A 56,650-nucleotide genomic window follows, 5' to 3' on the forward strand; every position below is an offset into this window, starting at 1 on the left:
GTTTGAAGGTCAGGGACAGGGAGTTCAGGACACGTAGCATCTCGGGACACGACCTTCCGACGGTTTGCAGGGGCTGGAGAGACGAAACACCATGCGCGCGCAATACAGTCAGTCATGACCGAAGAGCCTGTTGGGGATTCTGTCGCATGAGAAGAAGTTAATATTGGAGAGTTAAGATATGCTGAAGTTCGAAAATACCATTCGATTTTAGGGTAAACGATCCGCTTTTCGAGAAGGGGCTCCGTGAATTCGCGCAAAAAGGCCCGCTCACGGGCGCGAGCGGGCCGGGTCGGAACAGCTATTTCAGGCTTACGTGGCTTGCGCGTTAACCTTTGGAGCCCTTTGCGATCGGTTCCTGATAGGTGAAGCCCATGTCCCAGGGGAAGTAGATCCAGGTGTCCTGGGAAACCTCGGTGACGAAGGTGTCGATGGTGGGCACGCCCTTCGGCTTGGCATAGACGCAGGCAAAATGGGCCTTTGGCATCATCTCGCGGACTTCGAGGGCGGTCTTGCCGGTATCGGTCAAGTCGTCAACGACGAGCACGCCGGCGCCGCCATCGGTCATCAGCTCGGGGGTGATGCCCTTCAAAAGGCTGAGTTCACCCTGGTTGACGTAGTCGTGGTAGGAAGCGATGCAGACCGTCTCGATCAGGCGGATGTTCAGTTCGCGCGAGATGATGGCCGCCGGCACCAGCCCGCCGCGCGTGATGCAGACGATGGCACGGAACTCCTGACCAAGACCGGCGAGACGCCAGGCGAGCGCACGCGCGTCACGGTGAAACTGGTCCCACGAGACGGGAAAGGCTTTATCGGGAAGAGACATGCGAAAGGCTCCGCTGGCTGAAGGTTTGGGTCACGCCGAGGACGGCGCCTGCGACGGAAGTCCGCATGGCCGGCGCGCACAAGGCCCGCCCCAAACGCGTTTCGCGCGGCTTAAACCGCGCGAAACCCTTACCCTTTGCAGGCTCCAGTCATTGGTCTTGCTCATAGCGGGAATCCCGAGCCTCTGGCAAGAGCTTGTGCGGGGACACGGGCCAGCGGGTCACCGCGACAGCAGTGTCAGTGCCGTCATCGAATCGAGCAGTGTGCGGGTGACGCCGCCGAACAGCATTTCCCACCAGCGCTTATTGCCATAGGCGCCCATCACCAGCAGGTCGATGGAGCCGTCGGACAGGCGGTTCTCGATCGCCATGGCGGGCGCAAGCCCGCTCTTCTGCTGGCTGTTGACCGACACCTTGATGCCATGGCGGGCAAGCGTTGCGGCAATCTCGACGCCGGCCATATCCGCGGTCTGGGCCGCCGTTTCGGCTGCGTCGACCGTAAAGATCTCCACCTCTTCGGCCGCCAGGAGGAAGGGCAGGGCGTCGAAGGTGGCTCGCGCTGCCTCGCGCGAACCATTCCAGGCAATCAGCACCCGGCGGATCGGCTGAGGCTTGGTCAGGATGTGAGGAATGAGCAGCACGGGGCGACCGCTTTCGAAGAGAAAGCTTTCAAGCTCGGATCGTGCTTCGGACAGGAGGCCGCTTTCACCCTGCGCGGCAATGACCAGATCGCAGCTGCGGGCGCTGTCGACGAGGGCGGCGGAATTGAAGCCCGACGACGTGACGAAGCTGCGCCATTCATGGGACAGGCCTTCCCGCCGCGCAGCTTCGCGAAACAGCGTCTCGACCTCTTCGGTTTCCCGATGCGCCATATCCTGCAGAGCCTGGACCGTCACAGGATCCGGGATCTCCATCGGCGCAACCAGCGGCACGACGGCAACCGCCTCCGCATGGGCGCCGATGACATGCGCCTGAAACTGGTTAGCGAAAGCCACCGCGAAATCGGTGACCTGACGCGTGTTTTTCGGTGTATCCAAAATGGCTAGAAGCGTCCGGTAACTCATCGTCGTCTCCTTCTGCGGCCCTTAAATCGCGTCCGCCTGAGATAACTATGGGTTCCATATGCCGGTTCCGCCTTGACCTCGGTCAAGCCGGAACGGCGGTTCTACGCCTCACGCCACCTCTCCGGTGCCGAGATCGCGACTGAGTGCGGCCTGTTTGTCCGAGCGAATGGCCTCGATCATCAAGTCTACGTCGGCCGCTGCGGCGTCGACCAGTGCCTGATCCCTGGCTCTGACGATCAACTCGGTCGAGAAGCGGATGCCATCGAAATGAGGATAGGAGCCGATGGAGGTCTGCGGATGGGCTTTCTGGATGACGCCGAGCGCCGTCCCGATGTCGCCTTCGCCGAAGGGGCAGGCAATCGCCCGCGAGATGACCCGCTGACCGACCGGCAGCTCCGAAACGACATGGGCAACCATGGCCTGGAAAACCTGCGGCACGCCCGCCATCACATGCACGTTACCGATGATGAAGCCCGGTGCCGTGGAAACCGGATTGGGAATGTGGCGGCTGCCCTGCGGCATGCGGGCCATACGCTGGCGGGCCTCCGTGAAGGGGAGCCCCCGGCCGGCATACATGTCACCGAGCAGTTTCATCGCGTCGTGATCGTGAAGGCAGGGCACGCCGAAGGCTTTCGAGACCGCATCGGCCGTGATGTCATCATGGGTCGGGCCGATGCCGCCGGAGGTAAAGACATAGGTATATTTCGCGCGCAAGGCATTGAGCGCCTCGACGATCGCATCCTCGTCGTCCGAAACGATCCGCACCTCCTTGAGGTCGATCCCCGCCACCGTCAAGAGATCGGCAAGATGGCCGATATTCTTGTCCTTGGTGCGGCCGGACAGAAGTTCGTCCCCAATGGCGAGCATGGCAGCGGTCTGGATGGGTGTGGTCATGGAAATATCCTGTGAAACGGGGCAGGCGGTATGGGCCTATGCTTCACGCTTTTCTGGCCGCGAGAAGAAGTAAAGCCCGTGTTTGGTTGAACAGTGCGTTCCCGCAGCCATGACTGGTCGCCGGTCTGGAATGCGCTAAATCTGACGCATCCATTAGCGCGGCGGGGCCGCATGTTCAAAGGGAGATACGACATGGCAAAGGTACTGGTTCTCTATTATTCCGCATATGGCCACATCGAAACCATGGCCTATGCAGTGGCCGAAGGCGCAAAGTCCGCAGGTGCCGATGTGACCGTCAAGCGGGTTCCGGAACTGGTGCCCGACGATGTTGCCAAGGCCTCCTATTACAAGATGGACCAGAAGGCCGAGATCGCCTCGCCGTCGGAACTCGACCAGTATGACGCGATCATCGTCGGCGCCGGCACCCGCTATGGCACGGTCGCCTCGCAGATGCGCAATTTCTGGGACCAGACCGGCGGCCTCTGGGCACAGGGCAAGCTGACCGGCAAGCTCGGCTCGATGTTCACCTCGACCGCGACCCAGCACGGCGGCCAGGAATCGACGATCCTCGGCTTCATCCCGACCTTCCTGCACCACGGCATGGTCTATGCCGGTCTGCCCTATGCCTTCCAGGGCCAGATGGGCGTGGAGCAGGTCAAGGGCGGCTCGCCCTATGGCGCGTCCACGATCACCGACGGCGACGGCTCGCGCCAGCCTTCGGAGATCGAACTGGAAGCGGCAAAGTTCCAGGGCGCACATGTGGCAAAGCTTGCTGCCAAGCTCGCCTGAACCGGTTCGCATCGGTCATGACGAAGGGGCGGGAGGAATTCCGCCCCTTTTTCGTGGTTATCTTTCACGATCTGTAAAATGCGACGCATCGAATTTAGGAGGGGTTCATTGCGCGGTGCGATCATGTGACCGTCAACACAGACGGGACATGAAGCCGTGCAGAACGATGAAAAACGCCGAGAACCCAGATTGCGGGCTTTGAAAGCTGGCCGTGCCGTTGTGTCCGGCGGCTATTCGACATTCGACTGTACCGTGCGAAACTTGTCGGCCGGCGGCGCGAAGGTCGTCTTCGAAAACACCGCCGACATCCCCGCCCACTTCCGCCTGCGCTTCGAAGACGGCACCTCACACGACTGCGAAGTTCGCTGGCGCACACCCCGCGAGGTGGGCGTGCAGTTTCTGGATGCCAGGGCGGGGTGATGCTCGTTCGAAGAGTTGCAGGCAGACCTCTCCGCGGCGATTGTTTCGTCAGTGCGACAAAGACGGAAGTGTCTCACGGCGGCTTTGGCGATTAAAAAATCAAAGCACATGAACCTGGATGGAGCACCCTGACCTGAGGTATACTAGATCCGCCGGTCTCGCCATGTCCCGTTATGGTCAAAGAGCCCAAAAAAAATCGTTAAAAACTAGCACGGAGCTGCTGCGTGTCGCCGGAATCGGTAGCACCAAGGATTGCCGATTGCCGCAGGTTAAATAATATTTAATATAAAGGGGAGTTTCCCGGCAGTCGAAAGAGTGGAAATGAATTTCGCAAGTATTCGTAATCGCATCATCCAATCCAGGTATCCGAATATAAAAATATTCTTCATTGGATTTAATAAATGCGGGACGACGGCTCTGCATCATCTCCTCATGAGTTCTGCGATTAGATCAGTTCACTTTGAATATCGCTGCAGATCGGTTTTTCGTCTGAAGCCACGAATGCGGCTTGTGGAAGGACGCACGAATAATTTGGCGCTGGATATCGAGCAGAGCTTGTTAAGGGGCTGGCCAAGCTCGGCTTTGCATTCTTTCACGGCCTTTAGCGATATCTGCTTTTACTCAGATGCAATTCAACTGGAATCGAACCGGCATTTTCAGCAGCTTGATAGGCTATTTCCTGAATCGTACTTCATCTTGAACGATCGGGATCCGGAGCGCTGGATACGTTCGCGCGTGAGACATAGCAAGGGGACGATGCTCAAACGTGCTATGGCCTACTACGGTGGGTCGGAGGCGGATGTTTGCGCTATCTGGCGCAGAGACCGGGAAGAGCACAACGCGGCAGTTCTCGACTACTTCCAGAGCAACTCCCGATTTTTGCATTTTAAGATCGACTCGGATCCAGTTGAGAAACTAGCGGCTCATCTCAAACCGCATTTTTCTCTCAACCTCTCGGCATGGCGGGCGGTAAACGTGACGACGTCTCAGTCGCTCAGGCCAGCTTCGGCGGCATCAGACCTATGAACAACGCGGGGTATGTCAAAACCGGGTCGGTAACATCCCTCAGCGACGGTTTCGCTGCGAGATCCGTGGCGACATGCAAAGGGACCAGCAAAACAGAGGCTTGCAATTGTTTCGCAAACCATTGAAAACGCTGCTGCGCGGACGTGGCGAAACTGGTAGACGCAAGAGACTTAAAATCTCTCGGCCTTCGGTCATGCGGGTTCGATCCCCGCCGTCCGCACCAGGCTTCCCTGATCGGTTGCGACTAAAAATCCTCGCTTCACCATCCTCTGCGAATTGATCGCCCTGCCGCCTCAGAAATTCAACTGATCGCCGGCTGGGGGGTAGAGGGGCAGAGAGCCGGAGGGGTCGGCACTTCGTGACTAAGCTTTCGCCTTCATCTTTCGATGAATTTGGAGTCCAATTTAGAAATGCGCCATGCTGAGAGAGAGTGATGGAAAGAGCGATATTTACCCAGGTGTTGTCCGTATCGCGTGAAGAACGCGGGCACTTTATGCGGCAGAATGCGCGTGTGCTGTGGCTGACTGGGCTGTCGGGTGCGGGGAAATCGACGGTGGCCAATGCCATTGATCGTTGCCTGACCGACATGGGCTATCACTGCTTTCTGCTGGATGGCGACAATGTCCGCCAGGGGCTGAACAGGGACCTCGGATTCGGAGATGCGGATCGGTCCGAAAACCTGCGCCGCGTGGCAGAAGTCGCCAAATTGATGGCCGATGCCGGTCTGATCGTCATCGTGTCCTTCATCTCGCCATTCCGATCGGATCGGGATTTTGCGCGCCACCTGATGCGGCCGGGCGAGTTCGTCGAAGTGTTCGTGGATACGTCCCTTGCCGTCTGTGAGGAGCGTGATCCCAAGGGGCTCTACAGGCGTGCACGCGCGGGTGAGATCGCCGAGTTCACCGGAATTTCTTCGCCCTATGAAGCGCCTGTTTACCCGGATATCCGCCTCGACACGACGAGAAACACGCCGGACGCGCTCGCGCGCGAGGTTGTGATGCAACTGGGCCTCGTTTGCCCCAAGCCCTAAGGCTCTTTCTTCTCCTCCAGCGTGAACGGCAGTTCGAAGGGTACGGAGCGTTCGGCGGTGACGTCGTTGATCGTGTAGTGCAGCACGTAGGTGCCGGGCGCGGCTCCGGCGACGTCGAGGGTGAGGTGGGTATAGACTTCCTGCGCCGGTGAGTGGGCGGTGAAGGTGAAGTTGCCAAATTCCTTTTGCAGCGCGAGCGTCTTGCCCTTGTCGTCCGAAAGTTCGAGGTCGACGGTGAAGTGCGCCTGCTGCAGGTCGCCGGTGGTTGGTTTCCATTGCAGGCCGAGGACCTCGACATAAGCGAGGATCGGTTCGCCGCTGGCAAAGATCGGCTCCTTTTTTGCGGTATAGGCGCGGTAGGCGGTGGGTGTTTCGGTCACGAACAGCGCGCGCGGCACCGAGAGCGGCAGATTGGCGGTAAAGCGGGCCATGCCGGCATGGATGGCCTCGAAGGCGCCTGCCGGGTCGCCGCTCGCGGCCTTGCGCTCGGCTTCGGCTGCGGCGTCGAGCAGCGGGCCGGCGAGAAGCGGTGGCACGAAGAGACAGATGGTGAAGGCGGTCAATAGACCAGGGCGCAGCCATCGGGTCGCAAATGTGTCGAAACGCATGTGATTCTCATCCCATTCCCCGTCTATCAGGAGTGTGGAAACATCCGGCCCTGGTCGTCAAGGTCCAGGCGTAACCGTCATTGCGGTCGCGGACATGCCGCTGATCGACGCGTGAGGGTAAGGCAGACCGGGGATCAGGATTTCCAGAAGATCGGCACCAGCAGCACCAGCATGGTCAAGACCTCGAGGCGGCCGAGCAGCATGGCGAGCGACAGGATCAAGAGTTCCGGGTCGTGCATCATCGCAAAATTGCCGACCGGGCCGATCAGCGGGCCGATGCCGGGACCGACATTTGAAAGCGCAGTGATGACCGAGGAGGTGGCGGTGGCGAATTCGTAGCCGGCGAGCGCCATGGCCATCGAGCCGATCGCCCAGATGAAGATGTAGGCGCTGAAGAACAGGAAGACGCCGCGCTGGGTGTCGGCGTCGACGATCTGGTTGCCGTATCGCACTGAATAGACGGCGTTCGGGTAGATCAGTCGCTTCAGGCCGCTGACGATGATGTTGAACAGGATGACGAAGCGATAGGCCTTGATGCCGCCGGCGGTCGACCCTGAGCAGCCGCCCATGAAGGTGGCGAAGAAGGCGGCGGCGACGGCGAAGGGTCCCCAGAGCGTGTAGTCTTCACTGGCAAAGCCGGTCGTCGACAGGATCGACGAAAAATTGAAGAAGGAGTGGGTAAGCGCGACGGGCAGGGCAATGCCGTTGCGCAGATGGTTGTAGAGGCCGGCGGCGAGCGCAAAGGCGACAATGTAGCCGAGGAAGACAAGGATCTGCGGATCGCGCAGCGCATCCAGCCGGCCCTTCACCACGAGCACGATGAGGATCGAGAAGGGAAGGCTGCAGAGCGTCATGAAGAAGGTCGAGATCCACAGGATCGTCAGGCTGTCGAAATAGGCGAAGGAGTTGTCATGGTTGCCGAAACCGGCCGTGGCGACCGTGGAGAAGGCATGCACGATCGCATCGAAATGGCTCATGCCGGCGACGTCATAGGCCACGATGCAGGCAAACGTGATGGCGACATAGACGGCCATGAAGGCACGGGTGAAAGTGGCGATGCGGGCGAACGGCTTGTCGCCGATGTCGGAGGATTCCATCTTGAAGAAGGAGACGCCACCGACCCTGAGGAAAGGCAGGACGAAGAGCCCGAGTGCGACGATGCCGATACCGCCGAGCCAGGCGAGCAGGCCCCGCCACATCAGGATGCCGCGGGACATCGTGTCGAGGCCGGCAATGACGGTGGAGCCGGTGGTGGTAATGCCGGAAATTGATTCGAAGAGCGCTTGGGCAAATGTCAGGTCGAGGTTGGAAAAATAGAGCGGAATGGCGCCGACCACGGAGAACACGGCCCACAGCACGTTGACGAGCAGGAAGCCCATGCGCTTGGTGAAGGCGGGTGGCGGTCCGCGCGTCGCCATGGCGGCGGTCAGGGACAAGCCGCCGACGAGCGCTGCCGAGACCGTGAAGACGGACCAGTCGTCGGAGCCGTAATAGAGATCCACCATGGCGGGAATCAGCATGGCCGTCGACAGGTAGAGACCGCAGAGGGCGGCGATGTAGACGACGGAACGGAACAGAGTGGCGTTCAAGGAATGTCTTCCGTTGGTTGGCAGTGCAAAGAAGCTTTGTCTCTGCCCGGTACCTATGCCATAGCGGGAGCCGGTCCAAAATTCAACGGAGGGACGCGGTGACGCCGAAGGAAGTCGATGACGCGCTGCAGGCGATGCGGGGGCTTTTTGCCGAAACACCGCTGCAGTTCAACGATCACCTGAGCGCAAGATATGGCGCGAACGTCTATCTGAAACGCGAGGATCTGACGCCTGTCCGCTCCTACAAGATCCGCGGCGCCTTCAACTTCCTGCGCAAGATCGTTGCCGACAGCCCAAAGGACACCACCTTCGTCTGCGCCTCGGCCGGCAACCATGCCCAGGGTTTCGCCTATGTCTGCCGCCATTTTGGCGTTCATGGCGTGGTCTTCATGCCGGTGACGACGCCGCAGCAGAAGATCGACAAGACCCGTACCTTTGGCGGCGAATTCATCACCATCCGCCTGGTCGGCGACATTTTCGACCAATGCTATGCCGCAGCCCGCGACCATGTGGAGGCGATCGGCGGCTACATGGTGCCGCCCTTCGACCACCCTGATATCATTGAGGGGCAGGCGACGGTCGCGGCCGAGATCGTCCAGCAATTGCCGGATGGCCTGACGCCGGATCTGATGGTGATGCCGGTCGGTGGCGGCGGCCTGTCGTCGGGCATGACCGGTTATCTGGCGGGACACCTGCCGACCGATTCCATGGTGTTTTGCGAACCGGCGGGTGCTCCCAGTCTGCATCACAGCCTTGAAGCCGGTGCTGTTGTGACCCTGCCGAAGGTCGACAATTTCGTCGACGGCGCGGCCGTCGCCCGGATCGGTGATCACAATTTCGCGGCCCTCCAGCATTTCCGTGCCGATCAGGTCATGATCGTGCCGGAGAATGCGATCTGCGTGACCATGACCGAGATGCTGAATGTCGAAGGCGTGGTGCTGGAGCCGGCCGGCGCCCTGTCGCTGGCAGCCCTTGACCTCCTTCCGCAGGACAGAATCGCCGGTAAGACGATTGTCGCCGTCGTCTCGGGTGGCAATTTCGACTTCGACCGTCTGCCTGACGTCAAGGAGCGCGCAATGCGCTATTCGGGTCTGAAGAAATACTTCATCCTGCGCCTGCCGCAGCGCCCGGGTGCACTTCGCGATTTCCTCAATCTGCTCGGCCCAGAAGACGATATCGCCCGCTTCGAATATCTGAAAAAGTCGGCGCGAAATTTCGGCTCGATCCTGATCGGCATCGAGACCGGCAACCGCAACAACTTTGCCGATCTCTTCGCCCGTTTCGACCAGGCCGGCCTCGGCTTCGAAGACATCACCGACAACGAAATCCTCGCCAACCTGATCATCTGATCAGTCGGCGGGGCGCTCAGCGGATGCCTTGAGCGGCGAGCCAGTCGAGGATTGCCAGGGCGACCGATTCGGTCGTCTGGGGCGAATAGGTGTCGCCAGCAATCACATGGTTGTTGACGTCTCCGGTGATGCCGGGATCGAAGCTTTGATGCGGGCCGCCCCAGCGTGAAGCGATTGCGGCCGTCCGATCCGACCGAACCACCAGATCCTTCGCGGAAGAAACAAAGAGGGCCGGCACCGTGATCTCTTCGACCGGCGTGAAGACGGAAAGGCGCACAGCTTCCGCCATGGGGATCAGCGCCTCGACGGGGTAGTCGGTGGTCCAGTTGTGGGCATTGAGCGCATTGACCGGCTGAAAGCCGCGCCGCGCGCCGATGACGAGATGGGCGATCGGGGCAGCGAAGGGGCCGGTGAGCAGGAAGCTGCCGGAGGCCTGGACACCGTAGTTCGGCGACAGGAGCACGGTGCCGGCGATGCGGTCGGCAAGGCCAGGCCGGGCAAGCGCCCATGTCGCGAGCGAGGCGCCGGTCGAGGTCGCGATGACGACCACCCGGTCGCCGAGCAGACGCCCGACATCCAAGGCCTCTTCGACATCGGCAGTCCAGTCGCCGATGGTCGCCCGCCCCAAGGCATCAGGATCTTCGAGTCCGTGCCCCGCCAGACGGGTGAAGAAGAGATTTGCGCCGAGGCTCTTGGCCACGATATCAGGCAGGGGGCGCAATTCGGCCGGGGAGGCGGAAAAGCCGTGGACATAGACAAGGGAAAGCGCGGTTCGTGAGGGATGGAGCGGATCTGTCCAGACGATCTGTTTGCCAAGGTCCCGTCGGATCTGTCCGGCTTTGGCCTCTTCGCCAGCAAGGAAGGATGAGATGGTGCTGATATCCACATCCGCAGGCAGCCCCGCCTTCCGCTCAAGGACGAGATCAGGTGGCCAGCGGTAGACGGCGACCAGAGCGAGACCTGCGATGATGACGGCGGCGGCAAACAATCCCATGGTGGCTCGCATCTATGGAATCCCCCAGTCCCTCCAGACCGGACCCGAGCTTAACAGGAGTGTCGCCGGATGGAAGCTCTGCATGGCTTCCGCTTGGCCATCGGTCATGCTAGAAATTCCGCATGTCCATTCTGTCCAGCATTCTCTCCATCTTCACGGGCGCATCCTCTAAACCCGCTGATGTTGCCGCCGCCGATCCGCAATCCTACAAGGATTGCATGATCCATGCCGCACCAATTGCCGAAGGCAGTCAGTACCGGCTGGCGGGGCGAATCGAACGGGAAGTTGATGGCCGACGTCTCGAGCGCAGCTTCATCCGTGCCGATGTTTTCTCGTCCCGCGATGATGCCGTTGAAGGCACGTTTCGCAAGGCGCAGCAGATCATAGACCAGAACGGGCCGTCCCTGTTTGGCGACGGGGCGGAAAAGCGCAGCGTCTGACGCTGTTTCAAGCTTTTTCTCAGCAAATTCAGGTTAGCGCTCACGCATTGTTAATGATGCGTCGCAACAATCCATCCCGATATTGTGTTTCGGGTTGTTTCAGTGATTGTTGTTTCCCTCCGCCGATTTTCCTCTCGGATATCTCTGGCTGCCGCAGCACTGCTCGTCGCCCTCCCGGTCGCGGCGCAGGATCAAATGCAGGCGGCGGTGCACGCTGCCGATCTCGCCTGGGTCATGGCGGCGGCCGGCATGGTGATGATGATGCAGGTCGGATTCCTGTTGCTTGAGGCCGGCATGGTCCGATCCAAGAACTCGATCAACGTTGCCCAAAAGAACCTGCTGGATTTCGTGTTCGGTGTGGTGGGATTTGCCGCTGTCGGTTTCATGCTCGCCTTTGCTCCGTCAAGCTGGCTGCCTGTCGGCTTCTCTTCCGACTTTTTCCTGCTCGGCCATCTCGACAGCTGGGTGGCTGGCTTCTTCGTCTTTCAGGTGATGTTCTGCGGAACTTCGGCGACCATCGTCTCGGGCGCCGTTGCCGAGCGGATGAAACTATCCGCCTATGTCTGGGGTTCTATTGCGCTCTCCACTCTGATCTATCCGATCTTCGCCCACTGGGTTTGGGGTGCGGCCCTCGGTCCCAATCCCGGCGCCTTTCTCGCCAATCTCGGCTTCGTTGATTTTGCCGGCTCGACGGTGGTGCATGCGACAGGCGGCTGGATCTCGCTTGCCGCCTGCCTCGTCATCGGCCCGCGCCGCGGCCGCTTTACGGAGGATGGAAAACCTGTGCGTATGGCCGGGCACAATCCTGTTCTCGCAACCACAGGGGCGCTGATCCTGTTTTTTGGCTGGATCGGCTTCAACGGCGGCTCCACGCTGGCGGCCAATGCCGATGTCGCGCCGATCATCCTCAACACCGTCCTTGCCGGCGGCATGGGCACCTGTGTTGGTTACGCGATCGGGGTTTATCAGGACGGCGTGGTGCTGCCGGAAAAGGCGCTGTGCGGCATGCTGGGTGCCCTGGTGGCGGTGACCGCCGGCTGTCACATCCTCGATCCCGGTGGTGCTCTCCTGGTCGGTGGACTGGGCTCCGCTGTTGCCGTCTTTGGCAACCAGTTCATCGAGGAGCGCATGCGGGTAGACGATGCCGTCGGCGCGATCTCGGTGCATGCTTTTGCCGGGGTTGCCGGCACGCTCGCTCTTGCCCTTCTTGCCCCCGTTGAACGGCTGCCGACCGGCACCCGCTTCGACCAGCTTTATATCCAGCTCTTTGGCTCGGCCCTCAACTTCTACTGGGCCTTCGGGCTCGGCTATGCCTTCTTCTGGGGGCTGAACAAGCTCACCCCGATTCGCGTCTCGGCGGGGGTCGAGGATATCGGTCTGAACATTGCCGAGCACGGAACCCGGCTTGGGGTCGGCCATGTCGAGGACGCGCTGGGCAAACTGGTGTCCGGCAATGCCGACTTGCATGACCGCTTGCCGGTCGACCCCGGCGACGAGGCGGAAAAGCTGACCCTGCTGTTCAACCGGCTGATGGACAATATCGAGCACGAAGAGCGTCATCGCAGCGAGCTGCAATCCAAGGTGCGTGATCAGGAGGAATCCGAACGGGTTGCGGCGATTGCAAACGCGACATTCGAAGCGATCGTGATGCATGAGGAAGGGGTCATCATCGATGGCAACGAGCAGCTTGAGGTATTGACGGGGCGCTCGCTATCAGAGCTGATCGGCATGACCATCTTGGACCTGGTCGACGAGGAAGGGCGCCGTTTACTGAAGGAGGATATGGCGCCGGCCCCCGATGTCTCGCGCGAATTCCACGTCATCCAATCGGACGGCACCGCCATTCCGGTCGAAGCGCGGGGTCGCAACATAGAATATCGCGGCCGCAAGATCCGCATCAGCTGCCTCGTCGACCTGCGCGAGCGCAAGGCAAACGAGGACCGCATCCGTCACATGGGTCAGCATGATCCCCTGACCGGATTGCCCAATCGCGCCCTGTTCACTGAGACACTCGCCATTCGGGTCGACCATGCCAACCGCGGCTGGGGATGTGCGGTGGTGCTGGTCGATCTCGATCACTTCAAGGACGTGAACGACGTCTACGGCCACCCGGCCGGTGACGAGGTGATCCGCGAAACCGCGCGACGGCTGATGCACGAGCTCGGACCGCATGACATGGCCGCGCGCTTGGGGGGAGACGAATTCGCCGTCATCCTGGCAAACAGCCACTTCGAAGCGCAGATCGAGGACTTTAGCCGAAGGTTGGTCGAAGCGTTCCGCAAACCTTTCGACACGGGGCAGGGCGAACGGATCAAATGTGGCGTCAGCGTCGGGGGCGCGCTCTGCCCTGACCATGCCGGGACACTGGAGGAGCTGATCGGCCGCGCAGATGTTGCTCTCTATCACGCCAAGAAATCTGGTCGCAGCACCTTCCGCATCTATCGCAGGGGCATGGACGAACTGATCGAGAAGCGCCGGGCGCTGGAGGCCGATATCGAGCGTGGACTGGAGCGCGAGGAGTTCGAACTCTATCTGCAGCCGCGTGTGGCTGCCCGCAGCGGTGACGTCGTCGGTTATGAGGCGCTCATCCGCTGGAACCATCCGGAGCGCGGCATGGTCTCGCCGGGCGACTTCATTCCCGTTGCCGAAGTTTCAGGCAAGATTATCGCGCTCGGTGAATGGGTGGTGAGGGAAGCTTGCCGCCTGGCAAGCCTTTGCCCGGACCACCTGCATCTGAGCCTCAACGTCTCACCCGTGCAGTTCCGGCACCCCGACTTCCTCAGCCATCTCGACCGTATCGTCCGCGTATCAGGCATCGCGCCGCAAAGGCTCGAACTCGAGATCACCGAAAGCGTGCTGATCGACGATGACGAGCGGGCACTGAGCATACTCACCCATCTGAAGAGCGCCGGCTTCCGCATCGCGCTCGATGATTTCGGCACCGGTTATTCGTCGCTGAGCTATCTCAGCCGCTATCCCTTCGACGTCATCAAGATCGACCGCAGTTTCGTTGCGGCTCTGGGAACCGAAGAGGCAGCGAATTCCATTGTCCGCACCATCATCGATCTCGGTCGCGGACTCGGCATGCGGGTGGTGGCCGAAGGCGTCGAGACCATCGAGCAGGCGGTGCATTTGAGCGAGACGGGTTGCGACGAACTGCAAGGCTATCTGCTCGGCAGACCGCTTCCGGCGGCAGAGGCGGTGACGGAGATCACCAATACGCTGGTGCGGGAACTGCAGCAGGTGGCGGGGCTTGCCGCGCATCGCGAGCGGCTGATGCGAAGAGCAGGGGATCTGGCGGACACCACCCCCGCTCTCGCCTTCCGCGCGTGACGAGGGTCTGAAACGGAAAAAGACGACCGGCGGTTTTTACCGCCGGTCGTCTTGTCTGGGGCCGTTAAGCCTCGGGCGGTGGATTACGCAGCGAGTGCCAGTTCGGCCACCTTGGCATGGGCGGCAGCAACGGCCTTTTCGGCAGCTTCCGGACCATAGGCGAGGCCTTCCACATAAACCGTCTCGACCAGTTCGATGCCGAGGAAGCCGAGAACCGTCTTGAGGTAAGGCTCGGCATGGTTCATCGGGGCGCCGGGGCCGGAGGAGTAGACGCCGCCGGCGGCGAGCACGAGATAGGCCTTCTTGCCCTTGGCGAGACCGACCGGGCCGTTCTCGGTATAGGTGAAGGTGAGGCCGGCGCGGGCGACGTGGTCGATCCAGGACTTCAGCGACGAATAGATGTTGAAGTTGATGAGGCCGGTACCGATAACGATCGTGTCGGCAGCCATCAGCTCCTCAACGAGCTTGTCGGAGAGTGCGACGGCCTGAGATTCTTCCGCGGTGCGGGCATCGGCCGGCTTGCGGATCGCGGCGGTGAAGGCGCCATCAACATGGTCGAGCTGGGTCTCGACGAGGTCACGGCGCACCAGCGAGCCGCCGGCAGAGGCAAACTTTTCAGCCAGTTCCGTTGCGATCGCGTTGGACAGGGATTCCGAGCCGCGCGGGCTGGAGGTGACGAGCAGGATGGACGACATGGGCAATTCCTCGAATGATGGGACAGCCTTGGGAGCAGGCCTGCCATGCATCTATGCCCGGCGACGCATCTATGAAACTGTGATAATCTAGATTGGTAATATCGAATAACTGGATGGATGATCCCGCACCATGGATGCCAACCCCACTCTTGACCAGTTGCAGGTCTTCCTGGCCGTCGCCGATGCCGGCAGCTTTTCGGCCGCCGCACGCCTGCTCAATCGCGCCCAGTCGGTGGTCAGCTACACGATCGGCAACCTCGAAAGCCAGCTCGGTGTCACACTGTTCGACCGAACCGGGACGCGCCAGCCGCGGCTGACCGAGGAGGGCCGGGCAATGCTCACCGATGCGCGCCGCATTGTCGGCGATCTTCAGGTGATGCGCGCCAAGGTGCGCAGCATGCATCAGGGGCTGGAGGCAGAACTGTCGATTGCCGTCAGCGTGCTGGTTCCGACGGGTGCCTTGCTGGCGGTGCTCCGGGACTTCCAGCGGCAATTTCCATCCGTGTCGCTGCGTCTTGAGATCGGCGAACTCGGCCGTCTGGTGGAACTTGTGCTGAGTGGCCGCGCAACGATTGCTGTCGGTGGTGCGCTCGCCCGCCAGGATGACACGCTGATTGTCGATCGCATCGGCCACAATTTCCTTTTGCCGGCAGCGGCGGCAGACCACCCTCTGGCGCTGCGCAAGGGGCCGATCTCGCTGCAGGACGTGCGTGAAGAGACGCAGATCGTCGTCAGCGATGCGTCCGACCTCACCTCCGGTCGCGACTTTAACGTGCTCTCCTTCAAGACCTGGCGGGTGAGCGACATGGCGACGAAGCATCAACTGATTCGCGGCGGCCTCGGCTGGGGCGGACTGCCGGCCTCGATCCTGCGGGAAGATCTGGCCTCGGGCCGGATCGTCCGTCTTGATCTTCCGGCCTACGAGCAGGGATCCTACAATCTTTATGCCATCCGCCGGACGGACAATCCGCCCGGGCCTGCCGGCATGTGGCTGATCAGGGCGTTCGAGGAGAAGCTGTCCAACTGCCCGGCGGATTTTGCCGCGCTCCCTCTTGCGGAAGCGGTTTAAGGAATCGGTTCAAGATCTTGAATCGACTCCCCTTGATCAGATCCTTCCTCGAAGCAATCCGGCTCAGAGTGTCAGCCGAAACTTGGCAAAACCGTCCGCACCGTCGCCGGCGTCCTCGATCTTGCCGCCCTTGAAATTGGCCAGCAGGGCGCGTGCGCGCGGCCCCGTCTCGAAGACGACGGTGGTGCCGGGGATGGGCGCGAGCGACCAGTTGCCGTCGGCCGACGGATTGATCGTGCCCTGATCAACAATATAGCGCACGATGATGTCGCGGTTGGTGTCGGGGCCGACGAAGACGACCTTGCTGGCATCGATCTCGGGGAACTTGCCGCCGCCGCCTGCGCGATAGTTGTTGGTGGCGACAATGAAGGTCTGGCCGGGATCGATCGCCTTGCCGGCGAACTGCAGGTTGACGATGCGGCTTGAGTTCGGGTTGATCGCCTTGCCGTCCTTGTCGAAGCGCGGCGGCTTAGTGAGATCGATCTGGTAGGTGATGCCGTCGATCACGTCGAAATTGTAGGACGGGAAGTCGGTGTTGATCAGGGGCGCGTCCTTCGCGCCGGCTTCGATCGTGTTGAAGATGCCGGCCGACATTTCCAGCCAGTTCTTCACCTGCTCGCCGGTGATCGCCACGGCCTGGATCGTGTTCGGATAGAGATAGAGATCCGCAACGTTCTTGATCGCGATATCACCGGCCGGTACGTCGGTGAAATAGTCGGCCCCGCCGCGACCACCGGCCTTGAAGGGGGCCGCCGCCGAGAGCACGGGCAGGTCCTTGTACTTCCCATCCTTCAGCATGTCCCGGATGTACCAGGTCTGGGCAAGGGAGACGATCTGCACGGACGGATCGTCGGCGACCAGGGCGAAGTAGGAATAGAGTGGCGCCGAGGTTTTGCCGACCGGCGTGCGCACGTAGTCGAGCGTCGCCTGGTGTTCGGCCGCGACCGCGGCGACGACCTCTGGCTTGTCGGTCGTGTCGGCGACCACCTTGCGCTTGTCGTTGCGGTGATAGATCGGCCGCGCCTCGCAGGTGAAGTCGACGATCTTCCAGCGCGACCCGTCCTTTTCGAGCAGAAGGTCGATCAGGCCCATATGTGAGCCCCAGAAGCCGGCCATGACGGCGGGCTTGCCGAGCAGCGTCCCCTTGACGGCATCGGCGCCCGGAACGTCCTCGAAATCCTTTGGCCCCGGAAAGACGAGATGCTGGTGGCCGGTGAAGATCGCATCAATCCCCTCGACGCCTGCGAGATAGAGCGAAGCATTCTCCATGCGCTCGCTCTCGCCGTGGCCGTCGATGCCGGAATGCGAGAGCGCAATGACGATATCCGCGCCTTCCTCCTTCATCTGTGGCACCCATGCGCGCGCCGCCTGGAGGATGTCGCGCGTCTGTGCCTTGCCTTCGAGGTTCTTTGCGTCCCAGAGCATGATCTGCGGTGGCACAAAGCCAATGAAGCCGACCTTGATCGGACTCGTCGCCCCGGAGCCGTCGCGGATCTGCTTTTCGATGATATGATAGGGCTTGAAGTATAGCTGGTCCTGCTTGGGCTCGGAGGCGAGCCCGCCCTTGGTCAGATTGGCGCAGACGAAGGGAAATTGCGCCCCGGAGAGCGTGTTGAACATGAACTCGAGGCCGTAATTGAATTCATGATTGCCGAGCGTGCCGCAGTCGTAACCGAGCGTGTTCATCGCTTTGATGACGGGATGCACGTCACCCGGCTTCATGCCCTTCTGATAGGCCATGTAGTCGCCCATCGGATTGCCCTGCAGGAAGTCGCCGTTGTCGATCAGCATCGAATTGCCGGCCTCGGCACGGATCCCGTCGATCAGGCTCGCGGTGCGGGCAAGCCCCATCGTGTCGTTCGGCTTGTCGGCATAATAGTCATAGGGCATCACGTTGACGTGGATGTCGGTCGTTTCCATCAGCCTGAGATGTGCCTGATTCCCATTTGCCCGCGCAGCAAAGGGATGGAGCGCGATCAGCGTTGCGGAGGCCGTGATGCCTCCAAGGAACGAGCGGCGGGTGAGGGGGTAAAGGTCGACCAATGACGCCATGACATGTCTCCTGACGATGGGCAGGTGCTGAAAGCGACCAATGTTAGGTCGCTTTCTCGACAGTTGCACCTGTAAAATGACAGGGGTGAGACGTGGGCGTGAAGACGGTCACGATGGACGAAAGTTTTTAGGATCGCGGTGGAAGTTGCGGAAATAGGCTGTGATCTGCGCCACCACATTGCTGGTCTGTTCAAATTCCAGTCCCATTTTTCCCGCCCGGTACCAGCGCACGCTGCATTCGACATGACCGAGTTCTGCGCAGGTCAGCGTTACCGTGCTCCCGCGCTTGGCCTCGATCCAGCCATGCAGTTGCACCGCCATTCCTGTCCGGGAAATGTCGATGATGCGACAATCGAGTTTCTGGGTAAGGAATTGCAGGGAGGCCCGGATGTGGCAGCGGATGCGCTGGGCCCGACGGCCGTCGGTGGTCTGTTGAATGGCAAGCATGAAAACTGCGCTCCATCGAAAACAATGAAAGAAACGCAGAAAACCTCGGCCGAGCGCCTTAACGGCGCCTGACCGAGTTGATTAAGATGCCGTCGATTACCCTGGCATATTTCAGGTATTGGGAGGTCACATCCCCCAGTTTACGGTAAAATCCATGGAGTTCGACGGGTGACGCTTCAGCGGCTGAGAACCGGTCGAACTTCCTGATGGAAGTTGCGGAAATAGGCTGCGACCTTGGCGATCGAATTGCTGTTCGGCTTGAACATGATGCCGAGACGGCCGCCGTAATTCCAGCGCACCACGCCCTCGAGAAGTCCGATATCGTCATTCTGGATCACCACCGAACTGCCGGCTGCGGCGTGTAGCTTGCTGGCCAGTTCGAGTGCAAGGCCGGTGCGCGAGATGTTGATGACGCGGCCATCGGCTTCCTGCTGCAGATGACGGACCTTGCTGTCCATGCGTACGCGACTGCGCGGAGCCTTACGGCCATCCATTCCGAGATTATTGCTCATGGGGTCGTCCTAATGAAAACAATGACGGGAACTTACAACCCATGCGTTAGAACCGCTTAAAACAAATCATTAGAATTTTTAGGATTGCTACTAAACCGGACTTCCGGCGCCGTTGCACCGCGACTGCGTCGAGTCTGTCCGCGCCAAGCAAGCTTTTCGAACGAGTGATAGATCAGAGCCCCACATTGGGCCTCTCGATGATTTCCCGCAGGGCAAAACTCGAATTGATCTTCACGACATGCGGGAGCGCTGACAGCCAGTCGCGGTGGATGCGCTCGTAGTCTTCAAGATCCTTGGCCGCGATGCGAAGGATGTAGTCATATTCGCCGGACATCAGGTAACAGACCAGCACATTGGGACAGCGTTTGACCGCCGCTTCGAACTCGGTCAGCGTCTTCGCAAACTGGCCGGACAGCGAGATGTGGACGATCACCATCATCTTGTAGTCGATCGCCTTGTGCGACAGCCGCGCGTGATAGCCGCTGATCACGCCGGCTTTTTCCAGCATGTCGTGGCGGCGCGAACAGGCGGAGGCCGACAGGCCGACCTTCTCCGCAAGCTCCGCATTGGTCATGCGGCCGTTCTCCTGCAGGGCCTTGAGAATGGCACGATCGATGGCATCCAGTTCCGCCATTCGCAGAAATCTCCGTTTTACGTTGCTCCAGCGCAAGAAGCTCCGAATTGTCTCACGCGGCAGCCTTCACTTTGCAAGGACATTTTGCGCCGGGAGTGTTTGAATTTCCGTATCTGAAACGAAGCGGCTCAGGCCGCACATAAAAGAGAGGAACGCTTCATGCGTGTCGGTTGCCCGAAGGAAATCAAAAACCATGAGTATCGTGTCGGTCTGACCCCCGGTGCGGTCCGCGAATATGTGGCGCATGGCCATGATGTCCTGATCGAAACGGGCGCAGGCGCCGGCATCGGCGCCGACGACCACGCCTATATCGCCGCTGGCGCGAAGATCGCCGCCTCGGCCAAGGATGTGTTCGACAAGTCCGACATGATCGTCAAGGTCAAGGAGCCGCAGCCGTCCGAATGGGTGCAGCTGCGCGAAGGCCAGATCCTCTATACCTATCTCCACCTCGCGCCGGATCCGGAGCAGACCAAGGGGCTGATCGACTCGGGCGTGACAGCTGTTGCCTATGAGACGGTGACCGACGAGCGCGGCGGCCTGCCGCTTCTGGCGCCGATGTCGGAAGTCGCTGGACGTCTCGCGATCCAGGCGGGTTCAACGGCACTGCAGAAGGCCCATGGCGGCCGCGGCATCCTGCTCGGCGGTGTGCCGGGTGTTCTTCCCGCAAAGGTCACCGTCATCGGCGGTGGCGTGGTCGGCCTCCATGCGGCCAAGATGGCCATCGGCCTCGGTGCAGATGTCACCATCCTTGACCGATCTCTTCCCCGCCTGCGCCAGCTCGACGACATCTTTGGCGGCCGCGTGCACACCCTCTATTCGACCATCGACGCGCTGGAGCAGGAATGCTTCTCTGCCGATCTCGTGATCGGCGCTGTGCTGATTCCGGGCGCTGCGGCGCCGAAGCTCGTCACCCGCGAAATGCTGTCCGGGATGAAGAAGGGTGCCGTCATCGTCGATGTCGCCATTGACCAGGGTGGCTGCTTCGAGACCTCGCATGCCACCACCCATTCCGATCCGACCTATGTGGTTGACGGCATCGTGCATTACTGCGTTGCGAACATGCCAGGTGCGGTTCCGATCACCTCGGCCCATGCACTTAACAATGCGACGCTGGTGCATGGCCTGGCACTGGCCGATCGCGGCCTGCGCGCCATCGCCGAGGATCGCCACCTGCGCAACGGGCTGAACGTCCACAAGGGCCGCATCACCAACAAGCCTGTGGCGGATGCCCTGGGTTATCCGGCCCATGCGCCGGAAGCCGTTTTGAACGTAGCGTAAGGTCGCACTCGCCGGTCACCTTACGTTGCGTAAGGCCGGCATATGTATCGTGTTCACGGCCAATATGGGCCGGCCATCCCATCGGCCGGCCCATTTTCGTCTCGGTAAAGGTCGTTCGAAGCGACCGTCACACAACCGGCTACGGGCTTGGATGCCGCAGGCTCCGACAATCCACAAAAATGGTGGTTCTTTATAAACGGTCACTCCGTTAGGCTCGCCCGGCTATTACCGGGGTTTAGGGGCTCGATCATGACATCATACAGGGCCGCTCTTGCGGCCGCTCTCGTTTCACTCACCACCGCATTCGCCATGGTGCCAATGCCCACGCGTGCTGCCGATCTGACGCCCGAGCAGATCGAAGAGGGGCAGAAGTTCATCATCAACAATGCGCTTTTCATCCTTTTCCACGAATCCGGCCACATGCTGGTGTCTGAACTCGGCCTTCCAGTTCTGGGCCGCGAGGAAGATGCCGTCGACGGTCTGTCTTCTGTCATGCTGCTCGAAAGCGAGGACGAGGATCTGAAGGCGGCAATCCAGGACGCCGCCGATGGCTGGTTCCTCATCGATGAGGCAAAGGGCGAGGGGCCGCAGGAGAGCGACTTCATCGATACCCATGGCCTCGACCGCCAGCGCGCCTATTCCATGGTCTGCATGATGGCGGGCGCCGATCCCGAATACTTCAAGACCTTCATCGATTCGCTCGATTTCCCGGCCGAACGCCGCGAAGAATGTGCGGGCGAATATGCCAAGACCCGCGACAGCTGGTTCGGGCTGCTGGAACAGCATCAGGATGACAAGAAGAAGACCAAGTTCACCGTGACCTATGAGCCGGCCAACAATGCCGACCTTCAGCCCTTTGCCGATCTCCTGAAGGAAAATCAGGTGCTGGAAGCGATCGAGGCGACTTATGGCGAAGGCTATGACATCCCTGATGGCATCAAGGTGACGGGCAAGACTTGCGGTACGGAGAACGCGTTCTGGCAGGAGGGCACCCGCGAGATCACCTATTGCTACGAGATGGCGGCCTATCATGCCGCCCTGATGGTCAACTACTTCTCCAACCAGGACGCCCCGGACGACAGCGCGACGGAGCAGGCAGAAGCACCGACGCCGGAAGCCGAGGCGGGCGCCAATACGGTGAAGCTGAAGCTGAAGAATTGAGCGAGAAGGCGGGGCGGCTCAGCCGTCCCGCTTCATCAGCGCCATCAGTTCCTGTTCGGTCATCGGATCGATGAGTGCGCTCGTGGTCGCGACCGGCGAGAAGCCGAACTGCTGGTAGAGCTGCAGCGCTCGGGGATGGTCGAGCGAGTTCGTCGTCACCGTGACCACTTTCGGATTGCTGGTCCAGGCAGAATAGAGCGCCTGCAGCAGAAACCACTTGCCGATGCCGAGCCCCAACCCGTGTTCGAACAGGCCGAAATAGGATATTTCGACTACATCGTCGCTTTCCTGAGACAGTTCGTAGAAGCCGCACGGGGCGCCATCGACGTAAAGCACAGAGATCGATACTTTGGGATTGTGAATGATCGCCTTCAATTGCTCGTCGGTCATCCGCAGCCGCTCATACCAGTGCCAGCGCGCACCGACCTGACGGTGCAGGAAGCGGTAGAAGGCGAGCGGGATCTCATGAGTCCGCATGATCGCCGTCTGGATGTTGACCGGCACCGGCAGGCTCGATTTGGGCGGTGAGGTCATTTCGAGCCGCGTCACATGGGCGGTAAGCGGCGTGCTGGCCTTGGTCGCGGCGATTGGCTCGGCAGCGCCGGTCACGATCGGCGTATCGCTCTTCGAGCCCCATTCCGACCAGGAGCCGTCATAAAGCGAATTGTCGCTGTGGCCGAGGCTTTCCAGGGCGAGCGTCACCACGGCAGCGGTGACACCCGAACCACAGCTGGTGACGACGGGATTGTTGAGGTCGATGCCGGCATTGGTGAAGATCGACCGCAAGGTGGCGAGATCCTTGAGACGACCGTTTTCCGAGAGCGACGCGGCGGGCACGCTGCGTGCACCCGGCATATGCCCGGAGCGCATACCGGCGCGCGGCTCCGGTTCCTCGCCGGTGAAACGGCCGGCGGGACGGGCATCGGCAATCTGCTTGGAGCCGCTGTCGGCGATCTCCGACATCTGGTCGAACGAGGTGATCTTCGCCCGGTCGAACCGCGCCTCGAAGGTGACGGGGGCCGGTTCCGGCAGGTCTGTTTCCAGAGGCCGGCCCTCCGCCTTCCAGCCGTCCAGCCCGCCGTCCAGCACATAGACGCGGCGCGCGCCCATGACGCGGAACATCCACCAGACACGCGGCGCGGAAAAGAAGCCCGGGCCGTCGTAAACGACGATCGTATCCTCGGCGGAAATGCCGAGCTGCCCGACCGCCTGGGCAAAGAAGGAGGGCGAGGGCAGCGAATGGGGGAGCCCGGTCGTGGTGTCGGCAATCACATCCTGGTCGAAGTAGACGGCACCCGGAATATGGCCGGAGGCATATTCCACTGCGCCGTTGCGGCCCTGGGCCGGCAGATACCAGGAGGCATCGACGATCTTGAATTCGGGAGCGCCCAGTTGTTTCTCGACCCAATCCGCCGAAACGACGAAGCGGCTTCTCTCTCCGGACATGCTGTTCTCCCGTGCCTTACTGTCAGGGGTAAGGGTCCGGGGCTCCAAAGCGTATACGGAACCGGCGGTTCTCCTTGCCCTTCTTTTCGATCTTGGCGATATGAATCGCGCCGACCTCCTGGGTTTCGGAAACATGTGTGCCGCCACAGGGCTGGCTGTCAACGGCGGAGTTCGCGCCAATACAGACAAGGCTAACGCGTCCGAGCCCGACGGGCGGGCGGACATTCTTCGACTTGACGATCCCGGGGGTCGCCGCGAGCTCTTCGTCGGTGATCCACTGGAGATAAATCGGGTGGTTTTCACGGATAAGCTTCATCAGATCCGCCGTCACCTGATCCTTGTCGACCGTCTCGGACATGTCGAAATCCACGCGGCTTTCGTCTTCGCCGACAGCGGCTCCGGTGATCGGATAGGGGCAGACGACGGAGAGTAGGTGGCAGGCGGTGTGCATGCGCATGAGCTTGTAGCGGCGCGGCCAGTCGACATGCAGCACGAGCTTTTCGCCGACCAAGGGCAGGGGCTCGCCCTCGGCCGGCCGGTGCAGGATCACGTCCTTGGTGGCGCCGTGGCGGGTCTCGGCCAGCTGGATGCGGCTTCCGTCTTCGCGCTCGAAGAAGCCGGTATCGCCCGGCTGGCCACCGGAGGCGGCATAGAAGCAGGTCTGGTCGAGCTCGACCGTGCCGTCCTCATGCACGGCCGTCACCGCCGCCTCCGCCGTCGAGAGATAGAAATCGTTGCGGTAGAGGGCGATGGTGGTCATGGCATTGCTTTCGGCGGATATCAGACGGTCTCGAAGGGCAGGTCGAAATCGGCGCGCTTTTGGAGCCAGGTCGGAACGGGCAGGCTCTTCGAGCGCAGGAAGTCCGGGTTGAAGAGCTTGGACTGGTACCGGTTGCCGTAGTCGCAGAGGATCGTCACGATCGTATGGCCGGGGCCGAGATCTCTGGCGAGGCGGATCGCGCCGGCAATGTTGATGCCCGACGAGCCGCCAAGGCAGAGGCCCTCGTTTTCGACGAGATCGAAGACGATGTCGAGCGCCTCGGAATCGGGGATCTGATAGGCGAAATCGGGTGTGAAACCTTCGAGGTTCGCCGTGATGCGACCCTGGCCGATGCCCTCGGTGATCGAAGAGCCGGAGGATTTGAGCTCGCCGTTCTTGTAGTATTCGTAAAGGGCAGCCCCTTCGGGATCGGCGATGCCGATCTTCACGCCGGGCTTGCGGTTGCGAAGGCCAATGCCGGTGCCGGCAAGCGTGCCGCCCGAGCCGACCGCGCAGACGAAACCATCGACGGCGCCGCCGGTCTGTTCGAAGATTTCCTTCGCCGTCGTCTCGATATGGGCGTCGCGGTTGACGGTATTGTCGAACTGGTTGGCCCAGATGGCGCCATTCGGCTCTGTCTTGGCGAGTTGGGCGGCGAGACGACCCGAGATCTTCACATAGTTGTTCGGGTTCTTGTAAGGCACCGCCGGCACTTCGACGAGTTCGGCGCCGAGCAGTTTCAGCGCGTCCTTCTTTTCCTGGCTCTGGGTTTCCGGGATGACGATCACGGTGCGGTAGCCGAGCGCCTTGGCGACCAGCGTCAGTCCGATGCCGGTATTGCCGGCCGTGCCCTCGACGATCACGCCGCCGGGGCGCAAGAGGCCACGCCGCTCGGCATCACGGATGATGAAGAGGGCCGCGCGATCCTTCACCGACTGGCCGGGATTGAGGAATTCGGCCTTGCCGAGAATGGTGCAGCCGGTCGCCTGCGAGGCGCCCTTCAGCCGGATGAGGGGCGTATTGCCGATCGCTTCGAGCACGGAAGGATGGAATGCCATGATGTCTGCCTTTTTTGTCTGACGCGGACACTAGAACCAAAAGCGCGGGGAAGAAAACCGGGGAGCCCTGCAATTTTGTCCTTCTGGACAAGAATATGCGGGCAAAACGGCTGGCGCGGGAATGAACCGGTCTTTTCCGCCTCGGGACTGTGAATGGCAAGGAATGGCTTTTCGCGGTGGGGCGGGGGGAGGGAAAATGCGTTCGGGGTGGGCTATATCCGGAATGCTTCCGGAAAATCACATCGCACACCGAGGGGCATGAAGTGTCTGAGATTGGCGGTAACCACGGTTAGCCCATAGGCCTTGGCGGTCGCGGCCACGAGGATGTCCCCGAGCCCTGGATGCAGGCCGCTGGCCGTTGCGGTGTCGTCGAGTGCGCCGGCGATCCGGGCGACGACAGGGTCGACGGGCAGGATGCGGTCGCCGAAGGTTTCGGTGATGGAATCAAGCCAGACACTCAAGCTCTTGGCCCGCTCGAGGCTGCCGCGACGATGCAGGCGGCGCAAGCCCTTTTCGATTTCAGCCAGGGTGATTGTGGACAGATAGATTGCGTCTCCCTGCTCCCGAAACCAGACTTTCACGGCTTCGGAGGGCGCCTGCTTCCGGTCTGGCGAGAAGAGGGAAATGATGTTGGTGTCGATCAGGAAGCCGTTACTCAAGCTCGGCATCCCGCATGGGGAATGGGTTGCGATCGAGATCGGCAGGCCCGGGATAGGACATCAGGAACTGGCCGAAGTTCGGCCTCGGCTTTGTCATCGCCCGTTTCGCCGCCTCTCCGGCCTCGACGCTGACCAGCATGGCAGCCGGCTTGCCGTGGCGGGTGATCGTGACGAATTCTCCGTTGGCGGCTTCGTCCACCAGACTGGCGAATCCGGCCTTGGCATCGGCAATACTCATGCTCGACATGCGGACCTCCTGAAATGACTATATATGGTCAATTTAATGCGTAGCAGAGGATCGGGCAAGCAAGAGTTTGGGGCGGGCCGGGGTCCCCAAGCGATCAGTAGTGATGGCGACATTGCGCGATCAGAAGGGCATCTTCTGTTGGGCGATAAACGAGGCGATGCTCCTGATCGATCCGCCGCGACCACCAGCCGCGCAACTCGCCCCGCAACGGCTCCGGCTTGCCGATGCCCTGAAAGGGAGACCGGCTGCTTTCCTTGATCAGCTGATTGATGCGCACCAGCATCTTCGGATCGGTGGACTGCCAACAGAGGTAGTCCTCCCAGGCGCGCGCGTGGAAGATCAGCTTCACTCCGAAAGCTCGCGCGCCTCGCCCTTGCCTGCATCGAGATCGCGCACGGCTTCGAGCAGGCGTTCCGCGTTGCGGGGGCTCTTCAATAGATGCTGCGTTTCCTCATAGGAGGCAAAATCCTCCACCGACATCAAAACGGCAGCAGGCTTTCCGCGATCGCGCGTAATCAGAACGGGCGTCCGGTCCTCCGTCACGCTGTCGAGCAGGGAGGCCAGGTTCTTGCGCAGGTCGCTGTAGGATGTGGTTCTCATGGGTCTATTGTACCTGATTGCGTACAGGAAGCAATGCGATTGGTTGATGCGCAAGGCCAATGTTTAAGGGCGCCCCCTCTGCCCTCCTGAGCATGTCGAAGGGCGGGCATCTCCCCCCACATGGGGGGAGACCGGCCGAGCTGCCGGCCTCGCGCCCGCCTCTGCTGTCGTAAACAGATCGGCACTCGTGGCATCCGCTCTCCCCCCTTGTGGGGGAGATGTCACGCAGTGACAGAGGGGGCGTTGCGCACGCACAGATGTCGGCTTCCTGTGCCGATCGTTACAAATTGAAGCATTTTCTTCACCGGATCTTCACGCCTGACCGGGAAGTCTGCTGCTGATGCGGCTCAAGGTTGTACGGGGAGGGGTGATGCTGAGGGTTCTCGTGGCTTTGGCCCTGTGTCTGCCGATCGCCGGCTGCGATCTCTTCGGTTTCCACGATTGGGAGTGGCGTCAGAAACTGACGGTGTCGGTCATGACGCCGGAGGGATTGAAGACCGGGAGCGCGGTGGTCAGCGTCAATGTCTACGACAGACCAAGCTGGTGGGGTCTTGGCGACTTCAGAGGTGCGGGTGCCACCAGCCTGTCCGGAGAGGCCGTGACGGTGGATCTGGGCAACGGTCGCTACCTGTTCGCGCTGTTGAGCAATTACAGTCACGAGACCGCGCGCGAGACCTTCATTTCGAAAGAAGAGCAGCCCCGGACGAAAGCGCAGGCCATCGCGGTCTATGATCGGCTGGAGAAGATGCGCGGCTTGCGTGAACTTGCGCCTGAGAATTATCCGCTTCTCGTTACCTTTGACGACATGAATGACCCGACCACTGTCCGCCGCGTCGACCCTAGCAATCTCTCAGACAGCTTCGGTCCCGGCTATCGGCTCAATGCCATCACCCTATCGATCACCCATGAGTCGGTAACCGAGGGGCGGGTGGAGAAACTGCTGGGGTGGCTTAAAGAAAGAGCCGTGATGGAAAACCCAGGTTGGTCAAATCTTCCGCTGGAAAGCCGAAGAGCAATCAGTGAACTTCTGTCGCATTTTCCTTCTCTGACGAATTGATCACATGCGAATCCAAGGCGGCTGAAATCTCAAGGTTGGCTTAGGTTAAGAACCGAAAAGGTGCCACTGCCCTCACTCCCCCCTCAACCCGTGAAACGCCGCCATCGCCGCATCCCGTGCCTTGCCGTGATCGACGATCGGCAGCGGATAGGTCTTGCCAAGGCTCACCCCTGCATCCCTCAGCGCCGTCAGCGGCGCCTCCGATGGTTTGTGGATGAACTTGTTCGGCATGGCCTTCAGCTCCGGCACGAAGCGGCGGATGTAAGCCCCTTCGGGGTCGAATTTCTCGCCCTGGCTCACCGGATTGAAAATCCGGAAGAAGGGGGCGGCGTCGGCGCCGGAGCCGGCGACCCATTGCCAACTGGCGGCATTCGACGCGGGATCGGCATCGACGAGCGTGTCGCGGAACCAGCGTTCGCCTTCGCGCCAGTCGATCAGCAGGTCCTTGATCAGGAAGGAGGCGGTGATCATGCGCACGCGGTTGTGCATCCAGCCGGTCTGCCAGAGCTGGCGCATGCCGGCATCGACGATCGGATAGCCTGTTTGGCCGCGCTGCCATTTTTCGAGCAGATCCGGCGCATCGCGCCAGGGGAAGGCGTCGAATTTCGGGTTCCAGTTGCGCTCCGAAAGACAGGGGAAGTGGAACAGCAGGTGATAGGAAAAATCGCGCCAGGCCAGTTCCTTGCGGAAATGGATGAGGTCTTCCATCGGGATGTGGGCGTCGAGCCCACGCGTCGCATGCCAGACGCTGGCCGGCGAGATCTCGCCCTGTGCCAGATGCGGTGACAGCATCGAGACATGCGGTTCGGCGGGAAAGTCGCGGCGCTCGCGATAGCCTTTCAGGCCCGTCTCAATGAAGGCTTCGAGCCGGGCTTGCGCGCCCGCTTCGCCAGGCTGGAAGTGATCAGCAAAACCCTTCGCCCAGTTCGGCCTGGTTGGCAGCAGCGACCAGTCGGAAAGCGCATCGGTCTTTGGCCATGAGGCGGGCGAGGGAATGCGCTTGGGCACGGGGATCGGTTCCGGCGGCTCTCCCGATCCGTCCAGCGCCTTCCAGAACGGCGTGTAGACGCGGAAATGCCCGCCGGCGCCGGTCTTGAGTTTGGTCGGCTCATGCAGGATCTGGCCGGCAAAGCTGCGCACCGTCAGGCCCCGTGCGGTGAGGTCGGATTTGATCGCCTTGTCCACCGCGATGCCCGGCGGATCGTATCGCCGGTTCCAGAAGACGCCATCTGCTCCGGTCTCGGCAATCAGCGCGTCGAGCACCTCGGCCGCCGGCCCGCGGCGCAGGACAAGATCGCTGCCATGTTCTTTGAGAGACGCTGCAAGCGCCTCAAGTGATTGGTGCAGCCACCATTCCTGCGCTGCCCCGAGCGGTCCGGTCCCGGTTTCTCGTGGTTCGAGTATGTAGACGGGAATGACGGCCGCCCCGGCGTCAACGGCAGTGGCGAGCGCCGCATGGTCGGACAGCCGCAGATCCTTGCGGAACCACAAAAGCACGGTTCTCGGGCGGGCGGTCGCGGCATCTGCGGGCATGGGCACTCTTCTTGTCGTTGGCTTGTCGGAAGCCATACGATGCGAGAGCCCGGAAAGATCACGCGCATAAGGAAATTTTGACGTGTCAGTGCATGGTCAGCAGAAAGACACAGGCGCCAAGATCAAGCAGCGCCTCGGCCTGCGGCCCGCAGCCGCTCCTGCTCGGCGCGCAAAAGCGCCATGATCTTCTCGGCATTTTCGCGAACGTAGAGACGATGCAGCTTTTCGGCGACGGGGGCGGTGGTGAGCAGGCAGGTATAGCCCTCGCGCTCGTACCAGCGGAAGTCCACCACATTGTCCATGTTCACGAAGAGGGGGAAGCCATCCCCGTCATGAAGCTGGAGCCACATCTGCTAATCTCCTGCATGCCCTGTTCGAATCAATTCGCTGTAAATTCGATTAGCAGCCAAAGATGAAGAGGGGGTTTCGAGAGCGCACCGAAAAGCCGGGTTGAGGGGCGGCGCTGCGTGGGTTTGAGCCCGTGGGCTCAGGCGACCATGTCGACGACGGCGGCCGCCAACCATCCGGCCCCGTAGGCGAAGGCGGCATTCACGCTGGCTTCGACCGCAAGCATGAAGCCGTAGCCGGGCCTCTCCCGTCTCACGATATGCAGGCGCAATCCGATGACGCCGATCAAAAGAACACCGCCGATGGCAGCTGTCTCGAGCAGATAATCACGACCGTAGAAACCGAGAAAGATGAACGGCAGGAGGAGCAGGGACACAATAAAGGAATTGAAGTGCACCACGCTCTTCTTGATGTCCCCCCACAGGGATCCCTCGTTTCCTCGATCATGCCTTTCCAGTCCATGCATCGCCCCGCAGCAGATCACGACTGATGAGGCTATGGCCGCACCGTCGTAGGGTCAAGCAGCGTGGAGAGAAGGGTAAGCCAGTCGAGTATTGGGAAAAGACGGATCGAGGGCACCGCAAGGCTGGAAAAGAAAAAGGCCTGCAGCGATCAATTCGCGCAGGCCTTTTATGAAAGAGATGGCTCCCCGGGCCGGATTCGAACCGGCGACCTGTCGATTAACAGTCGAATGCTCTACCGCTGAGCTACCAGGGAACAGCCGCTTGGCGCGGTGTGAGCGGGGTAATACTGATGCGCGCTCCGTTTGCCAAGCGGTTTTTCAAAAAAAATGTCATCGCCTTGTTTTTATGTGTGGACCACCCATCTCCCTGAGGCGGCCGGGATGCCGCGAGACGCCGTATTTGCTGGAGTTTTGACCCTTGGCTGAGAGACGTTACCGCATCGACACGGCAAGAGGCAGGCTCATCCTTGGCCGTTTCGAAATTCCCGTGCCGCGCTCCAAGGCAGGGCGGATCGCGACCGGCCTGGCGCTGATCGGCGGTGGTTTCCTCGGTTTTCTGCCGGTGCTCGGGTTCTGGATGGTGCCGCTGGGATTCGTTGTGCTTTCGCACGATCTGGCTTATGTGCGCCGCCGCCGCCGCCGGGCCTCCGTCTGGTGGAGCCGAAAGCGGGCTGCCCGCAACCGGCAGTCCTCGGCGGAGTAACCCCCGGGCAATCATTTGCCCTGACATGTCTTAGTGAAATGCGCGTCTCCCCGAAGCGTCGTAGAAGAATCACACAGACCGGCGACACCGAACGGCGATCCTGCCGAACCGTTCCCGGAAAAAGTGAGAGCCTATGATGAACCTCCAGATGGCGGAGATCCCGATGATACTCACGCCACAAGATTTCACTGTGATGGAAGAAGCGATGCGTGGCGTGGGCGTATCTGGCGCCGCGCGTGACCGTGAGGGGCACAGGGAGGCGGTCGGCAAGGCGGTGATCCGGCTCTATACGGCGGGCGTGACCGATCCGGCCAAGCTGGCGGAAGCCGCGGGCATCATGGCAGCGACGCGTCTGCTCGACCGCTGGCGCTGAGGACACAAAGCTCTCGGTGGCCAATGGGGCCGCCGGATTGAAAAACATCTGATTCCCGAAAATGCCTCTTGCGGTTTTTTTAGATCGCGTCTAAATCCCCGCCACCACACGCTCTTTTATACCGGACGGCCTCGTGGCGGAGTGGTTACGCAGAGGACTGCAAATCCTTGCACCCCGGTTCGATTCCGGGCGAGGCCTCCATTCTTTTCTCAATGTTTTATGAACATTCCTCGCTCAGCACTCGCTGCTGATGAACTGCGTCTTGTGTCCCGATTTCGCGGGCCAATTCAGCCATCGAACGACGTCAAACATCGGCCAAATCTGTGCCTGTCGCTATTCCCGCCTCGATCTGCCCGAAACTGGCCGATCGGCGCCCTTGCGCGCGAAGCGGGCCTGGCGCAGGTCAGGGCTCCTATCCAATCGGGGAGATCGCCGCCATGCGCGCCACCACCTTTACGTTTGCCTCCATCCTGCTTTTCGCTACACCGCTTGTTGCCTCTGCCGAATCGCTGACCTTCACGCTGGAAAACAAGACCCCGAACATGGTCGTTCAGGCCTTTGTGTCGCCAGCCGATGGCGGCAAGAGCATCGAGCTCCTGCACAAGAAGGGGCTCTTTGGCGGCAAGTCGCGTCAGCTCACCATCAATGACGGCAGCGATGCCTGCGTCTACAAGCTGCGCCTGGTCTTCGAGGACGACAGCTTCGAAGATGTTCGCGACAAGGTGGATTTCTGCGAGACCGGCACCTACACGATCGACGACTGACGCATTCGCACAGGTGGGCGCCGGGCGGGTGTGATAATCTGCCTTGGATGCCCACCCGTGACTTGAAAGCGGCACGCCCTGCAATTAAGACACGGGGGACAAAACCCGAGCGGCCGAAATGGGGCGACAGGACATGATGGATTACGCAGCAGCACGCACCAAGATGGTGGACAACCAGATCAGAACCACGGACGTCACGTCCCACTCAGTTCTGACCGCCTTCCTCTCGGTGCCCCGCGAAGCATTCGTTCCCGCGGAACTGAAGCCTCTTGCCTATATCGACGAGGATATGAAGGTGGCGCCTGCGGCGAACGGAAATCCCGCCCGCTACATCATGGAGCCGTCGCCGCTCGCCAAGCTTCTGCAGCTTGCCGCGATTACAAAGGACGACCTCGTGCTTGAGATCGGCTGTGGCGCAGGCTACGCCGCAGCGCTGCTGTCGCTGCTCGCGGGCTCGGTTGTGGCGGTCGAGTCCGACGAGGCGCTGGTACTGCGTGCGACGGAAAAGCTCTCTTCGCTCGGCTATGACAATGTCGCTGTTGTCGCCGGAAGCCTCGAAGCCGGTTACCCGGCCGAAGCACCTTACGACGTCATCTTCGTCAACGGCGCCGTCGAACATCTGCCGGAAGCACTGCTCGGCCAGCTCCGGGAAGGGGGCCGTCTGGTCGCCGTAGTCGGATATGGCAACGCGTCGCGTGCCCGCCTTTACGTCAAGGCCGGCGGCACGGTGTCCTTCACTGAATACTTCAACACCTCGGTGAAGCCGCTTCCGGGCTTCCGCAAGGCTGCCGAATTCGTCTTCTGATCCGCCGCGTGAATTGATGATCTGCGCGAGGCCCGCTCTGTGCGGGCCTCTTGCGTTTTGCACCAACAAAGCTGTGCATCACGGCAATTGCAGGAGCCTGCGTGATTTTTTTCCGCAGGCGCGTATCCTAGGGTGACCGCGAATCGGCTGGCGACAAAAGGGTCGCCGAAGATCTTGAGGACAACGGGGATTAGTATGGCTCAGCCAAGCGTAGCGCGTGAACCGTCCATGGAAGAGATCCTGGCATCCATCCGCCGGATCATCGAAAGCAATGACCCGGTTTCGGGCGAAACCTTCGCGAGCGATGTCGACGACGCCGAAGAGGCCGGACGCACGCCGCTGGTTCGCGAGACCGAGGTCGACTTCAGCTATGAAAGCGTGGACTTCACCCCCGCCAATGATCCGGGCCCTGCCACGCCGGTCGCTCCTTCGCAGCCTCGCGTTGAGACCCAGCCGCAGCACCAGCCGCAGCCGGAAACCACCCGAAGCGTCTCGTTGGCTGATCTCGCCGCCCGCGTCCGCTCGGCCTCCGAACGGACCGAACGGCCGGTGCAGCAGATGGTGTCCGTCTCTGCCCCGATGCCCAGTGTCAGCGCGCCTGCCGCGCCGACCGCGGGCGCGCAGTCAGAACCTGCGCCACGCGGTGACAGCCCCCTGATGACCGCCCGTCTCGCGGAATTGCGCGCCCCACAGCTGCGCCCCTCGATTTCGATCGAAGTCCACCCGGCTCAGGCGACGGCCCCTCGTGCGGCGGCCGACGCGCCGCAGCCAGCCCCCGCTGTTACCGAAACCCGGCAGGTTGCACCGGCAGTGCCCGAGCAGGTTGCGGTCCGGGCGCCGGTACAGGCTCCTGCTATCGAACCGGAGCGTCGAGACATTCCGCAGGTTCGGATCGAGACCCGCACCGAAGAGCCGCGTGCGCCGTCCTTCGACGCAATCGCCATGCACCTGGCGGCCGATCGGGCCTCCGAACCGGCGACTGAAAATCTGCATACTGTCTCCGCCGGCACCGATCTGACGGCGCTGGTTTCCGCAGCGACAGTGGAGCAGGTCTCTCGCTCCTTCTCGGATCTGGCCGCTGCCATCGACGGCCAGGAGCGCCGCTCGCTCGACGAGATGGCCGAGGAAATGCTGCGCCCGATGCTGAAGGACTGGCTCGACGACAATCTGCCGACGCTGGTGGAGCGCCTCGTGCGCGAAGAGATCGAACGCGTCGCCCGCGGTCCGCGACGCTGATCGAACGCAATTTGGGGATCATGGGCCGCTCGCAAGAGCGGCCTTTTTTATTGACTTGGTTTTGTCAGTCCTATTTACCAAGCCACATCCAGAACTCGAAAAATCCGGTCGGAAAATGCTCGAAAAGATCTATGATTCAGCCGCCGTCGAACCGAAGATCGCCAAAGCCTGGGAGGACGCCGATGCGTTTCGTGCGGGCGCAAACGCGAAGCCGGGCGAGGACACCTTCACGATCGTGATCCCGCCGCCGAACGTGACCGGTTCGCTGCACATGGGCCACGCGCTGAACAACACGCTGCAGGACATCATGGTCCGCTTCGAGCGCATGCGCGGCAAGGACGTGCTGTGGCAGCCGGGCATGGACCATGCAGGCATCGCCACCCAAATGGTCGTCGAGCGCAAGCTCGCCGAGAACGGCCAGAACCTTTCGCGTCGAGACATGGGCCGCGAGGCTTTTATCGAACGTGTCTGGGAGTGGAAGGAAGAATCCGGCGGCCTGATCTTCAACCAGCTGAAGCGCCTTGGCGCGTCCTGCGACTGGTCGCGCGAGCGCTTCACCATGGACGAGGGGCTCTCGGCCGCCGTCCTGGAAGTCTTCGTCACGCTCTACAAGGAAGGCCTGATCTATCGCGGCAAGCGCCTGGTCAACTGGGATCCGAAGTTCGAAACGGCGATTTCCGACCTCGAAGTCGAGAACAAGGAAGTCGACGGCCATATGTGGCACTTCAAATATCCGCTCGCGGGTGGGGAAACCTACACCTATGTCGAGAAGGATGAGGACGGCAACGTCACTTTCCAGGAGGAACGCAACTATATCGCGATCGCCACGACCCGGCCGGAAACCATGCTCGGCGACGGCGCGGTTGCCGTTCATCCCTCGGATGAGCGTTATGCGGCGATCGTCGGCAAGCTCTGCGAGATCCCGGTCGGGCCGAAAGAGCATCGCCGCCTGATCCCGATCATCACGGATGAATATCCGGATCCGAAGTTCGGCTCTGGCGCCGTCAAGATCACCGGCGCCCATGACTTCAACGACTATCAGGTCGCGCGCCGCAACAAGATCCCGCTCTACCGCCTGATGGATACCCAGGCGAAGATGCGTGACGACGGCGAGGATTATGCCGTCTATGCGGCGCGCGCGCTCGAGATCGCCAAGTCCGGGCATCTGCCGAACGAGGCTGAGGTTGATGACATCAATCTGGTGCCGGAAGAGTATCGCGGCCTCGACCGCTACGAAGCCCGCAAGAAGATCGTTGAGGCGATCAATGCCGAAGGCCTCGCTGTCACGGTGAAGGATGCCGAAGGCAACGATGTGCCTTACGTCGAGAACAAGAAGATCATGCAGCCCTTCGGCGACCGCTCCGGCGTCGTCATCGAGCCGATGCTGACCGACCAGTGGTTTGCCGACGCCAAAACGCTGGCCGAACCGGCGATCGCCTCGGTTCGCGAGGGCCGCACCAACTTCGTCCCGAAGAACTGGGAAAAAACGTACTTTGAGTGGATGGAGAACATCGAGCCCTGGTGCATTTCGCGCCAGCTCTGGTGGGGCCATCAGATCCCCGCCTGGTATGGACCAGACGGTCAGGTCTTCGTCGAGAAGACCGAGGAAGAGGCGCTCGACGCTGCTGTCCAGCATTACCTCGCTCATGAAGGCCCGTGGAAGGCCTGGGTTCAGGAGAAGCTCGAGAACTTCGCACCAGGCGAGATCCTGACCCGTGACGAGGACGTGCTGGACACCTGGTTCTCCTCGGCGCTCTGGCCTTTCTCCACGCTCGGCTGGCCGGACGATACGCCGGAACTGGCGAAGTACTATCAGACCGACGTTCTCGTCACCGGCTTCGACATCATCTTCTTCTGGGTTGCCCGCATGATGATGATGGGCCTGCACTTCATGAAGGATGAGGAGGGTACTCCCGTCGAGCCCTTCCACACGGTCTATGTGCATGCGCTGGTTCGCGACAAGAACGGCCAGAAGATGTCGAAGTCGAAGGGCAACGTCATCGACCCGCTGGAGCTGATCGACGAATATGGCGCCGACGCCTTGCGCTTCACGCTCGCGATCATGGCCGCCCAGGGCCGCGACGTGAAGCTCGACCCGGCTCGCATCGCGGGCTACCGCAACTTCGGCACCAAGCTGTGGAACGCCACACGTTTTGCCGAGATGAACGGCGTGAAGGCGGACCCGAGCTTCCTGCCCGAAACGACATCGCTTGCCATTAACCGCTGGATCCTCACCGAACTGGCGCGCACCGAGCGTGACGTCACCGAAGCGATTGAGAGCTACCGCTTCAACGATGCGGCCGGCACGCTCTATCGCTTCGTCTGGAACCAGTTCTGCGACTGGTATCTCGAACTCTTGAAGCCGGTCTTCATGGGCGAGGACGAGGCAGCGAAGAAGGAAGCCCAGGCCTGCGCGGCCTATGTGCTGGAAGAAACCTACAAGCTCTTGCATCCCTTCATGCCCTTCATCACCGAAGAGCTGTGGGCGCATACGGCTTCGGAAGGCACGACCCGCGACAAGCTTCTCTGCCACGCAGACTGGCCGACACCGGAATTCTCTGACGACAATTCGGCCGCCGACATCAACTGGCTGATCGACCTCGTCACCGGCATCCGCTCGGCCCGCGCAGAAATGAACGTGCCGCCGGGCGCCGTGGCTCCGCTGGTCGTGGTCGGCGCCAATGGCGTCACTCAGGAACGGTTGGCTCGCCACGAGGCCTCGATCAAGCGGCTGGCCCGCGTCGAGACGATCAGCGTGGCCGACGTCGCGCCGAAGGGGGCCGCCCAAATCGTCGTGGGTGAGGCAACCGCCTGCCTGCCCTTGGGCGCGCTGATCGATCTCTCGGCTGAAAAGGCTCGTATCGAAAAAGCGATCGCCAAGGTGGACCAGGAAATGGCCCGCATCGCCGGCAAGCTTGGCAACGAGAAGTTCGTCGCCAATGCCAATCCGGAGGTCGTTGCTGCCGAACGCGAGCGTTACCAGGAACTGGAAGTGCAGAAGGCAAGCCTGGAAACGGCGCTGAAACGGGTTCTGGAAGCGGTCTGAGCTTCAGTCTTAAAGGGAATGATGTTCCAAGGGTCGGGCGGAAGCGCCCGACCCTTAGTTTTGGGGAGGCGCCGACTTCCTGAGCAGAGGAACGACGGAAACCATCGATTCCAGGCGATAAATGCATATGCCGACGGCATTTACCCGCAGAGGAACGTCAAAACCTTCTCTGGCAGAGTCCGGTCACGAAGGCCCTTGATGTGGCGGCTTCGCCACAGGGTGGTGTGGCGGTGGGAGATAATTCCCCGTCTGGCGGAAAAATAGGCGAAAAGAGCAAAAAATATCCAAAGCTGCGGCATTTTGACGTGCCCCTCAAAAACATTACGTAAAAATTTCGGCATTCGAAGCCGTGTGTGACAAACGTCACCCGATTGTCATTCAGTCCGACATGGCTACTATGCAAATCACAGTTTTGCCTGAATTGGGGAGAGACATGGCGAACAATCTAAAAAAGACAACCGCCCTCGGACTGATTGCCGCTTGTGCCTTTGTGGGAGGAGCGCATGCAGGCGGCTTTTCGCGCGGCGAAGCGGATACGGACATCCTTTATGAGGATGGCGAAGTGGCTGCTCGTGGTGGCTACACTTTCGTCATGCCGCAGCGTGGGTATGAGACGATTGGTGGCGCGTCGACCGACGATGCGGATTACACTCAAAATTACAGCGTTCCGAGCTTCGCCGCCAAGTTCCGCGCATCGGATAATTTTTCTTGTGCTCTGACCTACACGCAGCCTTTTGGTGCGAAGTCGGAATACGGCGCCGATGCGCAGTTGGCGGATATTCTAGCCGACATTGCTGCGGGTAGAACGACAAACGCAGTGGAGTCCTCGCAATTCAGAACAGAGGAATTCGGTGGGACCTGTGCTGTCAACTTCGATGTAGGCCCCGGCGATGTATACATTCTCGGTGGCGTTTTCACCCAGAGTTTTGACTATACCGAAAGCAAGACCCTCGGCACTCTGCACCTAGAAGACGACAGTGCCATGGGCTATCGTCTGGGAGCTGCATACGAGATCAAGGAATACGCACTTCGCGCGGAACTGATGTATCGCTCGCAGATCGATCATAACGCTTCTGGCGAGTTCACTTCTGCAGTCGCAATAGGTCCGTTCCCCACTGGAACCGAATTCGCCTCTGTTGGAAGTGGCTCGCTGCCGCAGTCGCTTGAACTGAGCCTGCAGAGCGGCATCGCGCCGGGCTGGCTGGCATTTGGTTCGGTTAAGTGGACAGACTGGAGTGTCCTGCAGACTCTAAATTACACCATTGACGTCCTCGGCGACTCTGAGAAGAACTTCTTCTGGCGTGACGGCTGGACGATTATGGGCGGTGTCGGTCATACGTTTACGGATAAGGTTTCGGGTGCCGTTACTTTGACCTGGGACCGCGGCGTCGGCACCGGTGCCGACATCATGACCGACACATGGACGATTGGCGCCGGTACACAGATCAAGGCCGGCCCTGGCGTGGTCCGTCTCGGTGCAGCCGCCATCTACCTGACCGAAGGCGAGCAGTCGACGGCCGATGGCGCCGACTTCGACGCTACCGTCGGCGGCGACTGGGCCTATGCGGTCAGCGCCTCCTACAAGATCTCCTTCTGATCTTTCGTTGACGCAGCTTTGATCGAAGCCCGGCACGTCCGGGCTTCTTTCGTTTAACCAACTGCTCTCATGTTTCAGCTTTCCGGAATGTGATGATTCTGCAACAGAGACTCTATCGTTCGAGGGTGGCCCGGGTTGCGCCCAATTTGTCCACTTCCCGCCACAAACGGAGAGCACCTCTCGTCTCCAGAGACGGCGGGGCGCTGTTTCAGGCGGGTGACCTTCGGGTGGTGTGCGAGTTGAGAATGAGCCTCAGGGGCGAAAATAGGGTTCGAATACAAATGGTTTCGGTCGCTTTCGGGGAGCGGTCGGTGGTTCTGGAAAACGAGCGGACGCGGAAAATATTGAGTGTCCCAGTCTTGCCGGAAATCGGTTCTACTCTCTCTGGCATGCAAAACGGAAAGCAACTACGGCGCTTTGGTCGCCGGGGTGAGGGGCACGGTCATGAACCGTCCGTTCACGGATTGAATGTTATCTTCACATCGGACGCATTTGGTCTGGCCATGGCGGCGGGGCGAGTGCTCTGATGTCAGTCATGTCTTGGAAGAACGACGCACCCATGCGCATCAGGGACTGGAAGTCTTCGGCTCTACTTCTGACGGCAACCGCGATGTTGCTTTCGTTTAGCCCTTCCGCGCGTGCCTTCGATATCAATGCCGGCGTCAGCAAGGAATCCGGCCCCTTCGATCTCTTCAAGTTCGGCTTCAACGCCTACAAGAAGGGCCAGAAGCAAGAGGCCGTCGAAGCCTATCGTTATGCCGCCGAAAAGGGCCATACCGGATCGCGCTGGGCGCTGGCCAATATGTATGCCGCCGGTGACGGCGTGGTCGAAAACGACTTCGAAGCCTTCAAGATCTATGCCGAGATCGCCAATCAGGGCATCGAGCCGGGTTCGGAAGACACCGGCTTCTTCGTCAACGCGCTTCTGTCGCTTGCCCGTTATTATCGCCAGGGCATTCCCGAAACGCCCGTGAAGGCCGATCTCGCCCAGGCGCGTCAGATCTACTTCCAGGTCGCCTCGACCTTCGGTGTTCCGGAGGCGCAGTTCCAGCTCGCACGGATGATCCTGGCCGGCGAGGGCGGTAGCGTCAACGTCCAGCAGGCGAAGAAGTGGCTGAACCTCGCCCGCAAGAGCGGCCATGCCGGTGCCATGTCGGTCTTCGGCAATGTGCTCTTCGAAGAGGGCCAGACGGTTCGCGGCCTCGCCTTCCTGACGGCAGCGCTGGAGCGGTGCAGCCCGAAGGACTGTCCGTGGATGCAGGACCTGCAGGAGCGGGCCTTCTCGCTTGCCTCCGAGGAAGACCGCCGCGTGGCCGTGGTGCTGGCGCCGAAGGTTTACGAACAGGGCGATTGAGTGGGGCAGCCGGGCAGAAACCGGCTCATAATCTCTCCCAAGCAGAAGCTCCCAAGATAAAAAGGACGCCATCGCGGCGTCCTTTCGCAATTCCGGTCAGCCTTGGCGGCAGGGAACTCAAAAGTTGAAATAGCCGACCACGGGCACGTGGTCCGAAGGCTTTTCCCAGGCCCGCACATGCTTCTCGATATCTGTCGAGCGCAGCCGATCGGACGCTTCCGGTGACAGCATCAGGTGATCGATGCGGATGCCGTTGTTCTTCTGCCAGGCCCCGGCCTGGTAGTCCCAGAAGGAAAAGAGCGGCGCCTCATCGGTGGTGGCGCGCACCGCGTCGATGAAGCCGAGGTTCTCCAGCCGGCGGAAGGCCGCCCGCGTCTGCGGCAGGAACAGCGCGTCGGTCACCCACTGGCTTGCATCCTTCGCGTCATGCGGTTCGGGGATGACATTGTAGTCGCCGGCGAGGATGAGCGGCTCCTCGAGCGCCATGCGCTCGCGCGCGAAGGCTTCGAGGCGTGCCATCCAGGCGAGCTTGTAAGGATATTTCACCGGATCGTCGGACGGGTTGCCGTTCGGTAGATAGAGCGAGCAGACGCGCACGACGCCGCCTTCGACCGAAAACACACCTTCGATGAAGCGAGCCTGTTCGTCGGTGTCGTCGCCCGGCAGGCCGCGATAGACTTCGTCCGGTTTCATCTTGGAGAGCAGCGCAACCCCGTTGAAGCCCTTCTGGCCATGCGTCTCGACGTGATAGCCAAGCGCTTCGATCTCCGACCGCGGAAACCCTTCGTCGACGGACTTGATTTCCTGCAGGCAGGCGATGTCGGGCCCGCTATCCCTCAGCCACTGGCACAGGTTCTCGATGCGCGCCTTCACGCCGTTGATGTTCCAGGTGGCTATTTTCATCATCACTCACACGGAGAAGCTGGTGCCGCAGCCGCAGCTCGCCACCGCATTGGGGTTCTTGATCTGGAAGGACTGGCCGAGGAGGTTGTCGACAAAGTCGATCTCGGAGCCGGCCATGTAGATCAGCGACATCGGATCTATCAGGACGGTTGCGCCGTCGCGGGTGATGACGATGTCGTCGCTTGCCGGCTGCTTGTCGAGGTCGAACTTGTAGGAAAAGCCGGAACAGCCACCGCCTTCGACGGAGACGCGCAGGGCCGACTTGTCGGCTTCGGCTGCAACGATCGCTGCGATTCGCTTCGCAGCGGCTTCGGAAAGGGTAACGGTTTCGGTGTTCATTCGGCCTCCTGCCGGGTTCAAGGCCCGGTGAAAACGGGAAAGTTCTGCGCAAATCACCGCATAATCACGCAAAACCGCGATATTTACGGAGACGGGCGGGTCGAAAGGCGTTCGCACCCCGCATCGCCTTGCGGCTTTGTCCGCTATAGGTATGAAGGCACAAGAGTTGCGTCAATGGGGAGCAAGCGGCACGCGCATGACGATCGATCAAGCAGCACTGGGTTTTGGCACCGGCGAGAGGGCGATCTACGCGACCAGCCCGTGGAAGAGCCGCGGCCGCCTTTTTGCCGAAGGCGGAAGCCTGACCCGGTCCGACTTTCAGCGCGACCGTGACCGCATCGTCCATACGACCGCTTTCCGTCGCCTGAAACACAAGACCCAGGTCTTCATCGGCCCGGACGGAGATCACTATCGCACCCGGCTGACCCATACGATCGAGGTCGCCCAGATCGGCCGGGCGCTCGCACGCGCCCTGAAGCTCGACGAGGATCTGGCCGAGGGCGTGGCGCTCGTCCATGATTTCGGCCACACGCCCTTCGGCCATACAGGCGAGGATGCGCTGCAGGAGGTGCTCGCCCCCTTCGGCGGGTTCGACCACAATGCCCAGTCGCTGAGGATCGTGACCAAGCTGGAGCGGCGTTACGCCGATTTCGACGGGTTGAACCTGACCTGGGAAACGCTCGAAGGTCTGGTCAAACACAACGGCCCGCTGATGACGAAGGACGGGCAGGGCACGCGCGGCCCCGTTCCGCAACCGATCCGGGACTATTGCGAGATCCACGATCTGGAACTCGCGAGCTTCGCCGGGCTTGAGGCCCAGGTCGCAGCCATCGCCGACGACATCGCCTACAACACCCATGACATCGACGACGGCCTGCGCTCGGGTTACCTGACCTTCGACATGCTGGAGGACGTGCCCTTCCTGGCCGGGCTGATGAAGGAGGTTCGCGACCGGTACCCGCATCTCGATCCTGACAGGTTCACCCACGAGATCATGCGCCGGCAGATCACCCGCATGGTGGAAGACGTCATCGCCGTGGCGCAGGAGCGGTTGAAGCTCGTCGATCCGCAGAGCGTCGAGGACGTGAGGGCGGCCTCGATGACCATCGCGACCTTCTCCGATCAGATGGCCGAGACGGACAAGGCCATCAAGAAGCTGCTGTTCAGCCGCATCTACCGCCACCCCGACATCATGCGCATCCGGGCCGCGGCTGCCGAGATCCTCACGGATCTGTTCAAGGCCTATATGAACGACCCGACGCTGATGAAAAGCCACTTCTGGGTCAACCATATTTCCGGTCTCAACGATGGGCAAAAGGCCCGCCATGTCGCCGACTATCTGGCTGGCATGACCGACACCTATGCGGTGCGCACCCATCGGGAGCTGTTTGACCGGACTCCGGAATTGCGCTAGTCAGCCGACAAATTCTGAACGAGCGCAGGCGAAAAGCGCCTGTGTGCAGGGATATGCCATGAACCTCTTCGCCGATTTCGAAACCCGGATCAAAGCCGCTTTGGAAGAAATCGAGGCCGTGCGCGAAAAGCGCGACAGCCTCGATTTCAGCCGCATCGTGGTTGAACCGCCGCGCGATCCGAGCCATGGCGATGCCGCGACCAATGCCGCCATGGTGCTGGCCAAGGGCATGGGCATGAACCCGCGCGCGTTGGCCGAAATCATCTGCGAGAAGTTGAAGCAGGACACTGACGTCGCAGAAGTCGGCGTTGCCGGCCCGGGCTTCATCAATATCCGCCTGTCGGTTGCTTATTGGCAGCGCCTGCTCGCCACCATGATCCGTCAGGGCACCGATTTCGGCCGCTCCTCTGTCGGGCATGGCCACAAGGTCAATGTCGAATATGTCTCGGCCAATCCGACCGGTCCTATGCATGTCGGCCATTGCCGCGGCGCGGTCGTTGGTGACGCGCTTGCCAACCTCCTGGCCTTTGCCGGCTATGAGGTGAGCAAGGAATATTACATCAACGACGCCGGCACTCAGATCGACGTGCTGGCCCGCTCCGTCTTCCTGCGCTACCGCGAAGCGCTGGGCGAAGACATTGGCGAGATTCCTGCGGGTCTCTATCCGGGCGATTATCTCATTCCGGTCGGCAAGGCGCTCGCCGAGGAATATGGCACCAAGCTGCATGCCATGCCCGAAGACGAGATGCTGGCCATCGTCAAGGAGAAGGCGATCGCCGCGATGATGGCGATGATCCGCGACGATCTGGCGACCCTCGGCGTCCATCACGACATCTTCTTCTCCGAGCGCACACTGCATGCCAATGGCGCGGCCAAGATCCGCACGGCGATCAACGACTTGACCTTCAAGGGCCATGTCTATCGCGGCACGCTGCCGCCGCCGAAAGGGCAGCTGCCGGAAGACTGGGAAGATCGCGAGCAGACGCTGTTCCGCTCGACCGAAGTCGGTGACGACATCGACCGGCCGCTGATGAAGTCGGACGGCTCCTATACCTATTTCGCCGCCGACGTTGCCTATTTCAAGGACAAGTTCGATCGCGGTTATACCGAGATGATCTACGTGCTCGGCGCCGACCATGGTGGCTATGTAAAGCGCCTGGAAGCGGTGAACCGCGCCGTGTCGGAAGGCAAGTCGAAACTGACCGTGCTGCTCTGCCAACTCGTCAAGCTCTACCGAGATGGCGAGCCGGTGAAGATGTCGAAGCGTTCCGGTGATTTCGTCACGTTGCGCGAAGTCGTGGAAGAAGTCGGTCGTGATTCGGTCCGCTTCATGATGCTCTATCGCAAGAGCTCCGAGCCGCTCGATTTCGACTTTGCCAAGGTGACGGAGCAGTCGAAGGACAATCCTGTCTTCTACGTGCAGTATGCACATGCTCGTTGCATGTCGATCCTGCGTCAGGCGAACGAAGTATATCCGGATCTCGATCTAACCAATATCGATCTGGCCAGTGCCGTTATGGGTCATATTCAGGACCCAACGGAGCTGCAGCTCGTGGCAAAGCTCGCCGAATATCCGAGAATGATCGAAGCGTCTGCCCAGTCGCAGGAGCCGCATCGACTTGCATTTTACCTGCATGATCTGGCAAGCTCGCTGCATGCGCACTGGAACAAGGGCAAGGATTCGCCCGAATTACGCTTTGTTAACGATAAACATAGAGAATTAACTATCGCCAGGCTTGGGCTGGTGCATGCTGTCGCCTCCGTGTTGAAGTCGGGACTGGCCATTACCGGCACCGAAGCACCGGATGAAATGCGTTAGTCGTGTCACCGTTTCCCCACATTGCGCTGGCAGGCGTATGGTCGCGTAAGTGCGCGTAAGTGAGTGGAAAACAGGGTATGGCACAGCAGCACGCTGCAAACAGCATCAGGTCGCAGGGCGATGGCTTCGCGGATGACGATCCGTTGGCGGAGCTTGCCCGCATTGTCGGCTTCGACCAGCCACTGAAGCGCGAACCGGTCATGTCCCTGCCACCGGCACCTGACATGTCATCGGCTGACTTCAACCTCGAAGACGAGTTGATGCGCGAATTCGAGGGTTATGAGCAGCCCGTGCACGTAGCGCCGGAAATGCGCGCCCCCGAGCCGGTTGTGCCGCGGGCTCCGACGAGCGATGCTGCGGCGCCGTCGACTTTCCGCGAGGAGCCGAGCTTCGAGCCTGCTGCACCTGCCGCTCACCTGGAGATGCCATCCTATGCGCCGGCGGCGACGCGTGCTTACGAGCCGGAAGCGGATGTCTATGTGCCGTCGATATCGGCACTCGAGGTCGAGCGGTATGAGGAGTCGGTTGTATCTGCTCCAGAGCCGGCGCTTGCCTATGAACCGCGCATTTCCTACGATCTCGCCGATGAACTCGAACTGGCCGTGGCCGATGCCGATATCCGTCCGGCGCCGGTCATTCAGCCCGAGCCGCCGCGCCTGCGGCTTCCGCTCGCCAATTTCTCCGCTCAGGTCCAGCCGGCTCGCCGTGCCGAACCGGAACTCGCACCCCGCGCCGAAACCGTGGAACCGATCGTGCAGGCGCCGGCGCATTTCGGAACGATTGCCGCCGAGGCTCCGACTGCTCCTGTTGCTGCGCAACCTGCTTTTGCCCCGGCAGTCACCCAGGAACCAGTCTTCGAATGGGCGACAGGCGCCTTTTCCTTCGCGCCGCCGCAGGTCGATGCACCTCCTATCGTCGTGCCGGAACTAGACGATTTTCCGACGGAGGCCGTGCGCTTTGCCACGCATTCGCGTTTGGAGCCAAAGGCTGAGCCAGCGCCTGAGCCTGCCGGCCGCAGCGGGCCGGATTTTGCTTTCGATTTCTCTGCCGACTTCTCGCTGGATGACGAATTCGATGTTGCACCGGAGCCCGCGACAACGCCCGCCGTATCGGTTGTTGCAGCGCAGGCGCCGACGGCACAGGCTAAGGATGAGGATTTCGATCCCTTTGCCGATCACGAGTTCGATTTAAAACTCGACGAACTCGACCTAGCGCTCGATCTGTCCGAAATCGACCCCGTAACGCCGCCCGCCGTGGCTGTTGCTCCAAAGGCAAGCGCTGTCGAGCCGTCTGCGACGCTCTATTCGGACGTCACCGTGGCCGCCGTTGCTGGTCCGGCGGCCGACGCATGGCTGTCACAGCCGATGCGAATCGAGCCTATCGCTCCGGCGGTTGAGGCTCGTATCGAGCCGGACGTCAGCTTGGCGGTCAAACCGCGTAGCTATGCCCCGGTCGCGAGCCAGCCGGCAGCGCCTGTGCGTTCGCAGCCGATCGCGCCGCAGCCTCAGGCCTACGTGCCGCCGGCCTATTCCGTCGACGACGGTTTTGGCTTCGACCCGTCTGAGATTTCGGAGCAGGAAGACCATCTCGAAAGCGTCAGTGCACTCGACGTGCCCGACGTGCCTGTCACCGAAAGCCGCCCGGCAGCACCCGTTCAATCCGATTACGACATCGACATCGATGCGGAACTCGCAACGCTCTTCGAGGAGCCGGCGCAACCGCCGCAGCCGCCAGTCCGGACCGTCGGCGCCAGCCGCGTCGCTGCCGAACCAGTGGTCGCTCGCGCGCCCGCCGCCGTCCCGCTTGATGATTTTGACGCGTTCGAGAAGGCGCTCGAAGAGGATCTGCGCAGCTCACTGACCTCGGCCCGTACCGCCGATCCGGAAAGCCGTGGCCACATCAAGATTGCCGGCGAGGCACAGGGTTTCCGCTTCCGACGCATCAAGCCCTATCTGATGACCGGTACGGCCGTCCTCCTGCTTCTCGCAGGTGCCGGCGGCCTCTATGCTTGGCTCGGCAATGGCGCGGTTGGCGGGTTGACCGGTGGCGAACCGCAGATCATCGCGGCGGACAAGACGCCGGTGAAAATTGTGCCCGAAGATCGGGGTGGCAAGTCGGTCCCCAACCAGGATAAGGCCGTCTATGACCGCGTTGCTGGCAACGGCGTGGATGATCCGAAGCAGCCGAGCCTGATTTCCTCGGAGGAGGAGCCGGTCGACGTAGTGCAGCGGACGCTCATTCCAGAGACCATGCCGCTCGAAGGTGAAAACGACGTGGCGGCAACGCCGGTCGGCGAAACCGAAGATCCGCGTCTCCTACCCGACAACCAGCCGCAGGAAACCGCGGCAGCGGAGGAAGACCCGGCAACGATCACGCCGCGCAAGGTGCGCACCATGATCGTCCGTCCCGATGGCACCCTCGTGGCGCAGGACGGACCTGCTGAGCCCACACCGGCCACGACGAATGCCGCGACGGCACCGGCTGCAAGCCCGGCTGTGCTTGCTGCACCCAGCGTACCGTCGGCAACCGGTGATGCTGTAAAGACGGTCGAAACCCGTGTTGTCAGTCCTGACGCGCCGGTCGAGACCGCTGCGGCTACCCCCGCAACTTCGGCACCGGTGACACCTCCGGCGTCAACGGCGACGGCCACAACGGCACCGGCACCCGTCGTGTCAGAGCCCGCTCCGCAATCGGTGGCAGAGATCGCAGCCGCATCGGCGGTCGAAGACAATTCGGCACCGGCAGCGGTCTTTGCGCCGATCCCGAAGACCCGTCCCGCCGAACAGCCGGTCAATGTCGTCGGCACCGTGACCGATCAGGGCAATCTGCGTCCGGCCAAACCTGCTTCGCCTGAGGCAGCCGCCCCGACACAGACAGCGGCAGCAAGCCCGGCCGCAGCACCCGCTGCAGCACCGACCGGCAGCTACGGCATCCAGATTGCCTCGCTGCCGTCGGAAGCCGAAGCGCAGCGCAGCTATCGCAGCCTGTCGTCGAAGTTCGGTGGTCTGCTGGGCGGAAAACCCTACGAGATCCGTCAGGCAGACATTCCCGGCAAGGGCACGTATTACCGTGTCCGGATCGTCGCCGGCACCAAGGATGCCGCCGTTGCGCTCTGCGAGCAGTATCGCTCGGCTGGCGGCACCTGCTTGGTCTCCAAGTAATCTGGAGACCATTCTTGAAGAAAATGAAGGCGGAACGCGGTGTTCCGCCTTTTTTCTTGTGCATGACCCCCATCCGTCTCCCGCCGACACCTTCGGCTTTTCTCTTACCCCCGGTATGATTCGCCCATGACCCAGACCCGTTCTTCCTCCAAAGCCATGATCCTTGGTTGCCTCGGCCAGCGCCTGTCGGCAGACGAGAAGGCCTTTTATCGCGACGAGCAGCCCTGGGGCTTCATCCTCTTCGGCCGCAATATCGGCGAGGCCGAACAGGTGAAGGACTTGGTCGCGGAGATGCGCGACACGGTCGGGGGAAGTGCCCAGGTGCCGGTGCTGATCGACCAGGAAGGCGGTCGCGTCCAGCGCATTCGCGAGCCGATCGCGCCGCGTTACCCCTCGGGCGCCGATCTCGGCGCTCTCTATGACGCGGATGCGGAAAAGGGGCTGCGCGCCGCCTGGCTGATGTCGCGCCTGCATGCCTTCGATCTTTACCGGCTGGGTATCAATGTCGACTGCCTTCCGGTGCTCGACGTGCCGATCGCCGGCGCCAGCAATGTGATCGGCAATCGCGCTTATTCGAACGACCCGCATGTGGTTGCCAGGATGGGGCGGGCGGCTGCGGATGGTCTGAAGGCGGGCGGTGTACTGCCGGTCATGAAGCACATGCCCGGCCATGGTCGCGGCATGGCCGACAGTCATCATGATCTGCCGGTTGTTACCGTGCCACGTGCCGAACTCGAAGCGCATGATTTTGTGCCGTTCAAGGCGCTCGCCAACGAACTCATGGGCATGAGTTGCCATGTCGTGTATACTGATATTGACCCGGATCACCCGGCCTCGACGTCACGCATCGTGACCGAGGAGATCATCCGCAAGGCCATCGGCTTCGAAGGGCTTCTGATGTCGGACGATATCTCTATGAACGCATTGCAGGGCTCGATCGGCGAGCGAGCCGTCCGCATAGCAGCGGCGCTCGACGTTGTCCTGCATTGCCACGGCCATATGGACGAGATGCAGGCAGTGGCGGCCGCTGTCTCGGAACTCTCGGGCGAGGCACGTGCCCGGGCAGACGCCGTCGAAGCGGCCTTCGCGGCGCCCGACAATGCCGACGAGCAAACGCTGCGCGACGAGTTCCAAAGCTTGATGGCGGTCGCCTGATGGTGCGCGGCCCCGTCCATCCAACCGTTATCAACCGGCCCTCTAATGCCGAGACGCCGGCGCCGACGCCGATGGACAGCCTCTGGCAGGACAATGCCGAGGAAAGGGCCGCAAGCGACCCGGCATTGCTGATCGATGTGGCCGGCTTTGAAGGTCCGCTCGATCTTCTGCTGTTCCTGGCCCGCAACCAGAAGGTCGACCTTGCACGGATTTCTGTGCTGGCGCTGGCAGAACAGTATCTGCAGTTCATCGAAAGCGCACGGCGCATACGGATCGAACTCGCAGCCGACTATCTGGTGATGGCGGCCTGGCTCGCCTATCTGAAGTCGCGCCTGCTGATCCCGCAGCAGGCCAAGGACGACGGTCCCTCTGGTGAAGAGATGGCCGCAACGCTCGCCTTCCGGCTGAAGCGCCTGGAAGCCATGCGCGACGCGGCCTCCCGCCTGGTCAACCGTAATCGGCTCGGTCGCGATGTCTTCGCTCGCGGTGCGCCGGAGCACGTGCCGGCCCGCGCCGAAAGCGCCTATGAAGCCAGCCTCTACGATCTTCTCTCGGCCTATGCCTCGTTGCGTCAGCGGCAGGCGGTCACTCAGGTGACCATCGAACGTCGTCGGGTCTGGTCACTCGCCGATGCGCGCGGCATCCTGACCAGAATGATCGGGGAGATCGCCGACTGGACGGCACTCGATCAGTTCCTCATTCGCTTCCTGGCGTCGCCCGAAGACCGCGTCACCGCAATTGCGAGCGCCTTCGCCGCCTCGCTCGAACTCGTGCGTGAAGGCCGGCTGGAAATCCGTCAGGAGGGTGCCTTCCAGCCGATCTATATGCGCGGCGGCCCGAAGGCCGAAGCGCTCCATGCGGTCGAGTGAAGGCCATGAGCGAGGTCGATGCAGCACCCATGGATGATGGGATCGACGAAGACGACGAGCCGGTCGTCGACGAGGCGGCCCTTGCCCAGCGGGAGGGAGAGGCGCTCAGAATTGCCGAAGCACTGGTTTTCGCGTCTGCCCAGCCGGTCTCAACCGGTTTCATCGAGGAGCGCCTGCCGCGCGGCATTGATGCCCGCGCCATTCTGCACAAGCTGAAGGATGATTATGCCGGTCGTGGCGTGAACCTGGTTCAGGTCGACGATCATTGGGCCTTTCGCACGGCGGCCGATCTTTCCTTCGCCATTCGCAAGGACGAAACCGAAGTCAGGAAGCTGTCGCGCGCCGCCCTCGAAGTGCTGGCGATCATAGCCTATCACCAGCCGGTCACACGCGCCGAGATAGAGGACATCAGAGGCGTTCAGACATCCAAGGGTACGCTCGACGTGTTGATGGAAGCCGGGTGGGTGCGTTTTCGCGGTCGTCGCCGCTCACCCGGTCGCCCCGTAACACTCGGCACGACCCGCGATTTCCTCGACCATTTCGGCCTTGAGGAACTGCGCGATCTTCCGGGCCTGGAAGAGTTGAAGGGGGCAGGGCTGCTCTCCGGTCGCATCCCCGCCAACTTCAATATTCCCATGCCACTCGGCTCCGACGACCTGACAGACGAGGAGGACCCGATCACCCAGCTCGATCTGGAGGAACTCGGCCTCTTGACTCCGGGCGGTGAAGCAGAGGAATAGGGTCAGCTTTTAAATGGTAACCGGCCCCTTCCGGACCCTCGAAGTCCGGCATGACCGGCGCGGCGAGGGCGGACCGGCCGCGCGGACGATGGAATGAACCTAGCGAAGACCAGGCACGGAAACGGTCAGCGGACGGCGGGCGTGACATTCGCCGCCCGTCTCACCTTCGAAGATATCCGCCACCGCTATCACGGCAAGGAAACCATTCGCGGCCTGTCGCTGACGGCAGAACCGGGGGAGGTGCTTTGCCTGCTTGGGCCCTCCGGCTCGGGAAAGACGACGTTGCTGCGCATTGCCGCCGGCATCGAGGCGCAAACCAGTGGGCGCGTCGTGATCAACGACCGGGAAGTGGCGGGCCCCGGAGGGTTTCTGCCGCCCGAAAAGCGCGGCATTGGTCTGATGTTTCAGGACTTTGCCCTTTTTCCGCATATGAGCGTGCTCGACAATGTCCGTTTTGGTCTGACTGCGCTGCCGGCCAAGGAAGCAATTGCCGAGGCTGGTGCTGCTCTAGAGCGGGTAGGGCTGTCGCATTATGCCGACAAGTATCCGCACGCGCTGTCCGGCGGTGAGCAGCAGCGCGTGGCGCTTGCCCGCGCACTGGCTCCCCGGCCGAGCGTGCTCCTGATGGACGAGCCGTTTTCGGGACTTGATTCGCGGCTGAAGGACACAGTCAGGGCTGACACGCTCGCAATTCTGCGTGAGACCCGCGCGACCGCCGTCGTCGTCACCCATGACGCGGAAGAGGCTATGCGCATGGCGGACCGCATCGCGCTTCTGAAGGACGGCCGCCTCGTCCAGGTCGGCAGTTCCGACGATCTCTATCGCCGACCGCGCGATATTTTTGCCGCTGCCTTCTTCTCGGAGATCAATGAGTTCGCCGGTCGGGTGTCTGGAGGGGCGGTCGAAACCCCGCTCGGCCGGGCGGATGCGGCTGGTATGCGCGAGGGCTGCGAGGTCTCCGTGGCCGTGCGTCTGTCGGGCCTGTCCGTTCGCGAGACCGGTGGTCCTATCCCCGCCCGCATCGTCGCGCGGCGCTTCCTGGGCGTCGTCGAACTGCTTGATCTTGCCGTCCCCGGCACGGAGACACCGGTCCGTGCCCGCATCAAGGCGGACATCTTGTCGCCGGGTGCCCGTGATGTAACGATTGCGGTTGAGCCCAAGGATATTTTGGTGTTTGAAAAGACAACGGAAACCCCCTACATCGGGGAAACGACAATCTAAGGAGTGGCAGGCATGGGTTCGTTTAGCATTTGGCACTGGATCATCGTCTTGGCGATCGTCCTGCTTCTCTTTGGTCGTGGCAAGATCCCCGAGTTGATGGGCGACGTCGCCAAGGGCATCAAGAGCTTCAAGAAGGGCATGAGCGACGAAGACGACAATGATGTCGCCTCGACCTCGACTTCGGCCAAGACCGTCGACCATAAGCTCGACGAAACCAAGTAATCGATACTCTTGGAACGATGAAAGGGTGGCCCTCCGGGCCGCCCGCATTGGTATGGGATAGGCCGCAGGCGTCGAGGGCGACGATACGGCGCGGCATCAGGAGCCCGTTGGAATGCTGGATATTGGCTGGACCGAGCTGTTGGTGATCGCCGTGATCCTGATTGTGGTGGTCGGTCCCAAGGACCTTCCCCCGATGATCCGCGCCTTCGGAAAGATGACGAAGCGCCTGCGCCAGACGGCTGGCGAGTTTCGAGCTCAATTCGACGAGGCGCTGCGCGAGGCCGAGCTCGACGACCTGAAGAACTCGGTCAACGACCTGCGTTCGATGAACCCGGCCAATTCCATCCGTGAAACTCTGAACCCGCTTCGCCAGATGGGACAGGACATCAAGTCCGACCTGCAAAAGGCGACGCGGATGGACAATGCGACGCCCGCCTCCTCATCTATGGCGGCAGCTGCCGCCGGCGTAACACCGACGGAAAACTCGATTCTTCCGGATCTGCCGACAGGGGCAGCCACGGTTCCGCCGGATCTCGCGCCCGTTGCCCCTCCAGCGACAGCGGCAGCGCAAAGCGAGCCCGCCTCCGTTACCCCCGTCCCCGCATCCGCGAGCAAGCCCCGCAAGGCGCCCGCGAAGAAAGCGGCCGTGGCCGAAGCCGCTCCGGTCTCCGCTCCGGTCTCCGCTCCGGTGAAGTTGACAAAGCCGAGGGTCAGCGCATCCAAGGCTGTGGTTGCGGCCCCCGAGGTTCTTCCAGTGCCCGTGGCGGCCAAGACCCGCCAGCCCAAGCCGGCAACCGCAAAGGCTCCGTCCACGAAGACGGCGGCCACGAAAACCGCTTCTGCCAAGACGACTTCCGCAGCCGACCCTGTTGCCGATCCTCAGGCTACGGCACCTGGGTCCCGCAAGTCGCGCCCGAAAAAGAGTGAGGATCGCGCATGAGCGGCGATATCGATGACAAGCCGCAGCCGCTGATCGAACATCTGATTGAGCTGCGGACCCGGCTGATCTGGGCGCTAGGCGCCTTCTTCGTCGCCTTCCTCGTCTGCTTCTATTTTGCCAAGCCGCTCTTCAACCTGCTGGTCGTGCCCTACAAGATGGCAGTGATGTGGGCCGGGCTTGATGTGACGAAGGCGGAGTTGATCTACACGGCACCGCAGGAATTCTTCTTCACCCAGGTGAAGGTCGCAGCCTTCGGCGCCATGGTCATTGCCTTTCCGGTGATCGCGTCGCAGATCTACAAGTTCGTGGCGCCCGGTCTTTACAAGAACGAGCGTGCGGCATTCCTGCCGTTTCTGATCGCCTCGCCGGTGCTCTTCCTGATCGGCGCGTCGCTGGTCTACTTCTTTTTCACGCCCATGGTCATGTGGTTCTTCCTCGCCATGCAGCAGAGCCCGGGCGAGGGCGAAGTGGCGATTTCGCTGCTGCCCAAGGTGTCCGAGTATCTGAGCCTGATCATGACGCTGGTCTTCTCATTCGGCCTCGTCTTCCAGCTTCCCGTGATCACCACGCTTCTGGTGCGTGTCGGCATCATCGAAAGCAAGTGGCTGGCCGACAAGCGGAAGTATTTCATCGTCGTCGCCTTTGTGGTCGCAGCCGTGCTGACGCCGCCCGATCCGCTGTCCCAGATCGGTCTTGCACTGCCGACGATCCTTCTCTACGAGGTGGCTATCTACGCGGCGCGACTCGTCGAGCGCAACCGGGCCAAGGCCGAGATGGCTGAGGCAATGCCGACAACGACGGACTAGGCGGCCAGAACGGCCGCCGCGAGCGCCGCTTCAACCCATGCCGACATGGGGCCGGACGTGGCCGCCGGCCAGATCCGATCCCGGTCGAAACACAAGACCTGGAACGACGATGCTCGATATCAAGTGGATCCGTGACAATCCCGAGGCCCTGGACGCAGCGCTCGCCAAGCGTGGCGCAGAACCGCTGGCGGCTTCCCTGATCGCCCTCGACCAGAAGCGTCGTGCCGTGGCTCAGTCGATGCAGGACATGCAGTCGCGCCGCAACTCGGCCTCCAAGGACATCGGCGCCGCCATGGCGCAGAAGAATACCGAGTTGGCCGAAAAGCTGAAGGCGGAGGTCGCCTCGCTGAAGGACACCCTGCCGGCAGCCGAAGAGGAAGAGCGTCAGCTCACCGCTGAGCTGAACGATGCCCTGTCGCGCATCCCGAACATCCCACATGACGACGTGCCGGTCGGCAAGGACGAGCATGACAATGTCGTTGCTCGTGTGGTTGGGAACAAGCCGACCTGGAACCACAAGCCGCTGGAGCACTATGAGGTCGGCGAAGGCCTCGGTTACATGGATTTCGAGCGTGCTGCCAAGCTGTCGGGCGCCCGTTTTACCGTGCTCACCGGTCCGCTGGCCCGGCTTGAGCGCGCGATCGGGCAGTTTATGATCGACCTCCACACCTCGGAGCATGGCTACACGGAAGTGTCGTCGCCGCTTCTGGTGCGCGCCGAAGCGCTCTATGGCACCGGTAACCTGCCGAAGTTCGAGGAAGATCTGTTCAAGACCACGGACAGCCGCTACCTCATCCCGACGGCCGAGGTGACTTTGACCAATCTCGTCGCTGGGGAAATACTCGACCAGGAAAAGCTGCCGCTGCGCTTTACCGCACTCACCCCATCCTTCCGCTCGGAAGCAGGTTCCGCCGGCCGCGACACGCGCGGCATGCTGCGCCAGCACCAGTTCTGGAAATGCGAACTCGTTTCGATCACCGATGCCGAAAGCTCGATCGCCGAACACGAGCGCATGACGGCCTGCGCCGAAGAAGTGTTGAAGCGTCTCGGCCTGCATTTCCGTACCATGACGCTCTGCACCGGCGACATGGGCTTTGGCTCGCGCAAGACCTATGACCTTGAGGTCTGGCTGCCGGGGCAGAACACCTATCGCGAAATCTCGTCCTGCTCGGTCTGCGGCGATTTCCAGGCCCGCCGCATGAATGCGCGCTATCGCAACAAGGACGGCAAGGGCACGACCTTCGTGCACACGCTGAACGGCTCGGGTACGGCTGTCGGACGCTGCCTGATCGCGGTGATGGAGAACTATCTCAATGAAGACGGCTCCATCACTATTCCGGACGTGTTGCTGCCCTACATGGGCGGTCTGAAGAAGATCGAAAAGGCGGCCTGATCGGGCCGCCACCGGAGTGGGCATGCGCATCCTGCTGACGAATGACGACGGTATCCATGCTCCAGGGATAGTGGCTCTGGAAAAGATCGCGCGCAGCCTGTCCGACGATGTCTGGATCGTGGCCCCCGAGACCGATCAGAGTGGCCTTGCCCATTCTCTGACGCTGTCGGAGCCTCTGCGGCTGCGCGAACTCGGCGAGAAGCGTTTTGCCCTGCGCGGCACGCCGACCGATTGCGTCATCATGGCGATCCGCAAGGTGCTCGACCGCAAGCCGGATCTGGTGCTGTCGGGTGTCAATGCCGGTGCCAATCTCGCCGACGACGTGACCTACTCCGGGACCGTGGCCGGAGCGATCGAAGGGACTGTGCATGGCGTGCGCTCCTTCGCGCTGAGTCAGGCCTATAGCTATGAAGCCGGCGCGCCGATCCCGTGGCACGTGGCCGAGGCGCTGGCGCCGGACCTCTTGCGCAAGCTGATGACCTTGGATCTGCCACCCGGCACCTTCCTCAACCTCAACTTTCCCCATTGCGAACCGGACGAGGCCGAGGGTGTCGAGGTGACCGCCCAGGGCAAACTCGAATTCGGCCTCTCGGTCGAAGAACGTCACGATGGTCGCGGTCTGCCCTACTACTGGCTGCGTTTCGGCGACCGCAAGGGCAATTACCGTGCTGGCACCGACATTCACGCGCTGCGGGCGAAGAAAGTGTCCGTGACGCCGCTCAAGCTCGATATGACCGATTATGCGGTGCAGGATCTTGTGGCGGAAGCGTTGGGGCAGGGAGATCTCGGATGAGATCTGCGCTTCTCGAACGGGAAGGTTTTGCAGCTCTCGTTCTGCGCCTGCGGGCCGAGGGGGTTACCAATCTCGATCTTCTGACGGCGGTCGAGCAGACGCCACGCTCTACTTTCGTGCCTCCAGAGTATGCCGCGAGCGCCTATTCCAGCCGCTCGATCCCGATCGAATGCGGGCAGTTCATGGAAGGCGCCGATCTGGCGGTGAAGCTGCTTGGCCAATTGCAGGTGAAGCCCGGCCATCGTGTGCTCGAGGTCGGCACCGGCAGTGGCTTCATCACCGCAGTGCTTGCAAGGCTTGCCGAACGTGTCATCTCGCTGGAGCGGTACAAGACCCTGATCGCGGGCGCGCAGCGACGGTTGGAAACGCTGGCTCTGCGGAACGTCATCCTGCGCCAGGCCGACGGCACGAATGGCTTGCCGGGCGAGGGCACCTTCGATCGCATCTTCGCGACGGCCGCCTATCCGTCCATGCCGCGTTTCTACGCGGAACAACTGGTCTCCGGCGGCATGCTACTCGTGCCGCTGATGATCGACGAGACGCGCTGCATCATGGTGCGCCTGACCAAGACCGGCAGCCGCTTCGAGCGCGAGGATCTTTTCGAGGTTCCTTTCCTGCCGC

General features: G+C 61.5%; 55 protein-coding genes, 3 tRNA genes and 1 pseudogene (2 of these 59 cut by a window edge). 34 read left to right on the top strand and 25 right to left on the bottom strand.

The window, feature by feature from the left end; translation table 11 throughout:
- From FJQ55_RS08505 to FJQ55_RS08520, 4 genes are all read right to left on the bottom strand, one after another.
- Positions 1-40, bottom strand: partial view of a methyl-accepting chemotaxis protein gene (locus FJQ55_RS08505; protein ID WP_140827159.1) — the start only. Its footprint begins 1,736 nt before the window's first position; 40 of the gene's 1,776 nt are visible here — the first part of the coding sequence; the start codon lies at positions 38-40; its stop codon lies off the left edge, out of view.
- A 285-nt stretch (positions 41-325) separates the two neighbouring features.
- Positions 326-823, bottom strand: a complete 498-nt coding sequence (gene gpt, locus FJQ55_RS08510; RefSeq protein ID WP_140827160.1) for a xanthine phosphoribosyltransferase — start codon at positions 821-823, stop codon at positions 326-328.
- 219 nt (positions 824-1,042) lie between these two features.
- Positions 1,043-1,885, bottom strand: coding sequence for a universal stress protein (locus FJQ55_RS08515; RefSeq protein WP_140827162.1), 843 nt, complete (start codon positions 1,883-1,885; stop codon positions 1,043-1,045).
- A 108-nt stretch (positions 1,886-1,993) separates the two neighbouring features.
- The gene (locus FJQ55_RS08520; RefSeq protein ID WP_140827164.1) at positions 1,994-2,779 is read right to left on the bottom strand and encodes a competence/damage-inducible protein A; all 786 of its coding nucleotides are present in this window, start codon (positions 2,777-2,779) and stop codon (positions 1,994-1,996) included.
- Positions 2,780-2,971: 192 nt separating this feature from the next.
- Here FJQ55_RS08520 and wrbA point away from each other — a divergent pair, with 192 nt between their 5' ends.
- From wrbA to cysC, 5 genes are all read left to right on the top strand, one after another.
- The gene (gene wrbA / locus FJQ55_RS08525; RefSeq protein WP_140827166.1) at positions 2,972-3,568 is read left to right on the top strand and encodes an NAD(P)H:quinone oxidoreductase type IV; all 597 of its coding nucleotides are present in this window, start codon (positions 2,972-2,974) and stop codon (positions 3,566-3,568) included.
- A gap of 156 nt (positions 3,569-3,724) precedes the next feature.
- Positions 3,725-3,988, top strand: coding sequence for a PilZ domain-containing protein (locus tag FJQ55_RS08530; protein ID WP_140827168.1), 264 nt, complete (start codon positions 3,725-3,727; stop codon positions 3,986-3,988).
- A gap of 321 nt (positions 3,989-4,309) precedes the next feature.
- Positions 4,310-5,014, top strand: coding sequence for a sulfotransferase (locus tag FJQ55_RS08535; protein WP_161596969.1), 705 nt, complete (start codon positions 4,310-4,312; stop codon positions 5,012-5,014).
- Positions 5,015-5,151: 137 nt separating this feature from the next.
- Positions 5,152-5,237 (top strand) — tRNA-Leu (locus FJQ55_RS08540).
- Between the two features lie 210 nt (positions 5,238-5,447).
- Positions 5,448-6,044: an adenylyl-sulfate kinase gene (cysC, locus tag FJQ55_RS08545; RefSeq protein ID WP_140827172.1), complete on the top strand. Its 597-nt coding sequence runs from the start codon at positions 5,448-5,450 to the stop codon at positions 6,042-6,044.
- On the opposite strand, the gene FJQ55_RS08550 is transcribed toward cysC, so the two are convergent.
- Both FJQ55_RS08550 and FJQ55_RS08555 read right to left on the bottom strand, forming a co-directional pair.
- A complete protein-coding gene (locus tag FJQ55_RS08550; protein WP_246085054.1) occupies positions 6,041-6,652 on the bottom strand; it encodes a hypothetical protein in 612 nt (203 codons plus the stop codon). The genes cysC and FJQ55_RS08550 overlap by 4 nt on opposite strands.
- A gap of 134 nt (positions 6,653-6,786) precedes the next feature.
- Entirely contained in the window at positions 6,787-8,241 is a 1,455-nt protein-coding gene (locus tag FJQ55_RS08555) for a TrkH family potassium uptake protein (RefSeq protein WP_140827175.1), read from the bottom strand.
- 134 nt (positions 8,242-8,375) lie between these two features.
- Between FJQ55_RS08555 and ilvA the strand changes: the two genes are divergently transcribed.
- On the top strand, positions 8,376-9,590 hold the full coding sequence (ilvA, locus tag FJQ55_RS08560) for a threonine ammonia-lyase (protein ID WP_246085131.1): 1,215 nt from the start codon (positions 8,376-8,378) through the stop codon (positions 9,588-9,590).
- Positions 9,591-9,606: 16 nt separating this feature from the next.
- On the opposite strand, the gene FJQ55_RS08565 is transcribed toward ilvA, so the two are convergent.
- Complete coding sequence (locus FJQ55_RS08565) at positions 9,607-10,596, bottom strand: alpha/beta hydrolase (protein WP_208758186.1); 990 nt, start codon at positions 10,594-10,596, stop codon at positions 9,607-9,609.
- A 110-nt stretch (positions 10,597-10,706) separates the two neighbouring features.
- Here FJQ55_RS08565 and FJQ55_RS08570 point away from each other — a divergent pair, with 110 nt between their 5' ends.
- Together FJQ55_RS08570 and amt are read left to right on the top strand one after the other, a co-directional pair.
- A complete protein-coding gene (locus tag FJQ55_RS08570) occupies positions 10,707-11,024 on the top strand; it encodes an HlyU family transcriptional regulator (RefSeq protein WP_140827180.1) in 318 nt (105 codons plus the stop codon).
- Positions 11,025-11,126: 102 nt separating this feature from the next.
- Positions 11,127-14,357, top strand: a complete 3,231-nt coding sequence (amt, locus tag FJQ55_RS08575; protein WP_246085055.1) for an ammonium transporter — start codon at positions 11,127-11,129, stop codon at positions 14,355-14,357.
- Between the two features lie 83 nt (positions 14,358-14,440).
- Here the strand turns inward: amt and FJQ55_RS08580 are convergent, their stop codons facing one another.
- Entirely contained in the window at positions 14,441-15,052 is a 612-nt protein-coding gene (locus tag FJQ55_RS08580; protein WP_140827182.1) for an FMN-dependent NADH-azoreductase, read from the bottom strand.
- A gap of 130 nt (positions 15,053-15,182) precedes the next feature.
- On the opposite strand from FJQ55_RS08580, the gene FJQ55_RS08585 reads away from it, so the two are divergent.
- Positions 15,183-16,121 (top strand): LysR family transcriptional regulator, encoded by a 939-nt coding sequence (locus tag FJQ55_RS08585; RefSeq protein WP_140827185.1) that lies wholly within the window; start codon positions 15,183-15,185, stop codon positions 16,119-16,121.
- 63 nt (positions 16,122-16,184) lie between these two features.
- Here FJQ55_RS08585 and FJQ55_RS08590 read toward each other — a convergent pair whose 3' ends face one another.
- From FJQ55_RS08590 to FJQ55_RS08605, 4 genes are all read right to left on the bottom strand, one after another.
- Positions 16,185-18,173: a bifunctional 2',3'-cyclic-nucleotide 2'-phosphodiesterase/3'-nucleotidase gene (locus FJQ55_RS08590; protein WP_140827186.1), complete on the bottom strand. Its 1,989-nt coding sequence runs from the start codon at positions 18,171-18,173 to the stop codon at positions 16,185-16,187.
- Positions 18,174-18,281: 108 nt separating this feature from the next.
- Positions 18,282-18,620, bottom strand: a complete 339-nt coding sequence (locus FJQ55_RS08595; protein WP_140827188.1) for a PilZ domain-containing protein — start codon at positions 18,618-18,620, stop codon at positions 18,282-18,284.
- 176 nt (positions 18,621-18,796) lie between these two features.
- A complete protein-coding gene (locus tag FJQ55_RS08600; protein WP_140827189.1) occupies positions 18,797-19,132 on the bottom strand; it encodes a PilZ domain-containing protein in 336 nt (111 codons plus the stop codon).
- A gap of 172 nt (positions 19,133-19,304) precedes the next feature.
- Positions 19,305-19,766 carry an Lrp/AsnC family transcriptional regulator gene (locus FJQ55_RS08605; protein WP_140827191.1) on the bottom strand — a complete coding sequence of 154 codons (462 nt, stop codon included), beginning with the start codon at positions 19,764-19,766 and terminating at the stop codon, positions 19,305-19,307.
- A 159-nt stretch (positions 19,767-19,925) separates the two neighbouring features.
- Between FJQ55_RS08605 and ald the strand changes: the two genes are divergently transcribed.
- Positions 19,926-21,044: an alanine dehydrogenase gene (ald, locus tag FJQ55_RS08610; protein ID WP_140827192.1), complete on the top strand. Its 1,119-nt coding sequence runs from the start codon at positions 19,926-19,928 to the stop codon at positions 21,042-21,044.
- A 249-nt stretch (positions 21,045-21,293) separates the two neighbouring features.
- The gene (locus FJQ55_RS08615) at positions 21,294-22,205 is read left to right on the top strand and encodes a DUF4344 domain-containing metallopeptidase (protein ID WP_140827194.1); all 912 of its coding nucleotides are present in this window, start codon (positions 21,294-21,296) and stop codon (positions 22,203-22,205) included.
- An 18-nt stretch (positions 22,206-22,223) separates the two neighbouring features.
- Here the strand turns inward: FJQ55_RS08615 and sseA are convergent, their stop codons facing one another.
- The 7 genes from sseA to FJQ55_RS08650 form a co-directional block, all read right to left on the bottom strand.
- Positions 22,224-23,651: a 3-mercaptopyruvate sulfurtransferase gene (gene sseA / locus FJQ55_RS08620; RefSeq protein WP_140827195.1), complete on the bottom strand. Its 1,428-nt coding sequence runs from the start codon at positions 23,649-23,651 to the stop codon at positions 22,224-22,226.
- Between the two features lie 22 nt (positions 23,652-23,673).
- Positions 23,674-24,411 (bottom strand): alanyl-tRNA editing protein, encoded by a 738-nt coding sequence (locus tag FJQ55_RS08625; RefSeq protein WP_140827203.1) that lies wholly within the window; start codon positions 24,409-24,411, stop codon positions 23,674-23,676.
- Positions 24,412-24,431: 20 nt separating this feature from the next.
- Positions 24,432-25,469, bottom strand: coding sequence for a cysteine synthase A (locus FJQ55_RS08630; RefSeq protein WP_140827205.1), 1,038 nt, complete (start codon positions 25,467-25,469; stop codon positions 24,432-24,434).
- Between the two features lie 212 nt (positions 25,470-25,681).
- Positions 25,682-26,128, bottom strand: coding sequence for a type II toxin-antitoxin system VapC family toxin (locus FJQ55_RS08635; protein WP_246085056.1), 447 nt, complete (start codon positions 26,126-26,128; stop codon positions 25,682-25,684).
- Complete coding sequence (locus FJQ55_RS08640; protein ID WP_140827207.1) at positions 26,121-26,375, bottom strand: type II toxin-antitoxin system Phd/YefM family antitoxin; 255 nt, start codon at positions 26,373-26,375, stop codon at positions 26,121-26,123. Before FJQ55_RS08640 ends, FJQ55_RS08635 begins: the two co-directional genes overlap by 8 nt.
- Positions 26,376-26,469: 94 nt before the next feature.
- Positions 26,470-26,724, bottom strand: coding sequence for a Txe/YoeB family addiction module toxin (locus FJQ55_RS08645; RefSeq protein WP_140827209.1), 255 nt, complete (start codon positions 26,722-26,724; stop codon positions 26,470-26,472).
- On the bottom strand, positions 26,721-26,975 hold the full coding sequence (locus tag FJQ55_RS08650) for a type II toxin-antitoxin system Phd/YefM family antitoxin (protein WP_140827210.1): 255 nt from the start codon (positions 26,973-26,975) through the stop codon (positions 26,721-26,723). Before FJQ55_RS08650 ends, FJQ55_RS08645 begins: the two co-directional genes overlap by 4 nt.
- A 370-nt stretch (positions 26,976-27,345) precedes the next feature.
- Here FJQ55_RS08650 and FJQ55_RS08655 point away from each other — a divergent pair, with 370 nt between their 5' ends.
- Positions 27,346-28,032: a hypothetical protein gene (locus tag FJQ55_RS08655; RefSeq protein ID WP_140827211.1), complete on the top strand. Its 687-nt coding sequence runs from the start codon at positions 27,346-27,348 to the stop codon at positions 28,030-28,032.
- A gap of 72 nt (positions 28,033-28,104) precedes the next feature.
- On the opposite strand, the gene FJQ55_RS08660 is transcribed toward FJQ55_RS08655, so the two are convergent.
- The 4 genes from FJQ55_RS08660 to FJQ55_RS08675 all read right to left on the bottom strand — a co-directional run bounded on the left by FJQ55_RS08660 (position 28,105) and on the right by FJQ55_RS08675 (position 30,630).
- Positions 28,105-29,565, bottom strand: coding sequence for a cryptochrome/photolyase family protein (locus tag FJQ55_RS08660; protein WP_140827213.1), 1,461 nt, complete (start codon positions 29,563-29,565; stop codon positions 28,105-28,107).
- Positions 29,566-29,687: 122 nt separating this feature from the next.
- The gene (locus tag FJQ55_RS08665) at positions 29,688-29,915 is read right to left on the bottom strand and encodes a hypothetical protein (RefSeq protein WP_140827214.1); all 228 of its coding nucleotides are present in this window, start codon (positions 29,913-29,915) and stop codon (positions 29,688-29,690) included.
- Positions 29,916-30,052: 137 nt separating this feature from the next.
- Positions 30,053-30,310, bottom strand: a complete 258-nt coding sequence (locus FJQ55_RS08670) for a hypothetical protein (RefSeq protein WP_140827215.1) — start codon at positions 30,308-30,310, stop codon at positions 30,053-30,055.
- Positions 30,311-30,555: 245 nt separating this feature from the next.
- Positions 30,556-30,630, bottom strand: a tRNA-Asn gene (locus FJQ55_RS08675).
- Between the two features lie 164 nt (positions 30,631-30,794).
- On the opposite strand from FJQ55_RS08675, the gene FJQ55_RS08680 reads away from it, so the two are divergent.
- From FJQ55_RS08680 to exoR, 9 genes and pseudogenes are all read left to right on the top strand, one after another.
- Entirely contained in the window at positions 30,795-31,079 is a 285-nt protein-coding gene (locus tag FJQ55_RS08680) for a hypothetical protein (protein ID WP_140827217.1), read from the top strand.
- A gap of 163 nt (positions 31,080-31,242) precedes the next feature.
- Positions 31,243-31,452 (top strand): hypothetical protein, encoded by a 210-nt coding sequence (locus FJQ55_RS08685; protein WP_140827218.1) that lies wholly within the window; start codon positions 31,243-31,245, stop codon positions 31,450-31,452.
- Between the two features lie 127 nt (positions 31,453-31,579).
- A tRNA-Cys gene (locus tag FJQ55_RS08690) sits at positions 31,580-31,653 on the top strand.
- Positions 31,654-31,889: 236 nt separating this feature from the next.
- Positions 31,890-32,216 carry a hypothetical protein gene (locus tag FJQ55_RS08695; protein WP_140827219.1) on the top strand — a complete coding sequence of 109 codons (327 nt, stop codon included), beginning with the start codon at positions 31,890-31,892 and terminating at the stop codon, positions 32,214-32,216.
- A 133-nt stretch (positions 32,217-32,349) separates the two neighbouring features.
- The gene (locus FJQ55_RS08700; protein WP_413813668.1) at positions 32,350-33,021 is read left to right on the top strand and encodes a protein-L-isoaspartate O-methyltransferase family protein; all 672 of its coding nucleotides are present in this window, start codon (positions 32,350-32,352) and stop codon (positions 33,019-33,021) included.
- A gap of 1,023 nt (positions 33,022-34,044) precedes the next feature.
- Positions 34,045-34,257: pseudogene (locus FJQ55_RS23965) on the top strand (PopZ family protein); the annotation flags it as partial.
- Positions 34,258-34,372: 115 nt separating this feature from the next.
- Positions 34,373-37,303, top strand: a complete 2,931-nt coding sequence (locus FJQ55_RS08710; RefSeq protein ID WP_140827222.1) for a valine--tRNA ligase — start codon at positions 34,373-34,375, stop codon at positions 37,301-37,303.
- A 433-nt stretch (positions 37,304-37,736) separates the two neighbouring features.
- Positions 37,737-38,900, top strand: coding sequence for an OmpP1/FadL family transporter (locus FJQ55_RS08715; RefSeq protein ID WP_140827223.1), 1,164 nt, complete (start codon positions 37,737-37,739; stop codon positions 38,898-38,900).
- A gap of 610 nt (positions 38,901-39,510) precedes the next feature.
- Positions 39,511-40,254, top strand: coding sequence for an exopolysaccharide production regulator ExoR (gene exoR / locus FJQ55_RS08720; RefSeq protein WP_062283862.1), 744 nt, complete (start codon positions 39,511-39,513; stop codon positions 40,252-40,254).
- A 117-nt stretch (positions 40,255-40,371) separates the two neighbouring features.
- On the opposite strand, the gene xth is transcribed toward exoR, so the two are convergent.
- The gene (gene xth / locus FJQ55_RS08725; RefSeq protein WP_140827225.1) at positions 40,372-41,157 is read right to left on the bottom strand and encodes an exodeoxyribonuclease III; all 786 of its coding nucleotides are present in this window, start codon (positions 41,155-41,157) and stop codon (positions 40,372-40,374) included.
- 6 nt (positions 41,158-41,163) lie between these two features.
- Positions 41,164-41,496 (bottom strand): iron-sulfur cluster insertion protein ErpA, encoded by a 333-nt coding sequence (gene erpA / locus FJQ55_RS08730; protein WP_140827226.1) that lies wholly within the window; start codon positions 41,494-41,496, stop codon positions 41,164-41,166.
- A gap of 196 nt (positions 41,497-41,692) precedes the next feature.
- Here erpA and FJQ55_RS08735 point away from each other — a divergent pair, with 196 nt between their 5' ends.
- The 13 genes from FJQ55_RS08735 to FJQ55_RS08795 all read left to right on the top strand — a co-directional run.
- Positions 41,693-42,910, top strand: coding sequence for a deoxyguanosinetriphosphate triphosphohydrolase (locus FJQ55_RS08735; RefSeq protein ID WP_140827227.1), 1,218 nt, complete (start codon positions 41,693-41,695; stop codon positions 42,908-42,910).
- A 58-nt stretch (positions 42,911-42,968) separates the two neighbouring features.
- A complete protein-coding gene (gene argS, locus FJQ55_RS08740; RefSeq protein ID WP_140827229.1) occupies positions 42,969-44,729 on the top strand; it encodes an arginine--tRNA ligase in 1,761 nt (586 codons plus the stop codon).
- A gap of 77 nt (positions 44,730-44,806) precedes the next feature.
- The gene (locus FJQ55_RS08745; RefSeq protein ID WP_140827230.1) at positions 44,807-47,890 is read left to right on the top strand and encodes an SPOR domain-containing protein; all 3,084 of its coding nucleotides are present in this window, start codon (positions 44,807-44,809) and stop codon (positions 47,888-47,890) included.
- A 126-nt stretch (positions 47,891-48,016) separates the two neighbouring features.
- On the top strand, positions 48,017-49,045 hold the full coding sequence (gene nagZ, locus FJQ55_RS08750) for a beta-N-acetylhexosaminidase (protein WP_140827232.1): 1,029 nt from the start codon (positions 48,017-48,019) through the stop codon (positions 49,043-49,045).
- On the top strand, positions 49,045-49,914 hold the full coding sequence (locus FJQ55_RS08755; protein ID WP_140827235.1) for a segregation and condensation protein A: 870 nt from the start codon (positions 49,045-49,047) through the stop codon (positions 49,912-49,914). The genes nagZ and FJQ55_RS08755 overlap by 1 nt, the downstream gene beginning before the upstream one ends.
- Positions 49,915-49,919: 5 nt before the next feature.
- Positions 49,920-50,654, top strand: coding sequence for an SMC-Scp complex subunit ScpB (scpB, locus tag FJQ55_RS08760; RefSeq protein WP_140827236.1), 735 nt, complete (start codon positions 49,920-49,922; stop codon positions 50,652-50,654).
- Between the two features lie 93 nt (positions 50,655-50,747).
- Positions 50,748-51,875 (top strand): ABC transporter ATP-binding protein, encoded by a 1,128-nt coding sequence (locus FJQ55_RS08765; RefSeq protein ID WP_140827238.1) that lies wholly within the window; start codon positions 50,748-50,750, stop codon positions 51,873-51,875.
- Between the two features lie 12 nt (positions 51,876-51,887).
- A complete protein-coding gene (locus tag FJQ55_RS08770; RefSeq protein WP_062283192.1) occupies positions 51,888-52,097 on the top strand; it encodes a twin-arginine translocase TatA/TatE family subunit in 210 nt (69 codons plus the stop codon).
- Between the two features lie 112 nt (positions 52,098-52,209).
- Positions 52,210-53,037, top strand: coding sequence for a Sec-independent protein translocase protein TatB (tatB, locus tag FJQ55_RS08775; protein ID WP_140827239.1), 828 nt, complete (start codon positions 52,210-52,212; stop codon positions 53,035-53,037).
- On the top strand, positions 53,034-53,843 hold the full coding sequence (tatC, locus tag FJQ55_RS08780; protein ID WP_140827240.1) for a twin-arginine translocase subunit TatC: 810 nt from the start codon (positions 53,034-53,036) through the stop codon (positions 53,841-53,843). The genes tatB and tatC overlap by 4 nt, the downstream gene beginning before the upstream one ends.
- 109 nt (positions 53,844-53,952) lie before the next feature.
- On the top strand, positions 53,953-55,236 hold the full coding sequence (serS, locus tag FJQ55_RS08785) for a serine--tRNA ligase (protein ID WP_140827242.1): 1,284 nt from the start codon (positions 53,953-53,955) through the stop codon (positions 55,234-55,236).
- Between the two features lie 22 nt (positions 55,237-55,258).
- Entirely contained in the window at positions 55,259-56,029 is a 771-nt protein-coding gene (gene surE / locus FJQ55_RS08790; RefSeq protein ID WP_140827243.1) for a 5'/3'-nucleotidase SurE, read from the top strand.
- Positions 56,026-56,650 carry the 5' portion of a protein-L-isoaspartate(D-aspartate) O-methyltransferase gene (locus FJQ55_RS08795; protein WP_140827244.1) on the top strand. Its footprint extends 29 nt past the window's final position, so only the first 625 of its 654 coding nucleotides appear in the window; its start codon is at positions 56,026-56,028; its stop codon lies off the right edge, out of view. The genes surE and FJQ55_RS08795 overlap by 4 nt, the downstream gene beginning before the upstream one ends.

It is taken from the genome of Rhizobium glycinendophyticum (assembly GCF_006443685.1).
GTDB lineage: Bacteria > Pseudomonadota > Alphaproteobacteria > Rhizobiales > Rhizobiaceae > Allorhizobium > Allorhizobium glycinendophyticum.

Coding starts and splice junctions, on each gene's coding strand:
- FJQ55_RS08755 (WP_140827235.1), top strand. CDS start 49,045: ATGGTGCGCGGCCCCGTCCATCCAACCGTTATCAACCGGCCCTCTAAT.
- surE (WP_140827243.1), top strand. CDS start 55,259: ATGCGCATCCTGCTGACGAATGACGACGGTATCCATGCTCCAGGGATA.
- erpA (WP_140827226.1), bottom strand. CDS start 41,496: ATGAACACCGAAACCGTTACCCTTTCCGAAGCCGCTGCGAAGCGAATC.
- argS (WP_140827229.1), top strand. CDS start 42,969: ATGAACCTCTTCGCCGATTTCGAAACCCGGATCAAAGCCGCTTTGGAA.
- nagZ (WP_140827232.1), top strand. CDS start 48,017: ATGACCCAGACCCGTTCTTCCTCCAAAGCCATGATCCTTGGTTGCCTC.
- FJQ55_RS08550 (WP_246085054.1), bottom strand. CDS start 6,652: ATGCGTTTCGACACATTTGCGACCCGATGGCTGCGCCCTGGTCTATTG.
- FJQ55_RS08715 (WP_140827223.1), top strand. CDS start 37,737: ATGGCGAACAATCTAAAAAAGACAACCGCCCTCGGACTGATTGCCGCT.
- FJQ55_RS08615 (WP_140827194.1), top strand. CDS start 21,294: ATGACATCATACAGGGCCGCTCTTGCGGCCGCTCTCGTTTCACTCACC.
- FJQ55_RS08735 (WP_140827227.1), top strand. CDS start 41,693: ATGACGATCGATCAAGCAGCACTGGGTTTTGGCACCGGCGAGAGGGCG.
- ilvA (WP_246085131.1), top strand. CDS start 8,376: ATGCGGGGGCTTTTTGCCGAAACACCGCTGCAGTTCAACGATCACCTG.
- FJQ55_RS08770 (WP_062283192.1), top strand. CDS start 51,888: ATGGGTTCGTTTAGCATTTGGCACTGGATCATCGTCTTGGCGATCGTC.
- FJQ55_RS08515 (WP_140827162.1), bottom strand. CDS start 1,885: ATGAGTTACCGGACGCTTCTAGCCATTTTGGATACACCGAAAAACACG.
- FJQ55_RS08605 (WP_140827191.1), bottom strand. CDS start 19,766: ATGGCGGAACTGGATGCCATCGATCGTGCCATTCTCAAGGCCCTGCAG.
- ald (WP_140827192.1), top strand. CDS start 19,926: ATGCGTGTCGGTTGCCCGAAGGAAATCAAAAACCATGAGTATCGTGTC.
- FJQ55_RS08745 (WP_140827230.1), top strand. CDS start 44,807: ATGGCACAGCAGCACGCTGCAAACAGCATCAGGTCGCAGGGCGATGGC.
- scpB (WP_140827236.1), top strand. CDS start 49,920: ATGAGCGAGGTCGATGCAGCACCCATGGATGATGGGATCGACGAAGAC.
- FJQ55_RS08580 (WP_140827182.1), bottom strand. CDS start 15,052: ATGTCGTCCATCCTGCTCGTCACCTCCAGCCCGCGCGGCTCGGAATCC.
- tatB (WP_140827239.1), top strand. CDS start 52,210: ATGCTGGATATTGGCTGGACCGAGCTGTTGGTGATCGCCGTGATCCTG.
- FJQ55_RS08570 (WP_140827180.1), top strand. CDS start 10,707: ATGTCCATTCTGTCCAGCATTCTCTCCATCTTCACGGGCGCATCCTCT.
- FJQ55_RS08640 (WP_140827207.1), bottom strand. CDS start 26,375: ATGTCGAGCATGAGTATTGCCGATGCCAAGGCCGGATTCGCCAGTCTG.
- FJQ55_RS08665 (WP_140827214.1), bottom strand. CDS start 29,915: ATGTGGCTCCAGCTTCATGACGGGGATGGCTTCCCCCTCTTCGTGAAC.
- FJQ55_RS08685 (WP_140827218.1), top strand. CDS start 31,243: ATGATACTCACGCCACAAGATTTCACTGTGATGGAAGAAGCGATGCGT.
- FJQ55_RS08600 (WP_140827189.1), bottom strand. CDS start 19,132: ATGAGCAATAATCTCGGAATGGATGGCCGTAAGGCTCCGCGCAGTCGC.
- FJQ55_RS08565 (WP_208758186.1), bottom strand. CDS start 10,596: ATGCGAGCCACCATGGGATTGTTTGCCGCCGCCGTCATCATCGCAGGT.
- FJQ55_RS08710 (WP_140827222.1), top strand. CDS start 34,373: ATGCTCGAAAAGATCTATGATTCAGCCGCCGTCGAACCGAAGATCGCC.
- sseA (WP_140827195.1), bottom strand. CDS start 23,651: ATGTCCGGAGAGAGAAGCCGCTTCGTCGTTTCGGCGGATTGGGTCGAG.
- FJQ55_RS08585 (WP_140827185.1), top strand. CDS start 15,183: ATGGATGCCAACCCCACTCTTGACCAGTTGCAGGTCTTCCTGGCCGTC.
- FJQ55_RS08520 (WP_140827164.1), bottom strand. CDS start 2,779: ATGACCACACCCATCCAGACCGCTGCCATGCTCGCCATTGGGGACGAA.
- FJQ55_RS08765 (WP_140827238.1), top strand. CDS start 50,748: ATGAACCTAGCGAAGACCAGGCACGGAAACGGTCAGCGGACGGCGGGC.
- exoR (WP_062283862.1), top strand. CDS start 39,511: ATGTTGCTTTCGTTTAGCCCTTCCGCGCGTGCCTTCGATATCAATGCC.
- wrbA (WP_140827166.1), top strand. CDS start 2,972: ATGGCAAAGGTACTGGTTCTCTATTATTCCGCATATGGCCACATCGAA.
- FJQ55_RS08535 (WP_161596969.1), top strand. CDS start 4,310: ATGAATTTCGCAAGTATTCGTAATCGCATCATCCAATCCAGGTATCCG.
- FJQ55_RS08660 (WP_140827213.1), bottom strand. CDS start 29,565: ATGCCCGCAGATGCCGCGACCGCCCGCCCGAGAACCGTGCTTTTGTGG.
- FJQ55_RS08695 (WP_140827219.1), top strand. CDS start 31,890: ATGCGCGCCACCACCTTTACGTTTGCCTCCATCCTGCTTTTCGCTACA.
- serS (WP_140827242.1), top strand. CDS start 53,953: ATGCTCGATATCAAGTGGATCCGTGACAATCCCGAGGCCCTGGACGCA.
- FJQ55_RS08655 (WP_140827211.1), top strand. CDS start 27,346: ATGCTGAGGGTTCTCGTGGCTTTGGCCCTGTGTCTGCCGATCGCCGGC.
- FJQ55_RS08630 (WP_140827205.1), bottom strand. CDS start 25,469: ATGGCATTCCATCCTTCCGTGCTCGAAGCGATCGGCAATACGCCCCTC.
- FJQ55_RS08595 (WP_140827188.1), bottom strand. CDS start 18,620: ATGCTTGCCATTCAACAGACCACCGACGGCCGTCGGGCCCAGCGCATC.
- FJQ55_RS08650 (WP_140827210.1), bottom strand. CDS start 26,975: ATGAGAACCACATCCTACAGCGACCTGCGCAAGAACCTGGCCTCCCTG.
- FJQ55_RS08700 (WP_413813668.1), top strand. CDS start 32,350: ATGATGGATTACGCAGCAGCACGCACCAAGATGGTGGACAACCAGATC.
- xth (WP_140827225.1), bottom strand. CDS start 41,157: ATGAAAATAGCCACCTGGAACATCAACGGCGTGAAGGCGCGCATCGAG.
- gpt (WP_140827160.1), bottom strand. CDS start 823: ATGTCTCTTCCCGATAAAGCCTTTCCCGTCTCGTGGGACCAGTTTCAC.
- tatC (WP_140827240.1), top strand. CDS start 53,034: ATGAGCGGCGATATCGATGACAAGCCGCAGCCGCTGATCGAACATCTG.
- FJQ55_RS08590 (WP_140827186.1), bottom strand. CDS start 18,173: ATGGCGTCATTGGTCGACCTTTACCCCCTCACCCGCCGCTCGTTCCTT.
- cysC (WP_140827172.1), top strand. CDS start 5,448: ATGGAAAGAGCGATATTTACCCAGGTGTTGTCCGTATCGCGTGAAGAA.
- FJQ55_RS08625 (WP_140827203.1), bottom strand. CDS start 24,411: ATGACCACCATCGCCCTCTACCGCAACGATTTCTATCTCTCGACGGCG.